This is a genomic window from Kitasatospora sp. NPDC127035 (assembly GCF_042726075.1).
Lineage (GTDB): Bacteria > Actinomycetota > Actinomycetes > Streptomycetales > Streptomycetaceae > Kitasatospora.
This window is the reverse complement of the sequence record NZ_JBHXDN010000056.1, coordinates 1-57,671: the sequence shown is the minus strand read 5'-3', so window position 1 is coordinate 57,671 and position 57,671 is coordinate 1. Positions and strand designations below refer to the sequence as shown.

At 71.9% G+C, this 57,671-nt stretch carries 48 protein-coding genes, 1 tRNA gene and 1 pseudogene; 29 read left to right on the top strand and 21 right to left on the bottom strand.

Going from position 1 to position 57,671, the window contains the following annotated elements:
• Positions 1–293 precede the first annotated feature (293 nt).
• From ACFWIC_RS30265 to ACFWIC_RS30255, 3 genes are all read left to right on the top strand, one after another.
• Positions 294–887, top strand: a complete 594-nt coding sequence (locus ACFWIC_RS30265; RefSeq protein ID WP_380358137.1) for an SMC-Scp complex subunit ScpB — start codon at positions 294–296, stop codon at positions 885–887.
• 64 nt (positions 888–951) lie between these two features.
• The gene (locus tag ACFWIC_RS30260; RefSeq protein ID WP_380520471.1) at positions 952–2,385 is read left to right on the top strand and encodes a pseudouridine synthase; all 1,434 of its coding nucleotides are present in this window, start codon (positions 952–954) and stop codon (positions 2,383–2,385) included.
• Positions 2,386–2,701: 316 nt separating this feature from the next.
• On the top strand, positions 2,702–3,685 hold the full coding sequence (locus tag ACFWIC_RS30255; protein ID WP_329882803.1) for a helix-turn-helix domain-containing protein: 984 nt from the start codon (positions 2,702–2,704) through the stop codon (positions 3,683–3,685).
• 129 nt (positions 3,686–3,814) lie between these two features.
• On the opposite strand, the gene ACFWIC_RS30250 is transcribed toward ACFWIC_RS30255, so the two are convergent.
• From ACFWIC_RS30250 to ACFWIC_RS30240, 3 genes are all read right to left on the bottom strand, one after another.
• On the bottom strand, positions 3,815–4,177 hold the full coding sequence (locus ACFWIC_RS30250; RefSeq protein ID WP_329948044.1) for a DUF952 domain-containing protein: 363 nt from the start codon (positions 4,175–4,177) through the stop codon (positions 3,815–3,817).
• Between the two features lie 156 nt (positions 4,178–4,333).
• Entirely contained in the window at positions 4,334–6,025 is a 1,692-nt protein-coding gene (locus ACFWIC_RS30245; RefSeq protein WP_380520470.1) for a DUF4139 domain-containing protein, read from the bottom strand.
• A 5-nt stretch (positions 6,026–6,030) separates the two neighbouring features.
• Complete coding sequence (locus tag ACFWIC_RS30240) at positions 6,031–8,379, bottom strand: DUF4139 domain-containing protein (protein WP_380520469.1); 2,349 nt, start codon at positions 8,377–8,379, stop codon at positions 6,031–6,033.
• A 467-nt stretch (positions 8,380–8,846) separates the two neighbouring features.
• On the opposite strand from ACFWIC_RS30240, the gene ACFWIC_RS30235 reads away from it, so the two are divergent.
• From ACFWIC_RS30235 to der, 4 genes are all read left to right on the top strand, one after another.
• On the top strand, positions 8,847–9,932 hold the full coding sequence (locus tag ACFWIC_RS30235) for a prephenate dehydrogenase (RefSeq protein ID WP_329882807.1): 1,086 nt from the start codon (positions 8,847–8,849) through the stop codon (positions 9,930–9,932).
• Positions 9,933–10,116: 184 nt separating this feature from the next.
• Positions 10,117–12,144 carry a hypothetical protein gene (locus ACFWIC_RS30230; RefSeq protein WP_380520468.1) on the top strand — a complete coding sequence of 676 codons (2,028 nt, stop codon included), beginning with the start codon at positions 10,117–10,119 and terminating at the stop codon, positions 12,142–12,144.
• Between the two features lie 252 nt (positions 12,145–12,396).
• Positions 12,397–13,110: a (d)CMP kinase gene (cmk, locus tag ACFWIC_RS30225; protein ID WP_329948040.1), complete on the top strand. Its 714-nt coding sequence runs from the start codon at positions 12,397–12,399 to the stop codon at positions 13,108–13,110.
• Between the two features lie 207 nt (positions 13,111–13,317).
• A complete protein-coding gene (der, locus tag ACFWIC_RS30220) occupies positions 13,318–14,772 on the top strand; it encodes a ribosome biogenesis GTPase Der (protein ID WP_329882810.1) in 1,455 nt (484 codons plus the stop codon).
• Between the two features lie 216 nt (positions 14,773–14,988).
• Here the strand turns inward: der and ACFWIC_RS30215 are convergent, their stop codons facing one another.
• Positions 14,989–15,762, bottom strand: a complete 774-nt coding sequence (locus ACFWIC_RS30215; protein WP_380520467.1) for a hypothetical protein — start codon at positions 15,760–15,762, stop codon at positions 14,989–14,991.
• A 562-nt stretch (positions 15,763–16,324) separates the two neighbouring features.
• Positions 16,325–17,176: a hypothetical protein gene (locus ACFWIC_RS30210; RefSeq protein WP_329882811.1), complete on the bottom strand. Its 852-nt coding sequence runs from the start codon at positions 17,174–17,176 to the stop codon at positions 16,325–16,327.
• A gap of 702 nt (positions 17,177–17,878) precedes the next feature.
• Between ACFWIC_RS30210 and ACFWIC_RS30205 the strand changes: the two genes are divergently transcribed.
• The 8 genes from ACFWIC_RS30205 (at position 17,879) to ACFWIC_RS30170 (ending at position 24,679) form a co-directional block, all read left to right on the top strand.
• A complete protein-coding gene (locus ACFWIC_RS30205) occupies positions 17,879–18,703 on the top strand; it encodes a transglycosylase family protein (protein ID WP_380520466.1) in 825 nt (274 codons plus the stop codon).
• Between the two features lie 345 nt (positions 18,704–19,048).
• Positions 19,049–19,507 carry a transglycosylase family protein gene (locus ACFWIC_RS30200; protein WP_380520465.1) on the top strand — a complete coding sequence of 153 codons (459 nt, stop codon included), beginning with the start codon at positions 19,049–19,051 and terminating at the stop codon, positions 19,505–19,507.
• Positions 19,508–19,561: 54 nt separating this feature from the next.
• Entirely contained in the window at positions 19,562–20,248 is a 687-nt protein-coding gene (locus ACFWIC_RS30195; protein WP_329948037.1) for an alpha-ketoglutarate-dependent dioxygenase AlkB, read from the top strand.
• Between the two features lie 281 nt (positions 20,249–20,529).
• A complete protein-coding gene (locus ACFWIC_RS30190; RefSeq protein WP_329882815.1) occupies positions 20,530–21,390 on the top strand; it encodes an acyl-CoA thioesterase II in 861 nt (286 codons plus the stop codon).
• A gap of 278 nt (positions 21,391–21,668) precedes the next feature.
• On the top strand, positions 21,669–22,460 hold the full coding sequence (locus ACFWIC_RS30185; RefSeq protein WP_355401926.1) for a DUF1684 domain-containing protein: 792 nt from the start codon (positions 21,669–21,671) through the stop codon (positions 22,458–22,460).
• A gap of 186 nt (positions 22,461–22,646) precedes the next feature.
• Complete coding sequence (locus ACFWIC_RS30180) at positions 22,647–23,051, top strand: MarR family transcriptional regulator (RefSeq protein ID WP_329948035.1); 405 nt, start codon at positions 22,647–22,649, stop codon at positions 23,049–23,051.
• Between the two features lie 138 nt (positions 23,052–23,189).
• On the top strand, positions 23,190–24,473 hold the full coding sequence (locus ACFWIC_RS30175) for an MFS transporter (protein WP_380520476.1): 1,284 nt from the start codon (positions 23,190–23,192) through the stop codon (positions 24,471–24,473).
• A gap of 132 nt (positions 24,474–24,605) precedes the next feature.
• Positions 24,606–24,679, top strand: a tRNA-Pro gene (locus tag ACFWIC_RS30170).
• A 209-nt stretch (positions 24,680–24,888) separates the two neighbouring features.
• On the opposite strand, the gene ACFWIC_RS30165 is transcribed toward ACFWIC_RS30170, so the two are convergent.
• Entirely contained in the window at positions 24,889–25,083 is a 195-nt protein-coding gene (locus ACFWIC_RS30165) for a hypothetical protein (RefSeq protein ID WP_380358715.1), read from the bottom strand.
• 237 nt (positions 25,084–25,320) lie between these two features.
• Between ACFWIC_RS30165 and ACFWIC_RS30160 the strand changes: the two genes are divergently transcribed.
• Positions 25,321–27,531: a HEAT repeat domain-containing protein gene (locus ACFWIC_RS30160; protein ID WP_380520464.1), complete on the top strand. Its 2,211-nt coding sequence runs from the start codon at positions 25,321–25,323 to the stop codon at positions 27,529–27,531.
• Positions 27,532–27,654: 123 nt separating this feature from the next.
• Here the strand turns inward: ACFWIC_RS30160 and ACFWIC_RS30155 are convergent, their stop codons facing one another.
• A complete protein-coding gene (locus ACFWIC_RS30155; RefSeq protein WP_380520463.1) occupies positions 27,655–28,068 on the bottom strand; it encodes a restriction endonuclease in 414 nt (137 codons plus the stop codon).
• 136 nt (positions 28,069–28,204) lie between these two features.
• Between ACFWIC_RS30155 and ACFWIC_RS30150 the strand changes: the two genes are divergently transcribed.
• Complete coding sequence (locus ACFWIC_RS30150) at positions 28,205–28,723, top strand: hypothetical protein (RefSeq protein ID WP_380520462.1); 519 nt, start codon at positions 28,205–28,207, stop codon at positions 28,721–28,723.
• 615 nt (positions 28,724–29,338) lie between these two features.
• Here ACFWIC_RS30150 and ACFWIC_RS30145 read toward each other — a convergent pair.
• The 8 genes from ACFWIC_RS30145 to ACFWIC_RS30110 form a co-directional block, all read right to left on the bottom strand.
• On the bottom strand, positions 29,339–29,524 hold the full coding sequence (locus tag ACFWIC_RS30145; RefSeq protein ID WP_380520461.1) for a hypothetical protein: 186 nt from the start codon (positions 29,522–29,524) through the stop codon (positions 29,339–29,341).
• Positions 29,525–29,621: 97 nt separating this feature from the next.
• A complete protein-coding gene (locus ACFWIC_RS30140; protein WP_380520460.1) occupies positions 29,622–30,152 on the bottom strand; it encodes a tyrosine-type recombinase/integrase in 531 nt (176 codons plus the stop codon).
• Between the two features lie 712 nt (positions 30,153–30,864).
• The gene (locus tag ACFWIC_RS30135) at positions 30,865–31,170 is read right to left on the bottom strand and encodes a helix-turn-helix domain-containing protein (protein ID WP_380520458.1); all 306 of its coding nucleotides are present in this window, start codon (positions 31,168–31,170) and stop codon (positions 30,865–30,867) included.
• Between the two features lie 619 nt (positions 31,171–31,789).
• Positions 31,790–33,157 (bottom strand): tyrosine-type recombinase/integrase, encoded by a 1,368-nt coding sequence (locus ACFWIC_RS30130; RefSeq protein WP_380520457.1) that lies wholly within the window; start codon positions 33,155–33,157, stop codon positions 31,790–31,792.
• A gap of 215 nt (positions 33,158–33,372) precedes the next feature.
• Positions 33,373–33,978 carry a hypothetical protein gene (locus ACFWIC_RS30125; protein WP_350784627.1) on the bottom strand — a complete coding sequence of 202 codons (606 nt, stop codon included), beginning with the start codon at positions 33,976–33,978 and terminating at the stop codon, positions 33,373–33,375.
• Between the two features lie 186 nt (positions 33,979–34,164).
• Positions 34,165–37,521 (bottom strand): HelD family protein, encoded by a 3,357-nt coding sequence (locus tag ACFWIC_RS30120; protein ID WP_380520456.1) that lies wholly within the window; start codon positions 37,519–37,521, stop codon positions 34,165–34,167.
• Positions 37,522–37,613: 92 nt separating this feature from the next.
• Positions 37,614–38,003, bottom strand: coding sequence for a hypothetical protein (locus tag ACFWIC_RS30115; protein WP_380520455.1), 390 nt, complete (start codon positions 38,001–38,003; stop codon positions 37,614–37,616).
• Entirely contained in the window at positions 38,000–40,423 is a 2,424-nt protein-coding gene (locus ACFWIC_RS30110) for an AAA family ATPase (protein ID WP_380520454.1), read from the bottom strand. Before ACFWIC_RS30110 ends, ACFWIC_RS30115 begins: the two co-directional genes overlap by 4 nt.
• A 441-nt stretch (positions 40,424–40,864) precedes the next feature.
• On the opposite strand from ACFWIC_RS30110, the gene ACFWIC_RS30105 reads away from it, so the two are divergent.
• From ACFWIC_RS30105 to ACFWIC_RS30090, 4 genes are read left to right on the top strand one after another with little or no spacing between them, the layout of a single operon-like run.
• Complete coding sequence (locus ACFWIC_RS30105) at positions 40,865–43,003, top strand: hypothetical protein (RefSeq protein WP_380520453.1); 2,139 nt, start codon at positions 40,865–40,867, stop codon at positions 43,001–43,003.
• Between the two features lie 17 nt (positions 43,004–43,020).
• Complete coding sequence (locus ACFWIC_RS30100) at positions 43,021–44,643, top strand: type I restriction-modification system subunit M (RefSeq protein WP_380520452.1); 1,623 nt, start codon at positions 43,021–43,023, stop codon at positions 44,641–44,643.
• Positions 44,636–45,898, top strand: a complete 1,263-nt coding sequence (locus tag ACFWIC_RS30095) for a restriction endonuclease subunit S (RefSeq protein WP_380520451.1) — start codon at positions 44,636–44,638, stop codon at positions 45,896–45,898. Before ACFWIC_RS30100 ends, ACFWIC_RS30095 begins: the two co-directional genes overlap by 8 nt.
• The gene (locus ACFWIC_RS30090) at positions 45,895–49,146 is read left to right on the top strand and encodes a type I restriction endonuclease subunit R (RefSeq protein WP_380520450.1); all 3,252 of its coding nucleotides are present in this window, start codon (positions 45,895–45,897) and stop codon (positions 49,144–49,146) included. Before ACFWIC_RS30095 ends, ACFWIC_RS30090 begins: the two co-directional genes overlap by 4 nt.
• A 298-nt stretch (positions 49,147–49,444) precedes the next feature.
• On the opposite strand, the gene ACFWIC_RS30085 is transcribed toward ACFWIC_RS30090, so the two are convergent.
• Positions 49,445–49,954 carry a hypothetical protein gene (locus tag ACFWIC_RS30085; protein ID WP_380520475.1) on the bottom strand — a complete coding sequence of 170 codons (510 nt, stop codon included), beginning with the start codon at positions 49,952–49,954 and terminating at the stop codon, positions 49,445–49,447.
• Between the two features lie 329 nt (positions 49,955–50,283).
• Positions 50,284–50,562 (bottom strand): hypothetical protein, encoded by a 279-nt coding sequence (locus tag ACFWIC_RS30080; RefSeq protein ID WP_380520449.1) that lies wholly within the window; start codon positions 50,560–50,562, stop codon positions 50,284–50,286.
• Positions 50,563–51,384: 822 nt separating this feature from the next.
• On the opposite strand from ACFWIC_RS30080, the gene ACFWIC_RS30075 reads away from it, so the two are divergent.
• A complete protein-coding gene (locus ACFWIC_RS30075; protein WP_355401968.1) occupies positions 51,385–51,714 on the top strand; it encodes a hypothetical protein in 330 nt (109 codons plus the stop codon).
• Positions 51,715–52,032: 318 nt separating this feature from the next.
• On the opposite strand, the gene ACFWIC_RS30070 is transcribed toward ACFWIC_RS30075, so the two are convergent.
• On the bottom strand, positions 52,033–52,437 hold the full coding sequence (locus ACFWIC_RS30070) for a hypothetical protein (protein WP_380520448.1): 405 nt from the start codon (positions 52,435–52,437) through the stop codon (positions 52,033–52,035).
• 717 nt (positions 52,438–53,154) lie between these two features.
• Here ACFWIC_RS30070 and ACFWIC_RS30065 point away from each other — a divergent pair.
• Positions 53,155–53,364, top strand: coding sequence for a DUF6243 family protein (locus ACFWIC_RS30065; protein ID WP_355401972.1), 210 nt, complete (start codon positions 53,155–53,157; stop codon positions 53,362–53,364).
• A 127-nt stretch (positions 53,365–53,491) separates the two neighbouring features.
• Here the strand turns inward: ACFWIC_RS30065 and ACFWIC_RS30060 are convergent, their stop codons facing one another.
• Complete coding sequence (locus tag ACFWIC_RS30060; RefSeq protein ID WP_380520474.1) at positions 53,492–53,827, bottom strand: hypothetical protein; 336 nt, start codon at positions 53,825–53,827, stop codon at positions 53,492–53,494.
• 272 nt (positions 53,828–54,099) lie between these two features.
• Between ACFWIC_RS30060 and ACFWIC_RS30055 the strand changes: the two genes are divergently transcribed.
• From ACFWIC_RS30055 to ACFWIC_RS30040, 4 genes are all read left to right on the top strand, one after another.
• Positions 54,100–54,309 carry a hypothetical protein gene (locus ACFWIC_RS30055; protein WP_380520447.1) on the top strand — a complete coding sequence of 70 codons (210 nt, stop codon included), beginning with the start codon at positions 54,100–54,102 and terminating at the stop codon, positions 54,307–54,309.
• A 178-nt stretch (positions 54,310–54,487) separates the two neighbouring features.
• A complete protein-coding gene (locus ACFWIC_RS30050; protein WP_380520446.1) occupies positions 54,488–54,631 on the top strand; it encodes a hypothetical protein in 144 nt (47 codons plus the stop codon).
• A 17-nt stretch (positions 54,632–54,648) separates the two neighbouring features.
• Positions 54,649–54,810: a hypothetical protein gene (locus ACFWIC_RS30045; RefSeq protein ID WP_380520445.1), complete on the top strand. Its 162-nt coding sequence runs from the start codon at positions 54,649–54,651 to the stop codon at positions 54,808–54,810.
• Between the two features lie 95 nt (positions 54,811–54,905).
• Positions 54,906–55,172 (top strand): hypothetical protein, encoded by a 267-nt coding sequence (locus ACFWIC_RS30040; protein ID WP_380520444.1) that lies wholly within the window; start codon positions 54,906–54,908, stop codon positions 55,170–55,172.
• Between the two features lie 143 nt (positions 55,173–55,315).
• Here the strand turns inward: ACFWIC_RS30040 and ACFWIC_RS30035 are convergent, their stop codons facing one another.
• Positions 55,316–55,642 carry a hypothetical protein gene (locus ACFWIC_RS30035; protein ID WP_380520443.1) on the bottom strand — a complete coding sequence of 109 codons (327 nt, stop codon included), beginning with the start codon at positions 55,640–55,642 and terminating at the stop codon, positions 55,316–55,318.
• A gap of 630 nt (positions 55,643–56,272) precedes the next feature.
• On the opposite strand from ACFWIC_RS30035, the gene ACFWIC_RS30030 reads away from it, so the two are divergent.
• Positions 56,273–56,686 (top strand): ASCH domain-containing protein, encoded by a 414-nt coding sequence (locus ACFWIC_RS30030; RefSeq protein WP_380520442.1) that lies wholly within the window; start codon positions 56,273–56,275, stop codon positions 56,684–56,686.
• Between the two features lie 265 nt (positions 56,687–56,951).
• Positions 56,952–57,383, top strand: a complete 432-nt coding sequence (locus ACFWIC_RS30025; RefSeq protein WP_380520441.1) for a ribonuclease domain-containing protein — start codon at positions 56,952–56,954, stop codon at positions 57,381–57,383.
• Between the two features lie 2 nt (positions 57,384–57,385).
• On the opposite strand, the pseudogene ACFWIC_RS30020 reads toward ACFWIC_RS30025, so the two are convergent.
• Positions 57,386–57,581 (bottom strand): annotated as a pseudogene (locus tag ACFWIC_RS30020) (IS5/IS1182 family transposase); the annotation flags it as partial.
• Positions 57,582–57,671 lie beyond the last annotated feature (90 nt).

Sequence of the window (57,671 nt, the reverse complement as noted above, 5' to 3'; positions counted from 1 at the left end):
CCCCGGCGGGTGCCGGCCCGGTGACCATCGGCGGCCTGGCGGGTGCTGGTGCTGGTGCTGGTGCGGGTGTGGCGGCGGGTACCGGCTGCGTCGGCGGTGCAGCTGTCGAGCCGGTCGTCGTGCACCAGAAGTCGGCTCCGTCGACTTCCGGTGCGGCGGAGCGGCCCGGCCCGGAGATGCCGGGGAGCCCGGACGGGCGGGACGGGGTCGTCGGCGCTGAACCGTGGCGGTCCGTGCCGACGGTTCCGTCGGCGGACGGGCCCGGACTGCGGGCGGAGCTGGAAGCGATCCTGATGATCGTCGACGAGCCCGTCGGAGAGGTGCACCTGGCGTCCGTGCTGGAGCGGTCGCGGGCGGAGGTGGCGGCGGCGCTGTCCGGGTTGTCCGCCGAGTACACCGCACAGGGCCGGGGCTTCGACCTTCGACTGGTGGCCGGTGGCTGGCGGTTCTACAGCCGGGCCGTGTGCGCACCGGCCGTCGACCGCTTCGTCCTGGACGGCCGGCAGGCCCGTCTGACACAGGCCGCGCTGGAGACGTTGGCGGTGGTCGCCTACCGGCAGCCGGTGTCCAGATCGCGGGTCTCAGCCGTCCGCGGTGTGAACTGTGACGGCGTGATGCGTACCCTGGTACAGCGAGGACTGGTGGAAGAGGCCGGATCCGAGCCCGAAACAGGTGCGATCCTGTATCGGACGACGAACTACTTCCTGGAACGGATGGGGCTCCGCGGCCTGGACGAGCTGCCGGAGCTTGCTCCCTTCCTGCCCGAGGTCGACGACGTGGAAGCGGAGTCCCTGGAGGGCACGATGATCGCGGAGGCGGTCGCCGCCGCTGCCGTGCAGGCCGTGGACGGCAGTGGCGAGGCCGGTCGGGCTGCGCCTGATCGGTAGGGGGCGGTGAGGTCGGCCGAAACGACCGCACATCCCAGACGGTAAACGACGTACGGACACTTTGATGCGTAGCAGTGGCAACGGCAGGAACAGCAGCGGCGGCGGCAGCGGTCGCGGCGGACAGGGCGGGGGCCGGGGCGGCTCCTACGGGGGCAGCGCCGGTCGTAGCGGGTCGGGCTCGCGCGGCGGTTCGTACGGCGGTGGGTCCGGTGGCGGGTCCGGTTCGTACGGCGGCTCCGGCGGCGGCTCCGGTGCGGGTTCGTCGCGTGGCGGCGGCTCGTACGGCGGGGGCTCCGGCTCCTCGCGCGGCGGCGGTTCGTACGGCGGCGGGTCCGGTGCGGGTTCGTCGCGTGGCGGCGGCTCGTACGGCGGGGGCTCCGGCTCCTCGCGCGGTGGCGGCCCCTCGCGCGGCTCCGGCCCCTCGCGCGGCGGTTCGGCCTCGCGCGGTGGTTCGTACGGCGGCGGGTCCGGGCGTGATGACCGTCGGGACGACCGTCGTGACGACGGTCGCTTCCCCGACCGGCCGCTGCGGCCGGAGGAGCGGAAGTACGACCGCCCCGAGTTCGGCGGCGGCCCCAACGCCACCCCGGCCCGCGGCGGCTTCTCCGGCCGTCGGCCCAACCCGGCCCCGCGCCCGCGCCGCGAGGGGCAGGGCGCCCCGGGCGACCCGCGCCGCCAGCCGCAGCGCTCGCGTGAGCTGCAGGCCCGGATCGAGGACGCGGTGCTCGCCCGGCACGACAAGCCGGCCGTGAAGCTGCCCAAGACCTTCGGCGAGCCCGAGGGCGAGCGACTGCAGAAGGTGCTGGCGCGTGCCGGCATCGGCAGCCGGCGCGCCTGCGAGGAGCTGATCGACCAGGGCCGGGTCGATGTCAACGGCAAGCGGGTCACCGAGCAGGGCAAGCGGGTCGACCCGGAGAAGGACGAGATCAAGGTGGACGGCCTGACCGTCGCCACCCAGTCGTACCTGTTCTTCGCGCTGAACAAGCCGGCCGGCGTGGTCTCCACGATGGAGGACCCGGACGGGCGGCAGTGCCTCGGCGACTACGTGACCAACCGGGAGACCCGGCTGTTCCACGTCGGCCGCCTGGACACCGAGACCGAGGGCATCATCCTGCTCACCAACCACGGCGAGCTCGCCCACCGCCTCACCCACCCCCGGTACGGCGTGACCAAGACCTACCTGGCCGCGATCCAGGGGCCGATCCCGCGCGACCTCGGCAAGAAGCTGGCGCAGGGCATCGAGCTGGAGGACGGGTTCGCCCGTGCGGACAGCTTCAAGGTGATCTCGAACGTCGGCAAGAACTACCTGGTCGAGGTGACCCTGCACGAGGGTCGCAAGCACATCGTCCGGCGGATGCTGTCGGAGGCCGGCTTCCCGGTCGAGAAGCTGGTGCGCACCCACTTCGGTCCGATCGCGCTGGGCGACCAGAAGTCCGGCTGGCTGCGCCGCCTCACCAACCCCGAGGTCGGTCAGCTGATGCACGAGGTCGGTCTGTAGACCGGTCGATTTCGGTGAGGTGCGTGCCGCTCCCGCGGGCGCCCCTCGCCGAGCCGGTCCGCAGGGTCCGCACCGGAGACGGTGGACCTGTGGACGGGTCCCCCTCGTGACGTGTTTCCGTGAGGGCCTCCCCGCCGTTCGGCGGGGAGGCCCTCACGCCGTTCGGCGGGTCCTGCTGTGAAGCGGGCCGCATCGTCCGGTGATCGTCTTGTCAGCGTCATGATCCGTGGCCGAAGATTGCCACCTGTCCGCGATCCGCCGAGTGGCGGGACTGCGCCACCGGCGCAGGGGCGAGAGGCGAACGGGGAGCGACGCCGTGTCCGATGCACCACTCAGCGCTCTGGGGCTGGCCACGCCGGACGGACGGGTCTACGCGGCGTTGGTGGCCAATCCACAGTCGACGGCCGAGGACCTGGCCGCCCTCTGTGACCTGAGCCTCCAGCAGAGCGTCCGCGCGCTGGACCGGCTGGCACAGCAGGGCATGGCCACCCGGGCCCCGGTGGACCGCCACCGCTTCCTGCCGGTCGCGCCCGACGTCGCGATCGGCACCCTGATAGGCCACCGCGAATCCGAACTGCGCCACGCCAGGGCCGAGATGCACCGGCTGATGGACGCCTTCCGGGAGGCCTCGCGGTACACCGACCCGGCCCACTCGGTCGAGGTGCTGACCGGTGGCGAGGCCATCGCGCAGCGGCTGGAGCACATCACCGAGACCAGCCAGTACCAGGTGCGGGGCTTCGACTGCCCGCCGTACATCCAGGACCCGGTGGCCAACATCCCCCTCCAGCGGCAGCGGATGAAGGAGGGGCTGCGGTTCCGGACCGTCTACGACCGGGAGGCGGTGGCCTGGCCGGGGCGGCTGGAGAAGAACATCCTGGCCGGGGTCGCGGACGGCGAGGAGGCGCGGGTCCGGCCGGTGCTCCCGATGAAGATGATCATGTCGGACGACCGGATGGCGATCATCCCGATCAGTGTGGGTGACAGCGTCCTCGACGCCGCCTACGTGATCCACCCCTCGGCGCTGCTCCAGGCGCTGGACACCCTGTTCGAGGCGGAATGGGAGCGGGCCGTCCAGTTGCAGGCGGCGATCGGCGCCACGGAGGAGACGCCGGAGCCGGAGGCCGACCACCGCAAGCTGCTCGGGCTGCTGGCGGCCGGCCTCACCGACGAGTCGATCGCCCGGTCGCTCGGCTGGAGCGCCCGGACCACCCAGCGGCGCCTCCAGAGCCTGATGCGCGAGCTGGGCGCCACCACCCGCTTCCAGGCCGGCATGGCGGCCCGGGAGCGGGGGTGGTTGTGACGCGGCCGGGTGGGGCGCGGTCGGCTGCGCGGCGGGTGGCCGGGCCGAGGCCGGGGGCCGGTCAGGGAACCGCCGGCCGGGGCGTCCCCGGCCGGTGAGCCGCAGGCCGGTGAGCCCCCGGCCGGGGCGTCAGCTCCAAGGGGTGAGGCCCGCCCAGCGGCCGTCCGGCCCGCGTTCGACCTTCGCCAGACCGACCACCGCCGTCCGGTTCAACCGGCCGTAGATGTGCGGGAACAGCACGCCGGGGGAGGCCCCGGGCGGCGGTGCGCCGTGCGGGGCCTCCCACTTGACCATCGGTTCCACCAGCGACTCCTCGATCAGCAGCGCCATCAGCGGTTCGGGGGCGTCGGCGTAGAAGGCGTTGGCCACGGCCAGCACGGTCTCCTCGTCCGCCGAGCAGTGGATGAACCCGTCGGTGAGCAGCGAGGCCGTGGCGTACGGCCGGCCCGGGTCGGCCAGCCAGTCGTCCAGGGGAGCGAGGTGCAGGATCATGTTCCTGTTGTACCTGAGCGGACGTCATGGCGACGGTTCGCGCGGGTCGGCCGGGTCGCGGGCGGTCGGGCCGAAGGAGGCCAAGCCACGGGCGGTCGGGCCACAGGCGGTCGAGCCACGGGGGGCGGGTCGACGGCGGGGCCGGGGACGCGGGGCTCACAGACCGGCCACCTTGGCGGAGGCCGAGATCTCGTACACCAGTGTGACGGCCCGGCGGGCGCCCGGGCCGAGCGGGACGTCCCAGCGGACGATGCCCTCGGAGTCGAAGGCGTCCGGGGCCGGCGAGCACTCCTCCTTGCGCAGCCGCACCTCCACCGCCGACACCTCGGAGACCGGCACCCGTTCGCGCACCGCGACCAGCTGCTCGTCCCGCTCCTCCGGCCCGGAGAACCGGGAGAGGTAGAGCCGGACCGTGCGGGTGGTGACCGAGCGCTGGCCGAGGCCGGCGGTGGACTGCCGCTCCTCCGTCTCCCGGACCACCCGGTAGCCGTCGGAGCTGCCGAACGACAGCTCGGTGTCGGCCCCCGTGGCCGTGAACGGCAGCTCACCGCGCCCGGTGAAGCCGCTGCCCCGGACCAGCTCGACCGGCCCCGCGAGCAGTGCGTGCCCGGCCGCGTTGCGGAACCTGACCACCTGGGTGACCAGCGGCGACAGCTCCGGCGCGCACGCGTACTCGCTGCGCGCCGGGCCCGTGAAGGTGCCCAGCGGCACCCGGTGCGCCCGCCCGTCGGACGGCACGGTGGCGGGTGCCGGGGCGGGCAGCACCCGCACCTCCCCCCCGTCGTCCACGCCCGGCACCGCCCCGGTCGGGCCGAGCGTGGAGACCTCCTCCTCACGCAGTTCGACGTCGACGGTGCGCCGCTCCTCGGTGGTGCGCTCGCGCAGCATCAGCAGGTCCTCGACGAGCGCGGGCGGTTCGGCCGCCAGCGCCGAGCGTGCGGTGGAGAAGGTCAGCCGGGCGCCGGTCCAGTCCTCCCCGGTGCGCTGCCAGACCACCGCCTCCGACTCCAACCGCAGCTCGCCGTCGGTCAGGGTCGCCCGGTAGGAGGGCCGCCAGAGCGCGCACGGCACCAGGTGGCTCACGGTCAGCCGGGCGGGCCCGGCCGCCGCGGCCTCGACGGTGAGGTCGAGGTGCGCGACCAGCTCGGCCGGCTGCTCCTCGGCCTGGTCGAGGGCGGTGAGCGCCTGGGACCGCTGCTCCTCCAGTTCGCGCAGCCGCGAGCGGGTGGCCCGCAGCTCCTCGCCGTACCGCTCCCGTTCGGCGTCCACCCGGGCCAGTTCGCGCGCCCAGCGGGTGCGCTCGACCTCGCCGGCGCCCGCGCCCTCGCCGACCTCGCGCAGCAGGTCGGCGGAGAGCTGAGCCAGCAGGCCCAACCGGGCCTCCAGCCGTTCGAGCAGCCTGCCCTCCGCGCGGGTGTGCTCGTCCAGCCGGTGCAGGCGGTGGCGCAGTTCGGAGTCGTCCGGGCCGGGCGGCAGCGGTGCGCGCGGGGTCCAGGCGCGCACGATGCGGGCGTCCAGGACACGGACGCCCGGGGTGTCGGCCTCGGCGCGCAGGGTGCGGTCGACGGCCAGGGCGGTGAGCGGGCCGAGGCGCAGCCGCTGGATGCCGGGGGCCAGCTCCAGGGTGACGGTGCGCTCGACCTGGCTGCGGTCCTCCAGGCAGGTGACGGCGGTGACGGGGAGAGGGTGGACGGTGACGGCTCCGGTGCCCCCGGGGGCGGTGACGGCGGGGACGGTTTCGGCAGGGGCGTTGACGGCGGTGGCGTTGACGGCGGTGGCGTCGGCCGCGGCGGGATCGAGGGCCGTGCGACCGGGGGCGGGTGTCCTCGGGAGGGGGGTGTCGGTCATCTCGTTCAGTTCCTCCGGTTTCCGCCGACGATGGCCTTTCCGGCCGGGATTCTGATCTGGTAGCCGCCGTCGAGCTCGGCCCGGCCGCCCGGCGGCAGCTCGACCCGCCACAGCCGGCTGCTGGGCGGGCACTCCGGCGAGGGCTCGGTCGGGGCGCGCCAGTCGGCCCGCTCCTCGATCCGGATCTCGGAGTCGGAGCTGACCGGCACCCGTTCGCGGACCTCGACCGTGACCGGGCGGCCGAGCCGGTTGGCCAGTTCGACGTGCACCCGGTGGTCGAGCACGGTGCTGTTGTTCAGCATGCCTGCGGTGGACTCGCGAAGCTCGGTGCGGCGCGTCACCTCGACGGACTCCGCGACGCCGATGCCGAGTCGGCTCACCCCGCCGGGGGCGAGGGTGGGCAGGGCCGCGGTGAGCAGGAACTCGTCGTCGACGGTCACCTCGACCGGGCCGGCGAGCACCGCCCGGTCGGTCGGGTTGGAGACCAGCAGGGTGGCGTAGACCTTCTCCTCGACGGCGGGGACGGTCACGTACTCGGGACGGACGGACACCGGGATCTCGTCGATCGTGACGGTGTGCCAGGTGGCGTCCGAGGGGATGTCGGCGGGCGCGGCGGCGTCGAAGCGGTGGTCGAAGGAGCCGGCCGACACCCGCGGGGGCACGGCGTGCCGGGGCAGCGCCAGATGGTCGATGCCCGCGACGAGGTGGCCGACGCCCGGCCGGGCGGAGGGCCGCGGCGCGGACCGCTGCAGGGTGCCCCGGACCCCGGAAGCGGAGTCCGGACCGAGCAGGACGAGCGCCGGGTAGTCCAGCAGCAGGGCGTCGGGGACCGGCGGACCGGCGGGCACCCCCGGGCCGCCCTCCTCGTACCCGCCGGCGGCGGCGGCCGAGTCGAACCGCGACAGGGCGTCGTCGCCGGCGTCGAGGCCCTCCGGTGCGGCGGCCCGTCTGCGGCTCGCGCTCCCGCCCCGCGCCCCGCGGGCACGGGAGGCGACCGGAGCCGGCGGGGGCGGGGGCGCGCCGTACCCGGCGAAGCCGAGAGCCGGCGGGGCGGCGTGCGGTTCGTCGTAGGCGGAGAGGAGGCCGCCGGCCGGGGCGGCTCCCGGGGCGGCGGGCGCCGGCGGAGGCAGCGCGACGGCCGGGGCGACCGGACCGGTGAGGCGGGGCTTCGGGGCGGCTCCGGCGATCAGTGGGCGCGGCAGCCCGGGGCGCGGGCCGACCGCGTCGTAGCCGGTGAACAGGTCGGCCAGGCCGCCCGGGGGCTCGCGCCAGCCGGAGGGCGGCGGGGCGGGCTGGCTGCGGCCGATCCGCAGCGAACGCAGCTTGGGCAGGTCGGTGCGGCGGTCCAGGTCGGCGGTGGAGAGGGCGAGCCGGACGCCGCTCCAGTCCTCGCCGGTCAGCTGGGCGACGGAGGCCCGCAGGACCAGTCGGCCGGTGTCGGCCCCCTGCGCGTACGACAGCCGGTAGGAGGGCACCCAGCGGGCGGTCCGGACGGTGTACTCCAGTTCGATGTCCAGGTCGGCGGTGCTGGTGGGGGTGGCGGTGCCGGGGGTGTCGTGGTCGCTGCCCGGGGGCGTCGCCGTGAGGGTGAGCAGAACGGTCGCCGAGACCTCCACCGGCCGGGCCGGGCCGGCCGTGGACGAGCGGTTCAGTTGATCGGTGAGCAACTCGGTCTCGTGATGGGCGAGTTCGATCTCGCGCGTCAGCTCCTCCGCGCGCTGCTGGAGCCCGGTGAGGCGTTCGTCGACGAACTCGGCCAGCTCCAGCCAGGCATCGGCGGGCGTCCGGCGGAGCGGTTCGTCGCGGCGGCGCTGCGGTGGGACGGCGCGCAGCGCGGCGGTCTCGGCGACGGCGGCGAGGATCAGCCGCTGGCGCTCCCGGACGGCGTGCTCGCGCTCCCGGGCCTCTTTCAACTTCATTCGGAGTTCGGGGAGTTCGGTGGGCTCGCGAAGTTCGGCGACCGGTTCGAGGCGGGCTTCCGTGACGGCGGTGCCGGCCGGGCCGGAGAGTACCCGGGCGCGCAGCGAGTGCCCTTCCAGGGCCGTGGGCAGCCCCGTCAGCCGGAGCCGTCCGCCCGGCGGTACGGCCACCCGGGCCCGGCGGCGGCAGACCGCGCCGACGGCGTGGACGACGACCGAGTCCAGCACGGACGGCACGGACGGCACGGACGGCACTGCGGGGGCGGTGCGGACGGGCGGTGCGGGGGGTGCGGGCGGCGCGGTGGGCGCGGTGGGGTCGACCGGACCGGAGTCGGCCGGGTAGGACGGGGGGCTGGTGGGAGTGGAGGATTCCGGCCGTTCGCCGTGGTCCCCGTCCTGCGGTCGATGCTGGTCGCTGCTGTGCTGATCGTTCACCCGGCCAACCCCTTCGTCTCGTACCGTCGGCGCCGATCGCGCCAGGGCCTCCCCTTGGGCGGCCCATCCTGCCGTGCGTCGGCGCTCCCGTCCCCGGATTTCGCCGTGCGCGGCGTACGGGCGCCGTGGCGTGCGCTCCGTGGCGTGCGTTCCGTGGCCCGAGTGCCGGGGAGCCGGGCGCTTTCGCGCGGGTCGTGTGTGGGGACGGGTGGGAGGGCCGTCCGGTTGCGGTCGCGGTTGCCCTCGCGGTTGCCCTCGCGGTTGCCCTCGCGGGCGCGGTCGCGGTCGCGGTGTCCGTGCGGACGACGGGGATACGAGAGGATGGGGCGGACGTGTCCGACCGATCCGGCGCCGTCCGGAGCCGTTTCGTCCGGTGCGGTCCGTCCGGGCCGTCCCGGGCCCGTACCGCTCCGCCCGGTTCCGTTGTCCCGCTTGCCCGTTCGTTCTGCGAGGAGAGCCAACCCGCCATGCGCACAGCCGTCGTCGTCGGTACCGGACTCATCGGCACCTCCGCCGCGCTCGCCCTCACCGGAAGAGGTCTGACCGTCCACCTGGAGGACGCGGACCCGGACGCCGCCCGCACCGCCGAATCGCTGGGCGCCGGCATCACCGAACCGGCCGACGGTCCGGTCGACCTGGCGATCATCGCCGTCCCGCCCGCGCTGGTCGGCAAGGTGCTCGCCGACTGCCAGCGCCGCGAACTGGCCCGCTTCTACACCGACGTCGCCAGCGTCAAGGCCGGCCCGCGTGCCGACGTCACCGCGCTCGGCTGCGACACCGTCCACTACATCGGCAGCCACCCGATGGCAGGGCGCGAACGGTCCGGCCCGCTGGCCGCCCGCGCCGACCTGTTCGAGGGCCGCCCGTGGGTGCTCACCCCCACCGCGGACACCGACACCGAGACGCTGAACGCCGTCCTCGAACTGGTCGCGCTCTGCGGGGCCATGCCGATCGTCATGGACGCCTCGGCGCACGACCGTGCGGTCGCCCTGGTCTCGCACGCCCCGCAACTGCTCTCCTCGCTGGTCGCCGCGCGGCTGGAGAACGCCGACGAGACCGCCATAAGGCTCTCCGGCCAGGGTGTCCGGGACGTCACCCGGATCGCGGCCTCCAACCCCGGGATGTGGGTGGACATCCTGTCCGCCAACGCCGGCGCCGTCGCCGACGTGCTGGACGAGGTGGCCAACGACCTCGGCGAGACCGTCGGCGCGCTGCGCGCGCTGCAGGCCGCCGAGGAGCGCGAGCGGCGGGGCGGTGCGGCCGGGATCGAGGCCGTCATGCGGCGCGGCAACACCGGCCAGGCCCGCATCCCCGGCAAGCACGGTGCGCCGCCCACCCGGTACGAGACGGTCGCCGTCGTCCTCGGCGACCAGCCGGGCGAGCTGGGCCGGCTCTTCGGCGAGGTCGGTGCGGCAGGCGTCAACATCGAGGACGTGGACATCGAGCACTCGACCGGCCAGCAGGTGGGATTCGTCCAGCTGTCGGTGGCGCCGGGTGCGGTGCGGCCGTTGACGGCGGCGCTGCGGGCCAGCGGGTGGAGCGTGCGGGACTGAGCCGGGCCCGGAGCGGCCCCTCCTCCGGGGCAGGGCGCCGACGGCGGCCCGATCGTTCGGCAGGCCGCGCCGGGGGCGCCGCCCGAACAGGCGTCGGCGGCCGCAGTGGGCCGCGGTGAGCCGCGGTGAGCCGCGGTGAGCCGCGGTGAGGGTCGACGGGCTGGGGAAGGAGAGAGGGCGGCGGGTGGGTACGACGACTGCGGCGGTCGAAGCGGAGGAAAGGATGTCCGCCTGGGCGCTGCGGCGGGCGGTTGCCCGGCTCCGCACCGACCTGCGCGCACCCGGACGGGGCGGGGAGGCCGTGCCGGGCGCCGTACCGCTGCTGGTCCGCATGCTGCGGTCGGCGCGTGGGCGGACCCGCGCGGAGGCGCTGAGGCTGCTGACGGAGCTCGCGGAGCAACCGGCGGCGTACTGGTGGCCGATCGCGGACCTGGGCGGGACGGCGGTCCTGGCTCCGGTGGTGCCCGAGGTCGTCCGGTCGGTCGCGGATACGGACCCTGACGTCCGGGCGGCGGCCCCGCCGGTGCTGAAGTGGCTCGGTGCCGACGAACCGGCGGCGCCCGCGGCGCTGCGGGCCCAGGCCGGGCGCGAGACGCACGCGGGCGTGCTGGCGGGCCAGCTGGCAGTGCTGGTGGCGCTGCTGCCGGAGGCGACCGGGACGGTAACGTCCGGGGCTGGGTCGGCCGGGGCTGGGTCGGGCGGGACGGAGGACGGAGCCGGGACCGGCGAGGAATCCGATGATCCGGACCGGTACCAGTGGTTCGCTCGGTGGCTCGGGCATCCGAGCCCCACGGTGCGGCTGGCGGCGCTGGCGGGCAGGCTCCGGCTGAGGCCCGGAACGGACGACACGGGGCTGGGCGCCCTCGCGGCAGCGGCGCTGACCGACACGGAGGACCCCGGACGGCCGGCGGTCGGCCTCCTCCACACCATGACCGCCGAGGCACTGGCCGACCGCCCGAACGAGAGCCGGGCCCTGGCCGACGCACTGTTGCGAACGGAGCCGAGCGGCCGGCAGTCGGCGGGACAGCGGGCCGGCTGGGCCCTGGACCGCGCCGCCCGGACGGTCACCGACCGTCGGGCCGACACCGCCGATCTGTACGCCCTGGCCGCACGGCACCTAGACCATCCAGGCTGGCAGGCTCGCGAGAGCGCCGCGCGGCTGCTCACCGAAGCCGGCTCGGCGGCGGCCCCGTACGCGGACCTGCTCGCGCAGAGGCTCTTCGCCCGCCTCCCCACCCACCACGGGAGGCCGGAGGCGTTCGCGCTGGCCCACCTCGGGGACCGGCGGGTGCTGACCTACCTGCGGCACCAGCTCTGCGGCTCCGGCTACGACCTCGCGATCGGCCGGCTGGTCGGCTCCCACCCCGGCGAGGCCGACACCCTGCTGCCCGCGGTCGAAGTCGCGCTCCAGGAGGAGGGCGGAGGCGCGCGGGCGGGCGCGCTGGAGGCGCTGGCCGCGTGGGGACCGGTCGCGGCCCCGGTCGTGCCGCGACTGGTCACGCTGCTTGAGACCGGGGAGGCCCGCCGGACCGCCGCAGCGCTCGGTGCGATCGGCCCGGCGGCGGAGCGGGCCGCACCGCGCCTGCGCGAGCTGGCGGACGGTGTCGGGGTGCCCGCCGTCGGGGCGCAGCGGCCGCGCGACCCGCGCGCACTGCCCTGGCACGGTACGCAGACGGCCGTCTGGGCACTCTGGCGGGTCACCGGCGACCACCTCACGGCGCTGGAGGTGCTGGGCGCCGCCGCCGAGGCCGGTCCCGGCCGGCCGCACCTGCCCTACCTGGCCGACCTCGGCCCGCGGGCGGTCCGGCACGCCGGTGCCGTCCGCGCGCTCCTGACCTCGCCGGGGGAGCGGACCCGGGTCGAGGCCGCGCACGCCTGGTGGCGGCTGACCGGTGAGCCCGGGCCGGCGGTCGACGTACTGGTCGGCGAACTGACCGGCGAGCGGGCGGCGGCGCGGCGGCTGAGGGGCACCAGGGCGACAGCGGGCCCGATGGGGCCCGCACGGGCCGCGGGCGAGTACGACGACGAGCTGTCGGCGGTGCTGCGCCACCTCACCGCGATCGGCCGACCGGCCGACGCTGCGGTGCCGGTGCTGGAGGCGTACGTGGAGGGTCACGAGCGGATGCTGGGCGGGGCGGTACTGACGCCCCTGCGTGACGAGCGGCTGACGGCGGCGGCAGGCGAGGCGTTGGCGGCGATCCGGGGCGACTGAGCGCGAGCTGAGGGGGTGGGGGGCTGCGGGCGGCCGGTCGGTGGCGGGTTCGGGGACGGTTCGGAGCGGGCCGAAGGCCGCCCGGGAGCGTCGGGCGGCGGTGCCGGGGCGGCTCTGGCCTGCCCGTGGACCGGCCCGGGCACCGACTGGGTCGGGGTCGGGCGGCGGTCCATTAACCTTGGGGGAGACACTCCCCCGGCTTCCCCCTGGTTCGGGTCGCCATGCGCAGAGATTCAGAGAGAGGTTCGTGCCGTGGATACTGCCGACCGAGCGCACGCCCCGGTCGTCGTCGCCATCGACGGACCCTCCGGCTCCGGCAAGTCGACCGTCTCCCGGGCGGTCGCCGCCCGGCTGGGGCTGAGCTTCCTGGACACCGGTGCGATGTACCGGGCGATGACCTGGTGGATGCTGGCCAACGACGTCGACGTCGACGACCCCGAGGCAGTGGCCGTCGCCTGCGGCAAGCCGGTGATCGTGTCCGGCACGGACGCGCACGGCCCGACCATCACCGTCGACGGTCAGGACGTCGCCGGTCCGATCCGGGGCCCCGAGGTGACCGCGCACGTCAGCGCCGTCGCCGCGGTTCCGGCCCTGCGGACCCGCCTGGTCGAGCTGCAGCGCGGCTGCGCCGAGGTCGCCGAGCGCGGCATCGTCGCGGAGGGCCGGGACATGGGAAGCGTGGTCTTCCCCGACGCGACCGTCAAGATCTTCCTGACCGCGTCGGAGACGGCCCGCGCCGAGCGCAGGGCGGCCGAGCTGCGTGCCAAGGGCGTGGACGAGGCGACCATCACCGCGATGGCCGCCGACCTGGCCCGCCGGGATGCGGCCGACTCCTCGCGGACGACCGCCCCGCTCACCCAGGCCGCGGACGCGGTCCGGGTGGACACCAGCGAGCTCACGCTGGAGCAGGTGATCGACACGATCGCCGCCCTGGTGGAGGAGCGGGCCGGGTTCTCCGCGGTCTGACCGGGGCCGTCGGCCTCCGGGCCGACCGTCCGATCCACCCGGTGACGTCGTCGCCGGGTGACCACCACCGATGAACGGGTGCCGCACCGGCACCTGGACGAACGGGTGCCGGCACGGCACCCGGACAACAATCGCGCTGCCCCGGTGGGGCAGGTACGCACGGCACGCCCCTGGGAAGGGCCGGGCCGGGAAACGGACAACACGAACATGACCGCAGAGCACTCCACCGCCGGACACGGCGAGCTGGACGCCGCCGAGTACGCCGAGTTCATGGCGCTCGCCGCCGAAGAGGGATTCGACCCCGAGGACGTCGACGGCCTCGGCGACGGCAGCCACCTGCCGCTGCCGGTGCTGGCCGTCGTCGGCCGCCCGAACGTCGGCAAGTCGACCCTGGTCAACCGCATCATCGGCCGCCGTGAGGCCGTCGTCGAGGACAAGCCCGGCGTCACCCGCGACCGCGTCAGCTACGAGGCCAGCTGGAACGGCCGCCGCTTCAAGGTCGTCGACACCGGCGGCTGGGAGATCGACGTCCTCGGCATCGACGCCATGGTCGCGGCCCAGGCCGAGCTGGGCATCGAGACCGCCGACGCGGTGCTGTTCGTCGTGGACGCCACCGTCGGCGCCACCGACACCGACGAAGCCCTGATCAAGCTCATCCGCCGGGCCGGCAAGCCGACAGTCCTGTGCGCCAACAAGGTCGACGGCCCGTCCACCGAGGCCGAGGCCGCCTACCTCTGGTCGCTCGGCCTCGGCGAGCCGCACCCCGTCTCGGCCCTGCACGGCCGCGGTTCCGGCGACCTGCTCGACGCCGTGATGGCCGCGCTGCCCGAGGCCCCGCCGCAGACCTTCGGCGACGCCGCCCTCGGCGGCCCGCGGCGCGTCGCGCTGATCGGCCGGCCGAACGTCGGCAAGTCCAGCCTGCTCAACAAGGTCGCCGGCGAGGAGCGGGTGGTCGTCAACGAGGTGGCCGGAACGACCCGCGACCCGGTCGACGAGCTGATCGAACTCGGCGGCAAGACCTGGAAGTTCGTCGACACCGCCGGTATCCGTCGCCGCGTCCACCTGACCGCCGGCGCCGACTTCTACGCCTCGCTGCGCACCTCCGCCGCGCTGGAGAAGGCCGAGGTCGCGGTCGTCCTGGTCGACGCCAGCGAGACCCTCGCCGAGCAGGACACCCGGATCATCACGATGGCCGTCGAGGCCGGGCGTGCCGTCGTCATCGCGTACAACAAGTGGGACCAGCTCGACGAGGAGCGCCGCTTCTACCTGGAGCGCGAGATCGAGCGCGACCTCGTCCAGGTGCAGTGGGCGCCCCGGGTCAACGTCTCGGCGAAGACCGGCCGCCACATGGAGAAGCTCGTTCCGGCGATCGAGACCGCGCTGGAGGGCTGGGAGACCCGCATCCCGACCGCCCGGCTGAACGCCTTCCTCGGCGAGCTGGTCGCGGCGCACCCGCACCCGATCCGCGGTGGCAAGCAGCCGCGCATCCTGTTCGGCACCCAGGCGGGCACCCGCCCGCCGCGTTTCGTGCTGTTCGCCTCCGGCTTCCTGGAGGCCGGGTACCGCCGGTTCGTCGAGCGCCGGTTGCGTGAGGAGTTCGGCTTCGTCGGCACGCCGATCTCGATCTCCGTGCGTGTGCGGGAGAAGCGCAAGAGGAAGTAGTAGTAGTCGTCAGGCAGGTGTGCGGAGGCCCCGCCACCCGGGTTCGAGAACCGGGTGGCGGGGCCTCCGTTCGTTCGGCGGCGCGTGGTTCTGCTGGTGCTGGTGCTGGTGCTGGTGCTGGTGCTGGTGCTCGTTGCGGGTGTGGTGCTCGTGGTGCTCGCGCTGTGAGTGCCGCGTGAGGCGTCCCGGGGCGTCGGGCGATCGGCGTGACCGGGGTCAGTGCTGGTCGCCGCTGCGGCCCGGAGGCAGGGAGAGCATGCTCCGGTGGCGGCCGCCCGCGCCCTGGCCCGGCGCGTGGCCGAAGCCCGTGCCCATGACCGGTACGGGAGCCGGCACCGGCATCGGGTGCGGGACAGGCCCGAGGTAGCCGGCCGCGACCCAGCCCTGACCGCTCCCGAACTGGGCTGCGGCAGAGGCAGGTTGGGCGGGTACGGGTAGCGGTGCGGCGCCTTGGCCGAACCCGTGGCTCTGGGTGTGGTTGTGGTTGTGGTTCTGGGGGTGGCCCTGGGGGTGGCCGGTGCCCGGTGCGTGGCTGGTTCCGTCGCTGGTGGGGTCGGTGGTGTGGCCGGTTCCCGTAACGCCGGTGTGGCCGTGGTGGCCGGTGTGACTGCTCGGGTTGTTCTGGTTGCCGTGGTCCGCGGAGCCGCCCGCGCCGGAGTGGGCCGTGAGGCCGTGATGTCCGGTCGGGTCGTGCGGGGCGTGGTGGCCGTGGTGGCCGGCGAGTCCCGGGCCGGTCTGCTGGCTCGGCATGAACTGGGGGATGCCGATCGACTGGCCCGCGTACGTCTGGAACGCCTGGTGCTGCGGCGGGTAGGAGCGGTCCGCGAGGACGGGGTAGCCGTCACGGACGGCGAAGCCTGCGAACTTCAGGTTCTCCTCGCCGGAGCGGTCGCCCGGCAGGGCGCGGAAGAGGCGCCGGTACTCGGAGTACAGCTCGTCGTAGATCGGCGTCGCCGAGTGCGGGTGCTCGGCGTCGTACGACGGGCGCATGCCCGGGATTGCGCGGGAGGCGGTGGCGGATCGACGGTGGGATGCGGGGACGTCGTAGCTGTACACGCAGGGCCCAACGAGCGAGCTCGCCGGTGGATGCGGGGTCCCCCGGCCCGGCCGGAAGGTGGCCTGTGCCGTGCGGGAGGGCACGTGAGGCGTGGTCCGCGCCGGGCGCGGAGGCAGGGTGCCCACGCCGGTTGCGCGCCGAGTGCGCACCGAGCATGTGCCGGGTGCGCACCTGATCGGGACGGCGCAGCGGTGCGGCGTACGCGCCCGGCGGGCGTGGCGAGGTACGGGCGTGGCGCGACGCGCGCGTGCCGGCACGTGCCGGCCCGCGCCGGCCCGCGCGGGTCGGTGTCGGCCGGTGTCGGCCCGTACGGGCCCGGGCAGGCGGGCCGGGGCCCGGGCGGTGCAGCGGGCGTCCCACGGGCTGGGGAACGGGCCGTGGTCCGGCGCGGTGCACGCCTCGGGCCCGTTCCCGGATCCGCTCCCGGCCAGGGTCCGGCCCGGGTTCGGCTCAGGTATCGGCCAGGTCCGGGCCAGGCGTGGGCCAGGTGCGGGCTCAGGTCCCGGCGAGGGGGAGGGAGGCGGCGACCACCTGGCCCAGGGCGACCGCGCGCTCCAGCGCCAGGCGCAGCAGGTCCTCGCGCGGCTGCCGTCCGACCGTTCCGGCCGGGACGGCGTACATGGTCACCTCGCCGAGTTGGTTGGCGGCGAACCGCCAGGCATCGGTCACCTGGAGCGGCTGGTGGGCCTGCCACCAGCCGGTGCTCCCGCCGGCGGCGGCGGGCTGGAGGATCGCGTGCAGCTTGCCCATCGCGACCAGCACCGACCAGCCGGGCAGCTGGTCCGGCGTCTTGTCGAGGTCGGTGACCTGCTGGAAGCCGGCGTCCTGGAGGAGGTCCAGGAACTCGTCCTCGCCGCTGGTGTTGCCCGGGCGGCCGACCGGTCCGGTCGGCTCGACGACCAGCGAGGCGTGGCCGGTACTGCCGTGCAGCACCAGCCCGCAGGTGATGCCCAGGATGGCGGCCTGGCCGGGGGCGCTCGACGGGCCGGACGGCTCGGGCCGACCGGACTCGGGAGCGGGCGCCGGGGCCGGCTGGGGGTGGCCGGGCGTACCGGCGGGGGCGTCGCCCCGGGCCTGGCTGATGCTGCGGACGGCGCCGACCAGCTGCTCCTCGGAGACCGGGACCACCTGGGAGGGGATGCAGCGGGCGTGGGCGAACGCGAGCACCGCGGTCTCCTCACCCACGAACAGCACGGTGCTGGTGGGCTCCTGGAGGGTGTCGCCGGGCGTGCGGCAGGAGGTGCACTCGTAGCTGTCGGGAGCGTGGGCGCCGCCGAGCAGGCGGTCGGCCTCGTCGTCGCCGATCTCGGACCGGACCTCGTCGCTGACGTCGAGCATGCGCGGCACTTGTTCTCCTTGTGAGGTGTCAGGGGCGTTGGCGGTAGGTGCTGGCAGTGGGCGTCGGCGGTGGTGCCGACGGGGGCGCCGGGGTGGTGCCGGCAGGGCGGGCGGGGTGAATCCGTAGGGGTCGGGCGGTCGGGTCTGTTCGAGCCGGGGCAGGGGGCGGCCCCGGCCGCCCTTACCAACGGGCCCCTGTGTCAGGGGTCACGGGTGGGGGGTGCGGGTGACGGTAATTGCCCCTGATTCGACCGCGGAGCGTGGTCTCGTGCTCGCAATCTGTCGATCTCGATGGCGGGCCTGCCGGAATGAAACTGTGAGGTGGGACACGGGACAGTGATGTTTGATCTAGGAAATGACGGTTAAATCGGACAAATTGGACACGATTACCTGGTAGTTACCGCCGGTAATGCCCGGCTGAGCTGGGCAGACCTCCGAGTGTTTGGATCCCTGGCGGCCGGCTCGTAGCTTCATTGGCGGTGCAACGAGCACCACCCGGGTTCACCCCCGACGCACAGCCCGCCGGTTCACCCGGCGCAGGCCGTGCCCACCGATCGACCGCTCGAACAGGTCGCCGGTGCGTGGGCGGTGGCCGGGGCGGCGCGGTACGTCCGACACGTACCCGGCCGCCCCACGGACGCGGCGAGCGAATCCCATCCCCTTCGAGGGCTTGGTTCCGCATGCCCGCCCGGGGCTGTCGAGAGGAACCTCATGACCTTCCGTAACGAGACCGCCGCTGCCACCACCTCCACCGCCACCAAGCGCAACCGCGTCCGGATGGCTGTCGTGGCGGGCGCCGCTGTCGCGGCCCTGCCGGTGGCCGGCCTCGTCACGGCCACCTCGGCCTCCGCCGCCTCCGTCTCCACCTGGGACGCTGTCGCCCAGTGCGAGAGCGGTGGCAACTGGGCCATCAACACCGGCAACGGTTTCTACGGCGGACTGCAGTTCACCTCCAGCACCTGGGCCGCCTTCGGTGGCACCGCCTACGCCTCGCAGGCCAACCTGGCCACCAAGGCGCAGCAGATCGCCGTCGCCGAGAAGGTCCTCGCCTCGCAGGGCCCGGGCGCCTGGCCCGTCTGCTCCGTCAAGGCCGGCCTGACCAAGGGCGGCGCCCCGGCCGCGGTCGACACCTCCGCCGGTGCGACCACCGCCCCCGCCGCGAAGCCGGCCGCGCCGAAGGCCACCGAGGCACCGAAGCCGGCCGCGCCGAAGGTCACCGAGGCCCCGAAGACCGCCGCCCCGAAGGCTGCTGTCGCCCCGAAGGCCGTCGAGGCCCCGAAGGCTACCGAGACCCCCAAGGCCGCTGCCGCGCCGAAGGCCGACAAGGCCGACAACGTCGCGAAGTCCGGCAAGTCCTGGACCTCGAACGACGCCAAGCAGGTCAACGGTGGCAACTACACCGTCCAGGCCGGCGACACCCTGAGCACCATCGCCGCGGCCAAGGGCATCGACTGGCACGCGCTGTACGACAACAACGCCAAGGTCATCGGCGCCAACCCGAACCTGATCTTCCCGGGCCAGACCCTGACCGTCTGATCCGACGATCCGCTGTCCGCGCCGTAGGCCCGCCCCCGGCCTGCGGCGCCGGACCACCGGCCGTTCCCCCGCCCACCGGGCTGGGGAACGGCCGTCGGCGTTGCGGGCCGGGGGCGGTGCCGTTGCCGTGTCGGGCCCGTGAGGCGGACGCCCGGAGGCGGCCCGGACGTGAGCCGGATGCGCCGCGGATGCGGCCCGGAAGGTCGGTGCGAGTACACGGAAGGCCGGACCGCCCGGACGCCCGGACGGTCGTACCGATCCGCCATGCACCGCCGGAGGCGGCCTAGGGTCGACTGGTGTGCCATCAGGACAGCTCGGCCCCGTGACGTCCGAGGGAGTGATCGGGTGACCGCCGGAGCACGCGGACCGATCGCGTCCGCCGCGCCTCCCCTCGTCCGCGTCGCCGCCCTGGTCGCCTGCGCCCTCTGCCTGACGGCGGGCACGGCGCTGCTGCCGACCGTCCGGGCCCGGGCCGCGGTCACGGTGGCGGACATGATCTGGGACGAGCTCGCCGCCTGCGAGAGCGGGGGCGACTGGCAGGCCGACACCGGAAACGGGTACTTCGGCGGGCTCCAGATCAGACCGTCGACCTGGGAGGAGGCGGGCGGACTGCGGTTCGCCGACCGCCCCGACCGTGCGACCAGACGCGCGCAGACCACGGTCGGGGAGGAGATCCTGCGCGGGCAGGGCTGGGAGGCGTGGCCGGGCTGCGCCCGCGAGATCGGGATGATCGTCGACCCGGTGGGGGAGCGGTCCCGCGTGGGGGAACGACCCCCGGCGGGGGTACGGCCCCGGCCGGGGTGAGCGGCCGATGACACGTGCGTGCCCGCTGTCGGAGGTGTGGGCGAGGATGGGGGAGTGACCCAGGGCGAGTTCTTCGGCGGCCTCTTCGACCCCGCCTCCGCGCGCGGACGGTCCGAGCCGGCACCGGGCGCGGTGCTCGTCCCCGGCTGGCTCGACGCGGAGACCCAACTGGGGCTGGTGGCGGCCTGCCGCGAGTGGTCCCGTCCGCCGGCGGGCCTGCATTCCGTCCGGATGCCCACCGGCGGGATGATGTCCGTCCGGATGGTCGGGCTCGGCCTGCACTGGTACCCGTACGGCTACTCGCGGACCGCCGAGGACGGCGCGCCCGTCAAGCCCTTCCCGTCCGACCTCGCCCGGTTGGCCCGGCGGGCGGTCGCCGACGCGTACGGCGAGGCCGCCGCCGACATCCCCGGAGCGGTCGGCTACGAACCGGACATCGCGATCGTCAACCACTACCCGCACGGCGCGAAGATGGGCCTCCACCAGGACCGTGACGAGCGGACGGACGCGCCGGTCGTCTCGCTCTCGCTGGGCGACACCTGCGTCTTCCGGCTGGGGAACACCGAAACCCGCACCCGGCCGTGGACCGACCTGGAGCTGCACGGCGGCGACCTGCTGGTCTTCGGCGGCCCGGCCCGGTTCGCGTACCACGGCGTGGTGCGGACGCTGCCGGGGACGGCCGACCCGGAGCTGGGCCTGACCGGGCGGCTCAACATCACCGTGCGGCAGTCGGGGCTGTAGCGGACGGGCCTGGGCCTGGGCCGGGCCCTGTCCTGACCTCCGGGTCTGGGTAAGCCCGGGCCCGGTCTTGCCCAGACCCGGGGTCCGCCCGGGGCCGCCACCTGTCAGCCGACCGATACTGTTCGACCTCGTTCGAGTGAATCGGCGAGGCGGGCCCCTGCCCGGGGGAATGTCCCGGCTCGCTGAAGAATTCGAATGGGCTGGAGAATTCGAGAGAACGGGTGACGACAGCCGGACGGAAGACCTCCGGCCGGGTCGGCAGCCCGGAGAGGACGTGTCCCATGGGTACCCCCGTCGACGAGCTCGTCGCACTGCTGGATCTCGAGCAGATCGAGCTGAACATCTTCCGCGGGCGCAGCCCCGAGGAGGCGCTCCAGCGGACGTTCGGCGGCCAGGTCGCCGGGCAGGCGCTGGTGGCGGCGGGGCGCACCGTGGACGGCGACCGGCCGGTCCACTCGCTGCACTCGTACTTCCTGCGCCCCGGGGTGCCCGGCGTGCCCATCGTCTACCAGGTCGACCGGCTCCGGGACGGTCGCTCGTTCACCACGCGTCGGGTGCTCGCGATCCAGGGCGGCCGGTCGATCTTCGCGCTGACCGCAGACTTCCACGTCCCGGAACCGGAGAGCATCGAGCACCAGTTCCCGATGCCCGTCGTCCCGGCGCCCGAGGAACTGCCGAGCGCGCTGGACGAGGTCGGCTCCCGCCTGGGTGAGCTGCCCCCGTTCATCAGCCGCCGCCAGCCCTTCGACATCCGGTACGTCGACCGGCTGCGGTGGACCAAGGAGGAGCTGGCCGGCGTCGAGGCCCGCAGCGGCGTCTGGCTGCGCACCAACGGCGCGCTGCCCGACGATCCGCTGATCCACGTCTGCGCGCTCACCTACGCCAGTGACATGACGCTGCTGGACGCGGTCCGCGCGCCCGTCGAGCCGCTCTGGGGCACCCGGCACTTCGACATGGCCTCGCTCGACCACGCGATGTGGTTCCACCGGCCGTTCCGGGCGGACGACTGGCTGCTCTACCAGCAGGAGTCCCCGATAGCCCACGGCGCCCGGGGCCTCGCGCGCGGGGAGATCTACGACCGCAACGGGCAGTTGGTGGTGTCGGTGGTCCAGGAGGGGCTGTTCCGGCGTATCAAGGGCTGATGAGGAAAGGCCGACCCACCTCGGGTGCCACGTGGTGTGCCCCACGTCCCGCGCTCCACGTCTCGCGCTCCACGTCCCGCGGGTTACGTGCGCATGGCCACGTGCTGTCGGACTGTGTGTTCAAGGGCTCATGTGACGGGCGTGCGACGGGCGTACTACAGGCGTGCCAAGCCGCCCGGCAACGGGAATGATCCACCCGGGTGTCGGATGTTTACGGGGGTAACGGAGAACGGACGGCCCGCCCGGCGGGCCCTGGACCGGAATGGGAGGGCGTGCCGATGACGGCGACCGCCGCAGAGGACTGGAAGCACTGGAGCGATCAGCGGACGGCGTCCGTGAGCGCACTGCACGGGCAGCTGTCGCTCACCGGCACGCACTGGCTCGAACCGGATCCCGCCGAGATCCCCGGCCTGCCGGGCCTCTGGTGGACGGACACCGAGGGCATCCGGTTCCGGGCGACGGCCGCCGACGGCATCACCGTCGCGGGCGCGGAGGCCCCCGTCGACGGTGAGGCGCTGCTCCGCCCGGACACCGACCCGTCGGCGGACACCGCCACCCTGGGTGAGCTGCTCCTGGTGCCGATCGAGCGCGAGGGGGAGCTGGCGCTCCGGGTCTTCGACCCGGCCGCACCCGGGCGGGCATCGTTCGCGGGCATCTCCGCCTACACCTACGCGCCGGAGTGGGCCGTCCCGGCGGTCTTCACCCCGTTCGAGGGCGAGGCCGCCCAGGCGCTGGTGGTCCCGAACGCCGACGGCAAGGAGCGCCGCCTGGCCGTGAGCGGCCGGATCGAGTTCACCGTCGCCGGCGAGCACCGGACGCTGACGGTGAGCCGTTCGGGCAACGGCCTGAGCGGCGTCATCGCCGACGCGACGAGCGGCCGGGACACCTACCGGTTCCGGTTCATCACCCTCCCCGAGCCCGACGCGGACGGGCACACGGTGTTGGACCTGAACCGCGCCTACCTGCCGCCGTGCGCCTTCGCGGACCACTTCATCTGCCCCTTCCCGCCGCCCGGCAACCGCCTGGACTTCGCGGTGGAGGCGGGCGAGAAGCAGGTCCTCACCCGCTAGTCCGTCCACTGGTCCGTCTGCTGGTCCGTCCGCGGAACGACTGCGGTACGTCTGCAGTCGTTCCGCGGACGGTCCTCGGCATGCCCCGCATCCCGTCCGGGCCGCCTGCCGGTCTGCCGGTCTGCTGGTCTGCGGGCCGAACGGGACGCGGGGCGTGGGCCGTGTGGCGTCGGGCTGCGCACCGGCGTGGCCCCGGAGCTGCACCTGACCGCCAAGTCCTGCCGGGCCTTCTTCGAGGCGCGTCTCGCCGAGTCGGGCGCGACCTTCGTCACCTGGACGGTGCTCGCGGCCCGCAAGCTGGAGGGTCCGATGATCCGGCGCGCCCTCGCGCGGTACCTGGGCATCGAGGGGTCGGCCCTGTCCCGGCAGCTTGAGCAGATGGAGCGGCGCGGGCTCGTGGTGCGCCGTCGCATCGACGAGGACCGGCGCGCGGCCACCGTCGAACCGGCCCCCGAGGGGGAGCTGTACGTCCGGATCTCGGCGGTCGCGGTGACCGGTCAGCAGGAGATGTCGAAGGGCCTCGGCGACGCCGGCGTCGCTCAACTGGCCGTTCTGCCGGACCGGATCCTCGGCAACGTCGGAGTCGACTGACCCCGGTCGGTGGTCCCGGAGGGGCGGGGCGGAACATGGGTTTCCGTGTCGACCAATCATCCTGCCAATCAGCCCCCCGCCGACGCGGTCCCGGCCCCCACCCCGGCGGCACCGTCCCCCTCGGCGCCCGCCGACGCCGTGCCGGTCACGGCTCCTGCCGTATCGGCCACGGCCCCTCCGTGGTACCGGCGGGCCGCACGCGGGGCCTTCGCCGACCTGAGCCCGCTGCGCGACAATGTCGACTACCGGCGGGTCTGGTTCGGCCAGGTCGTCTCCTCGGTCGGGCAGCAGATGACGGCCGTCGCCGTCTCGGTCCAGGTCTACGATCTGACCGGTTCGACCTTCGCGACAGGCCTGGTCGGCCTCTTCTCCCTCTTCCCGCTCATCGCCTTCGGCCTCTACGGCGGTGCGATCGCCGACAGCGTCGACCGCCGCCGCCTCGGCCTGATCGGTTCGGCCGGCCTCGCCGTCGTCTCCGCCGTCCTGGCCGCCCAGGCGCTCGCCGGCCTCGGCCTCGTGGCCGTCCTCTACGTCGCCGTCGCCGTCCAGGCCGGCTTCTTCGCGCTCGGCTCACCCGCCCGGTCCGCGATGATCCCGCGCCTCGTCCCCGCCGAACAGCTCCCCGCCGCCAACGCGCTGAACACCGTCAGCATGAACCTCGGCCTCACCGTCGGCCCCATGCTCGGCGGCGTCCTCATCGGCGCCTACGGCGTCCAGTCCGCCTACCTCGTCGACACCGTCGCGTTCGCCGCCACCATCTACGCCATGTGGCGCCTGCCGGCGATGCTCCCGCTCGGCGAGCGCAAGGGCCGGGCCTCCGTCCTCGACGGCCTCCGCTTCCTGCGCGACCAGCCCAACCTGCGCACCAGCTTCCTCGCCGACCTCGCCGCGATGATCTTCGGCATGCCACGCGCCCTCTTCCCCGCCATCGCGGTCACCTTCTACGGCGGCGACGCCCGCACCGTCGGCCTGCTGGTCGCGGCCCCCGCCGTGGGCGCCCTCGCCGGCGCCCTCTTCTCCGGCTGGGTCGGCCGAGTCCGCCGCCAGGGCGCCGCCGTCCTCGTCTCCGTCGTCGCCTGGGGCCTCGCCATCGCGGCCTTCGGCCTCGTCCGCAACCTCTGGCTCGGCCTCCTCCTGCTCGCCGTCGCCGGCTGCGCCGACACCGTCAGCATGATCTTCCGCAACACGATGATGCAGGTCGCCGCCCCCGACGAGATGCGCGGCCGCCTCCAGGGGATCTTCGTCGTGATCGTCGCCGGCGGCCCACGCCTCGGCGACTTCGAATCCGGCGCCGTCGCGTCCCTCACCAGCCCCGCCGTCTCCGTCGTCACCGGCGGCCTCGCCTGCGTGGCTGCCATCCTCCTCCTCGCCGCCCGCCGCCCCGCCTTCCTCCGCTACGACGCCCGCCACCCCACCCCCTGACCCCACCCCCATATCTGGCAGCGAGCACCCCCCGACGTGCTGTATTGTTTTCCACGTCGCCGGGACACCGGCCGACAAGGTCGAGAAACCCGAAGCAGAGTCCCTCAGACTCCGCCCAGGGCCACGAGACCACGGGACGTGGCGCAGCTTGGTAGCGCACTTGACTGGGGGTCAAGGGGTCGCAGGTTCAAATCCTGTCGTCCCGACAGTGATGTCGGAAGGCCGTTGGCCGGGAGAAATCCCAGGCCAACGGCCTTTTTGTTGATGGCCCGACAGGTGGCCCACGGCGCTGGAGCGGGCGGTCCGTGATCTTGCCAGGGACCAGCCGGGGACCAGCGAGCCGACGGAGTCAGGACCCGCCGCGGCTCACCACAGTCCTTGGATCGCGTGCGCATCGCCTCCGGGTCTTGCCCGATCAGCGCACGTCGTCGGGCGCCCGACGGGTGCGTCGCCGACGCAGGCCCCAGGTTGCCAGCGCGGTGACGAGTGCCACGGCGAGTCCGCCGAGGAACTCCGGCACCGCGGCCGCCAGCAGCTCGGGAACGCCGCCCGCATGGCCGCCGCATCCCTCGCCGATCGCCTGGACTGCCTCGTTGATCTCTGTCGACATTCGCCGCACGCCTCCACCGCTCGGAACACCTCACGGCCGCCGTCGACCGCGCAGCCAGCGTGCTCGGCGCAGGTGGTGTCCCCAACCCGCGCTGGGACAGCCTGGGGCAGCCCGGGACCGCTTGGGGCAATCGCATGCAGGCCGTAGGCCCGATCTGGGAGGATCGCGGATGTCCCGGGCCCGTCCCAGCGACGCGTCTGGGGCGCCCCCGGGGCAGGAGTTCGAGGGAAACCAGCGATGAGCGCGACAGTGGGAGACGGCGTCGGTGCTGCGTGCGCACTCGGGGACTTCCTCCGGGTCCGGGCGCAGGAGGCAGGCCTGAGCACGCGTGAGATCGCTCGCGCCTTCCAGCAACGGGCCGAGCGGGAGCAGGCGGGGAACGCGGCAAGGGAGGGCCTGTCGGCCGCCCCAGTGAGTGGGATGAACTTCTCGAAGTCGCACCTCGACCGCCTCTTCAAGGGCGGTACCGGGCTGCCGTCCGTCCCGTTCCTCCGGGTCTTCCTGGAGATCACCAGTGCCGCTGCCGGCCTGCCTCAGCCCCGTCACCAGGCGCTGTTCCGGGAAGCGGCAGAACTGCTGAGCGAAGCGCGTCGACTGAAGACCCGCCCGGCTGCGCTGCTGCAACTGCAGCCACAGCCGGAACCTCCCATTCCAGCGGCGGCCATCGCTGCGCTGCAGGCCCAGCTCGACCTCGAACGGGCGCATCGCACCGGGGACCGCCTCCGGCGGGAGTTGAGTGACACTCAGACGCTGATGGGAACGCTGCTACAGATCATCAACGCGCTGCGAGACATCATCACCGAGCTTGATCTCAACCATCTCGGCGCACCACACACCGCGGGACTGACGGCTCCGCGCTCGCAGGCCGAGCAGCAGCGCACCGAGGCGGTCGAGTACAAGGCGGCGGCGGAGGCGGAGTTCAACCGCGTTGACCACCGGCGGCGGGTACTGGAGGTGCTGTGGGACCAGGCGCAGGGCAACCTACGGCGGCTGGCTGCACATACCGACGTCGGGCACCTGCGGCCGCTCCCCGACCTCCCGTTGCTGCCAGCCCGGGGAGTCTTCTCCCCCGGCATCCGTGCCGAGTCTGCGCTCGTGGACATCGCGACCGCCCTTGGTCGGGTCCAGGAGTATAACGACGCGGAGGAACAGAAGATCGACGACCTGCAGCGCGCTCTAGCGGGCGACTCGCCGCTGGCCCCCGACGATGAACTGGCGATCCTGGTGGCCGCCACCCGTCTGAGCGACCCACTCGCCCGCAGCACCGCCGTGCGGACCATGCTGACTGGTTGGGCCCACCACCCACGCACCCGCGACACCCTTCTGCGTCTCGTCCATGATGATCAGTCGGCCATTCGCCACAACGTGGCCTGGGGCCTGGCAGCCGCCTGGGCGGGGAATCCCGAGGCCCAGGAGGCCGTCGTGGAGCTGGCCGGCGACCCCGAGAACCACGTCCGGCAGACGGCGGTGCTGGGGCTGGTGCACGGCTGGGCGGGTGACTGCGTTGCACGCAACGCGCTGATCCGGTTCGTCCAGCACAAGGATCCGGGCGTTCGGGAGACGATGATGTCTGCGCTGGTTCAGGGGTGGGCGAACGATCCGGCGGTCCGCGATTGCTTAATCACGCTGACCCGTGACAGCGACGCACTCGTCCGGGCGGCTGCCGCAGAGTTCCTCGCCAAGAGCTGGCTCCACGATGGCGCCGCACTCGCCGTGCTCCACTCCCTTTGCGACGACCCCTCGGAGTCCATCCGCTGGACGGTCGTGCAGGAACTCACGAGCCGGGGCTATGTCATGGCCATGGCTCCCGCGACGGATAATGCCATCATCCAGGCTGCCGAACTGCCGCCTTCCTATCAGGAACTCGAAACCCTACCGGTTGCTGAGGCGCTTCACCAGGGGATCGGCTTCCATGAGGGGATCACCGTGCTTGTGGGCGGCGAGGGCACAGGGAAGACCCTTCTGCTGGAGGCCCTGGCTCTGTCAATGAACTCGGTGCACTCTGCTCGCCCCATCGGTCAGCTGAGCTTGGTGAGCCAGGACCTGGCCAAACACCTTCGAATCACATGGAACGATCGACGGACGCCACACAGTTGCTACTACCTCAGCGACCGGAACGTCCGGGTGCTCGACAGCCGAGCTTCCGTGCTTAAGAACTGGAAGGCGAATCTCCGCTCCCTGGCCGAGCCGGACGGTGTGCCAAACCGGATTCTCCTGATCGACGAGCCCTTTGGCTCCTCGTACCCCGCCGCGGAACGCGCGGTCTCCGACATACTCTCGGGACTTGCCGACCAGGGCTTCCAGCTGATCGTCACCTCGACGCGAACCACCTTGGCCACCTGGACCACCGTCCCGGCGGCCCGCGTCATCCAGATCGGCCCAGGTGCCCACCGCACAGCCTCCTTCGATCCAACGAGGCTCCCTGACGGACCGACGCTGTTGAGCTAGGCCGCTTCCTGCTGATCTTGGGATCGTTGCCTGGCTGTGCCGTTGCCCGATGTGCAGTGGGTCATTCGCAGGCTTCGTGAGGCGGGCGGCTCGGGGCGGTCGCGGATAGGTCTGCGTTCGGCTTCACACGAGGTCGCCGGCTTGCCAGCCCGGGGGGACCTTGGGTAGCCCGATCAGGGCGTCGATGTTCAGGTGTTCGGCGAGCAGGGCATTGAGGTTGCGGCCGTCGATGAGGCGGAGGCGGCCGTTGCGGTGGGCGAAGTCGTAGCTGTCCTTGCCGAACCACGAGGTGGTGACGACGATGCCGTAGCCGGCGTCCTTGTCGTGCATGACGCCCGACATGGCGCGGACGGTGTTCACTGGGACCACGTTCTTGGAGCGTTTGGCCTGGATGGCGAAGATGGTGGATCCGGTCGGGTCGGTCAGTGTCGCGACGGCGTCCACGCCGTCGTCGCGGGAGCCCTGGGTGCGCCAGGTCTCGTAGCCCATGGCTTCGAAGAGTTCGCGGACCAGGCGTTCGAAGTCGTAGGGGTTCATTCGGAGCAGGTCGGGTCGCGAGGGTGGCGACCACTGCGGTGTCGGTGATGATGCGGTAGCGGGACAGGTCCGCCTCGACGATGGGTGTGACCGGTTCCAGGTCGTGAGGGTGCTTGGAGACGGTGGCTCCGAGCCGGTGGAGGCACTGCTGCGGGTCGAGACGCGGTTCGTCCAGGACCAGTTCGGCGAAGTCCTTGCGCTGGGCGACGACGCTGACGACGCACGCCCGGACGGCCTGTCCGGTCGTCGGATCGGTGGCGTTGACGCGGCCGTTGAGGATGACGGTCTCCACGAATGCTGCCGGTGTGGCGGTGAACGCCTCGTCCAGCGCCCGGAGGGCCAGGCGGGCCACCAGCCGGGCGTAGGCGTCGTGGACTTCGGCTTGTTTGGCGGGTTGGGGGACGACCTCGGCCCGCTGGGCGACGTAGCGGTAGGAGGCCACCGCGGGGACGATCTCGTGGTTCGGAAGCTCGACGTCGACCAGGAGTTGCTGGGCCTCGGGGGTGTAGACCGCGCGGGCTGCCGTTCGGCACCCAGGGGGCACGGGGGACCGCTGCAGCAGGTCTTCGACCATCTCTGCGACGCCCTGGGGACCCTCGTGGATGAACGCCTGCTCGACGTGGGGATGCCACAGTTCAAGGCCCTCGGGTCGTAGGAGCAGGACCGTCTCCAGTTCCTCGCGGCGCAGGTTGCACTCGGCGGTGCCCGCCTCGGCCAGGGCTTTGAGCCGGGCCGTCTCCGCTTGCCGGGCTTGCCGCTGGGCCTCCTTCTCGGCTTGGGCGTCCTCGCGCTTCCTTGCTTCCTCCGCCCGGCGGCGGGCCGCCTGGCGCTTGGCCAACTCGGCCTCCACACGGGCGGCTTCCTTGGCGCGGGCGGCCTCCTCGCGCTGGACGTGCTTCTCGCCGGCGGCCAGGAGCCGGGCGTGTTCGACTGCGGGGTCCACCTTCCGTTTCCTGGGGCGGGGCTGAGCCGTCGGCGCGGAGGCCTGGCCGTTCGTCGGCTGCTGCGTCCCGCGCTGCGCCTCTGCGGCTCGTGCCTGTTGCTTCAGGCGGTACGCCTCGGCGAGGATTTCCGCCACAGTCTTTCGGCGTGCCACCCGGTCCACCCCCTGGTCCATGACAGCGCGAACCCGCGTGGGGTCCGTGCTGCCTGCGCGATATGACAGCAGCCCTACCCGGATGGGGCCGCCGGAAATCCGCTGTGCGGTCGGAGCGGGGTCGGAGCAAGCGGTGGGTGGCATTGTGCTGGCACCGTCGAGGAGATGGAGCGCTCATTCGGGTGGGAGGGGAGCGGGGTTGCCGTCGCGCGTCACTACCTCGCGGTTGCACAGGTCGAGTACGGCGTCCAGCAGCACGGTGATGCCAGAGGCTCGAAGGCTGCCGTGGATGTTGCGTGCCGTCTGCTCGCGGTGCAGCAACCGGACCCAGGGTTCCGCACCGTGCTCGTTGTCTGTCACAAGTCCACTTCTACAACAGCGTGGTTGACGATGGCAGGCTCGCTGCCGTAGGTAGATGGTCAGCGGCGAGACCTCGGAGGCTGCCCGTTACGGCCGTCTACTGGACGAGACGTAGATGACGAACGGGCGCCTCGGTCGCTGCCGCCTGCGAGGTGGTCCGGTCTGCTGACAGGTGCCTGCTGAGGGAGCGGCCGGCGTTCTCGATGGAGCTCTTGTCCGGGTGGAGGTAGCGCTGGGTGGTGGTGATGTGGCCGTGGCCGGCGATCTTCTGGAGGACGTGGATGGGGACGCCGGCGTCGGCGAGCCAAGTGAGGCCGGTGTGCCGGAGGTCGTGCCGGCGCAGGTACTCGTAGCCGAGGCTGACGACGACTTCGTCCCAGTGGGTGGCGTCGCGGAGGATGGCGGTGGTGATGCGTCCGCCGCGTGGTCCGGTGAACAGGCGGGCCATGGGGTCGTTTCCGACCACGTTCATGCGCCAGTTCACGAGGTCGCGGATCTCTTCGATGATGGGGACGGTGCGCCGCCGCTTTCCCTTGGTGCCCTTGTCGATGAGGCCGCCGGGGCTGGTGGTGGTCTGGCGGCACAGGTCCCATGTCCAGTCGAAGCGGTTGATGTCCTTGACGCGCACGCCCGAGACCTCGCCGATGCGGGCGGCGGTGCAGGCGGCGAAGCGGACGATGTCGCCCCAGCCGCGGTAGTGGTTGTGGGAGCGTTCGACGAGGGCGTTGGCGAGTTCGTCGAGGGCGTCCCAGTCGGCGAGGGCGAGGGAGCGGGGGTCGTCGAGTTCGTCCTCGGCTTTCTTGTAGAGGCTGCCAGCCGCTCATCCGTGAGGGGTTGACGTCGATGAGACCGTCGCGGACGGCCTGCTCCATGATGCGTACGAGCGGGGCGAGGCTGTTCTTGACGGAGGAGATGCTGAGTCCGTCGGCGATCCACGAGTGGAGGGCCCGGTCGGTGATGCCGTTGGTGATGCTGGTGATGGGTATGTGGCCGAGGACCGGGGTGACGCGCAGCTTCCAGCCGGCGGTGTAGGGGTCGAGGGTGGTGGTCTCCAGGCCGCGCATCGCCAGGTCCCAGTTCTCGTCGCCGTACTCGGCGAGGGTCATGGTGAGGGTCTTGGGGGTGATGCCTCGTGCCGCGGCCCGTTCCATGCGGGCGATCCAGGCCTCGGCTTCGGTCTCCGTGGGGACGGAGGAGGAAGCCGACTTGCGACCGCCGCCGTTGGGGTCCGTCCAGCGCACGCGGGCGCGGTAGCGGAACTGTGGGCGGCGGTCGGGGCGGTGTTCGATGTCGGTGGTGAGGTCGACACCCAAGGGGATGAGCTGGGTGGGGTCGGACATTCAGGCTGCCTCGGATGGGTCGGTGCGCTTGTGGGCGAGCCACACCTGGGTGTCGGGGATGCTGTACAGGTAGAGCCGGGGCGCGATCTGCACAAACGGCGGTCCCTGCGGGGGAGTGGCGGAGCGCCAGCGCCGCAGGGTCGAGGGGTCGACCTTCAGCAGTGCGGCGAGTTCCTCGGTCGAGTACCAGCCGCTGTGCAGGAGGTCGAACTCCGCTGCCGGATCAGCCTGGTGCGCGGGGTCGGCGGCGGCCGGGGTCGGAACCGAGAGCCGGCTTACGGCGGGAACGCGGGGTCGGGCGTACATGGTCTCCCTCTGGCGGGTGGTGGAGCCGCTTGGGCTCGGCCGGGCACGCCCACAGTCACCTGTCCGCCTGGACGGGCGGAACAGGGGTCGGCGTGCTGAACGGGACAGACCGTACGTACGTGAGGTTCTTCGAGGCGCGTCGAGACCCGGCGGGCACACCGGGTGGAAGGCGACCGGATGTCTGTGACCGCCGCGGACGGCCTACTGCCACCGGGAGTCTGCGCAGGTCACCCCGGGTTGAGGGGGTGCTTCTCGGTGCTGGCTGCGATGCATGCCGCAACTGGCGTTCTTGCCTGGTGGGTCGAGGCCAGGGCGCCGGGCGAAGGCCGGGGAGTACCCTGAAAGCGACGGCAGGCGAAGAGTCGCGGCTACGGTCCGTGACGAACGTAAGGAGTGCTGGCCAGTCGGCACCCTACATCGAGTCGAGGCTATCTCAAGAGCTGCCTTTTAATCCGTAGGCCTGCGGATTCTTCTCCGGTCATCACTTTCTTGGTCGTAGGCCCCTTGACCTGGGAAGGCGTGCGTCACGGAGTGGGGGACTGGCTTGGGTGGGGGCCCGTGATGGGTGGCGAGTGGGGCGCGCGTGGGGCGGCAGGCGCGCCGACGAAACGTCAATAACTCACTCTGAGCTACGGATTCTTCTGCTTGCGATGGCGGCGGGGCGGACCTCTGAGCGTCGCTTGCGCGTCTTGGGCTGACTACGGATGCCTCTGGAGATCATCCGAGCTGCGTCGATCACCACGCGGGCCGTCGCTTCTGCGCTGAGATGGGCCGTCTCGGGCAGGACCGACGTGTAGGTGTCGGCAGTGGTGACGATCGTCGAGTGACCCAACTGGGCCTGGATTTCTTTGAGATCGTATCCGCCGGTCAAGGCAAGGCTTGCCGCGCCGTGGCGCAGGTCGTGGAGGCGGACCGGCGGTAGGCCACTTCTGCGAACCATGCCCTGGAAGACGTGACCGACGTGGTCCGGGCGCAGCGGACTCCCGTAGACGTCGGTGAATACGTATCCGGATTCATTCCATTCAATTCCCGCTGCGAGTTTCTCCCTTCTCTGCTGATTACGGTGAGTGTTCAAGATGCGGACGGTGCTCCCGTCGAGGGCGATTGTCCGTTCGCCGGCACGAGTCTTGACCGGGCAGGCCTCAAGGCGGCCGTTCTCTCGCTGCTGTAGCTGCCTGGCGACCGTGAGCGTTCGGCCGGAGGCGTCGAAGCCCGACCAGCGGAGCCCTACGCCTTCCCCGCGACGCAGGCCACGCAGCGCATACAGGTGATACAGCGCGTACAAGCGGTGCCCGCTCGCGTAGGCGAGGAAGGCAGCGGTCTGGGCCGGCGTCCACACAGCGACGGGAGGGCGCTCGCCTGTTCGCTCCCACTCCGCCACTCGACCGTCGGTCCACACCACCGGGTGGGGGCGCGGCGCCCTCGGAAGGTCGAGGTGTCGCGCCGGGTTGGTGGTCAGCATCCCGTTGCGTACGGCAACGTTGAGGGCGGCACGCAAGGTCGCCTGGATCCGGCGTAGCGTGCCCGCGCTTATCGGCCGGCCCGCGCTCTGGTGCCGACGGACGATGCTGCTGAAGGCCTGCTGGAGGCCCTCGTTGGTCAGCTCGCAGAGCAGTTCGTGACCGAGCAGCGGAACGAGGTACTGCTCCAGGTGCTTGCGGTAGCCGCGCGCGGTCGACGGCCGGAGGTGCGGCTCCACGGTGCTGTACCAGCGCAGCAGCCACTGGCCGGTGGTGAGGAGCTCGCCCTGGCGCACGCGGTCGCGGTCGCGTAGACGCCGGAGAGCCTCGGCGGCGTCCTTGCGGGTGCGATACCCGCCCCGACGCAGGCGGGAGCGGTGATCGTCGACGGTCGCGGGCCTTGGCATCGCGAGGTACCAGGAACCGTGGCCACGGCGATGGAGGTCCGGGCAAAGGCTTCCAAGCTGCCGACCGGTATCGGAGTCCCGGCAGCCGCACCGCTTGTAGATCGTTCCGGTACCACGCATGACGTCCTCCCTCTGGATTAGCAGATGAACGTATGGCCAGCGTGCGCCTGTGGCACCGAGAGATGGCCCTGGTCCGGAGGCCAAATGGCGAGGCTCTTGAAACGGTGTTCGGAAGCGATAGGCGTGGTGAGGTGTACGGCCAAGCCGCTGCTTCTAGCAGATCGACTTGGGACGAGATCGGACCCGCAAGCGGTCGCGTGCCAGAGCCTCTCGCGTCAGCGCTGCCGCGGGATAGGCAGGGGCTCATGGCGGTGCCAGATCAGTGATCGATCTTCGCGGCGGAGCTCCGCAGATCCCCATTCCAGGCGGACCACACCGTCAGCCAGCGAACAGGCGTAGGCGACGAGAACAAGCTTGGTGTCCGGTGAGAGGCGCGCGAGATCCGAGTGAGGCTCGTCCTCGTCCGGCAGTTCGATGCCGAGATCCAGCTCCACCTGACGCGGGTCGGGACCGTGCCTGCGAATGAGGTCAGCACGAAGCCCCGACGCGCTGCGGAGTCTGGCAGCAGTCACGGGCACGTCCCTCTTCGCATACCTGTACGGGTAGATGACATGGCCGGCGACCACGGCGACGGTCCGCGCCTGGAGGCGCACCAGCTCGACGCCGGGGAGCTGAGAGAGGCCGGCCGACAGTTCCTCGTACTGTGCGGCGTAGAGCCCGTGTCCGTATGCTTCGAGCGTCTGCGTGTGAACGCCTTCGTGGCCGCCTTGGGCGCGTTCGTGGGCGCGGACAAGACATGCGGGCACGATGGCTGCGACCTCGGCGGCGAGGGAGCCGAAGACCGTGCGTACCCACGGACTGGCGGAGTGCGCGTCCGACATGAGAATCCCCCGATCGATCGTCCTATGACCAACCTCAGGGTCTGACAGTCCGCTGATCGGCACGGTGGATCAAGGGCGCATTGGGGGATCTCAGGGTGCACGGAGCAGGGAGTGCTACTCGGTGGCCCAGCGCGATGCCCGGCTTGACGCTTAAGCGTCAAGCCGGACTGCCCCCATATATCCGGGTCACTTGGCGGAACCCAACGCGATGTCTGTGCCCTCACCGCCCCAACCGGCCGGACTGCGCCAGATGACATGGATGCGGAAGACATCGCGGATCATGTCCGCGGCCCAGTCCTCGGCGGGCGGTTCGGAGAGAACGAGGTAGAGACCGTCGGCCCGGTCGGGCAGCAGGTGGGCGATCTCGAGCAGCCGGGTCGCACCCGCGCGGAGGTCCGCATAGGCGGAGTGGCCTGCGCCGAGGGCCTCGTAGAGGAAGAGGCCGCGCCCGGTGACACAGCTGACGTCGACGACCGGCGAGTCGGTCGGCTTGAGGTCCGCCCAGAGGAGCGAGGCCTTCAACGCGTGGCGGACCGCCTCGTGCTTGTTGCACGTGCGGTCGGCCGCGGCGGCCTCCGTGAGGGTGCGGAGGAAGACCTCCCTCGTGGTCGGAGCCGGTGCGGTGTCCGCGGTCGTCATCTGTGCTTCTTCCTTCTGTCCAGGATGCTGGTTGGGGTGCTGCGGGACGTTGGGCACGGCCTCGTCGGAGTCCAGCTTCTTCGAAACGGCGGTGGTGCAGCGCTCCTGAAGCTCCCGCCGCGCTTCGGAGAGAGGTTCAGTCCATCCGGACGCCGCCATTTCCTCTGCGAGCCGCCCCCTGTCCAACGCGCCGTCCTTGAGTGCGCGGTTGGTCGTCGCGGCGAGGTCGCGCAGCACGCCCAGCCGCTCCCGGTCCGGTTCGCCGAGCAGGTGGAACACGTCGACCCAGTCGGCCTGGTCCCGCCGGAGGACGCGGTTGGCCATGCCCTGGAGCTCAGAGAGGCGGCCCCGCGCGTCGGGCACGTCGTCGACGCTCCCCGCGAGTGCTCCGAGCACCCCCATCGCCGCGAGGTAGCGACCGGCCATCCGCTCCGAGACGGGCGAGCGGCCGCGCTGGTCGGCGGTGAGCACGGTCTGGCTGGTTTCGTTGGCGAACACCCAGCAGTCCAGCAGCTCACCCCGCCGCGGCGGAACCGATCCGTGGCGGACGGTGAGGACGAGCGGTCGATCGATCACGGGGGAGAGCGGTCTGACCTTGTAGCGACCGCCCGGCGCCCGCTCCACGACCTCGACCCTGACGTCGGCGCCGATCCGGGGCAGCCGCTCCGGCGTGCTCTCCGGCTCGGAAAACGCACCCTCCGGCTCGGCCGGCGCCTCGTCGGCCCTGGCGCCGGTGAGCGCCTCCGGCAGCGGGGCGGTGTGCAGGACGGTCAGACTCTGGGTACTGCGGGTGAGCGCCACGTAGAGCTGCCGCAGCCCGGCGGGACCGCGATCGGCGATCGTGGCGGGCTCGACGACCAGGACGTGGTCGTACTCCATGCCCTTGCTCTGGGCGGCGGCCAGCACGGAGACGGCCGCGCGGTCCTGCTCGCCGATGTCGCCGCCCTCGTCGATCCGGCGGCTGATCGCCTCCAGCCAGTCCGAGTCGTCGGGGACGATGACGGCCACGGACCGGGGGGTGCTGCCGTCGTTGGTGCGGACCAGGCGGGCCACCTGGGCGACGGTGTCGTCGAGCAGCTTCCACGGCTCGGTCGCCACCGTCCGTACGGCGTCCGCCCCCGCCTCGCGGACGGCCCGCGGGTACGGCAGGGCGGGGGCGATCGAGCGCGCGAGCGGCGCGACGAAGGCCATGATCTCGGCGGGGACGCGGTAGCTGGTGTTCAGCCCGGCCACGCTCCAGTCGCCGTGGTCGGAGAGGAGCACGCCGAGCAGGTCCCAGCTGGTCGGGATGTGGGCCCCGGTCGCCTGCGCGAGGTCGCCGAGGACGGTCATCGAGCCGCCCGTGGCGCAGCGCCGGCGCAGGGCGCGGGCCTGCATGGGAGTGAGGTCCTGCGCCTCGTCGACGACGATGTGCCCGTACCGCCGCAGCGGTTCGCCGCCGATCAGCACCTGGAGCTCTTCGAGGCAGACACGGTCGTCGAGGGTCCACGGGTCGGCGTCGGCGCTGGAGGCGCGGGCGCGGGAGAGGGCCGCCCGTTCGTCCTCGTCGAGGATGCCGTCGGCGCAGGCGTTCAGCAGCTCGGCCGAGTCGTAGAGGGTGCGCAGTGCCTCCCGGGGGCCGGGCGAGGGCCAGACGCGTTCGAGGAGGCGCTCGACCCGGCGGTTGCGCTCCAGGTCGCGGCGGATCGTGTCGGCCTGCCCGCGCCGCGGGGCGACGGCGGCGAGCTCCTGGAGGAGCCGGTCCACCAACAGGCCGCGGAAGCGGTCGCGCCGTTCCCGGAAGGAGCCGCCGCCGGAGTGGGCCCGGTCGAGGAGGGCCAAGACCTCGGACTTCGGCACGCGCAGGGTGGTGCTGCCGGCGGTGACGACGACGGCGGGTTCGTCGCCCTCGAACGAGGGCTCCACGGTGAGCCCGTCGAGGGCTTCGGGGCGGTAGTCGCTCTCGACCCGGCGGTGCAGCACGGCTGCCATCCGCTCGTCCGACTTCACCAGGCGCGCCTGCGGGGAGTCGGTGCCGAGCACCTCTCCGTCCCAGAGGCGGTCCAGTTGGACGGTGTTGACGTCCCGGGTGCCGAGGGTGGGCAGGACCTGGCCGACGTACTCGAGGAACCGCTGGTGGGGGCCGACGACGAGGATGTCCTGGGCCCTGAAGTGCTCGTTGTCGACCAGCCAGGTCACCCGGTGCAGGCCGACCGCCGACTTGCCGGTGCCCGGGCCGCCCTGGATGACGAGGATGTCCGAGGGGGAGCCGGTGACCAGCTCCATCTGGTCGCGGCGGATGGTCTCGACGATGTCCCGCATCCGGCCGCCGCGCGAGCGCTGGAGTTCGCGCAGCAGGAAGTCGTCCGGCCCCTCCGGCCGGAGGTTGTCGGCGGCCTGGCGGGGCTGCGGGACGGTGGGTGCGGCGGCGGGCTCGCGTTCGGCCACGGGGTCGGGTTTGCCCACAGGCTCGGGGGCGGAAGTCGCCGAGGCGATCTCGTCGAAGTAGCCCTCGACGATCCGCTGAACGCAGCGCAGTTGGCGCCGCAGGACCACCTCTCCCGGGCTCTCGGGCCTGGCCTCCATCCACCGCTTCGCCAGCGGGCTGGTCCACAGCACCACCACCGGGTCGTTCTCGCTGTCCGGTACGCCCCGACGCCCGATGTACCACGGCTGGGGCTTGCCACCCGGGTCCTCCGGCGCGTCGACGCGGGCGAAGACCAGGGCCTCGTCGCCGAGCCCCCCGTACGCCTCGGCACGGGCCTGCGCCTCGGCCCGGTTGGCGATCGAGTCCTTGCCGCTCGCGGACGCGGTGGCCGCCGAACTGCCGGTCAGTTCGGCCAGCTTCGCGGTGTAGCAGTCGTACGCGTGGTCCACCGCCGACTGCTCTTCGGCGAGGATCCCGTCCCGAGTGGTGGTGCTCATGTGCGTCCTCCCTGCGGTGCCGGGTGACACCGCTACGGGCATGTGCCCGTACCCGCTGAAACAATTATCAGAAACCAGATCGTTGCGAACAGTCAGCTGCCTGAACGGCCGCTCAGTTCCTGGATGAGGGCGTTGACTTCGGCCCGCCAGACCCGTACCTGGTCGTATGTGGGCCCGAGTTCGTACAGGTGGTAGTGGCATCCCAGGCTGAGCTGGGCCCAGAGGGCCTTCGCGCGCCGGGCAGCCTCCGCCGCCGTGAAGGTGTGCAGGAGGAGCAGCTTGGCGCGGCCCGAGGTGGTGTGGGGCAGGCCGGGCAGCGCGACTTTCAGCGTCTGGTCGACGCAGAGCTCCAGGGCCGTCCGCAGCACGAGGCACGCTCCGCGGTGCCTGCTCGTGGTCGTGACGCCGGCGAGTTCGCTGTCGAGCAGGCGGTCGGCGGTCAGCAGCAGACCTTCGACAGAAGCGGGGCAGTGGGTGGTCATGCGGTCACCTCCGGCTTGCGGATCTTCTGCGCCAGGGCCTCGACATCCGAGACGAAGCGGTGGGGGTCGGGGATCGAGATGCCGTCGGGGTGGGCTCCCCGCTGGCACTTCCGGATGAGGAACCACGCCTGGTCCTTGTAACGACGGCGCACCTCGGACTCGACATCGCCGAAACGTCCCACGTCACCGAAGAGCGCGAGCGCCGCGACCTTCTGGAACCTCTCCGCACTGTCGAGCGCATCCTGGAGGTCCCGCTCCGATCCGCCGGCGCGGTGATGGCGGATCCACGCGGCCTCCAGGAAGGCGTTCTCCAGGGCAATACGGCACAGGCCCGGAAGCACGTGGCTGTACGCCTCGGCGGGAAGGCCCCGAGTGGAGGCGATCGCCCGGGCGTCGCCGATAGCCTGGGCGACCGGGTCGTCGACGCATTCGACCTTCACCCGGGACCCCTCGCCACGCGTGACCTGGAAGACCGTGACCGGCAGTTCCAGGTCGGTGAACGCCTTCTGCAGACGGGTGTCGTGGGTGAAGACGACGATCTGCTGGTGCCTGCCCATCTCATGCAGCACCTGGGCGAGTCCGTGCACCTTGGTCGGGTCCATGGACTGCACAGGGTCGTCGATGACGAGGAAGCCGAACGGGCTGTCCGCCGTCGTGGCCCGCGGCAGGAAGAGGGAGAGCGCGAGGGAGTGCAGTTCACCCTGGCTCATGACGTCGAGCGCGGGGGCGTCCTGGCCGTCGACGGAGGCCGCCATGACGAGCTTGCGGACGCTCGCCTTCTCGCCGCCCTTCAGGCTCACGGCCGTGAGGTCGACGTTGCTCTCCTGCCGCAGGCGCTCCCAGATGTCCTGCGTGGCGCCGGTGAAGCGCTCCATGCGCTGCTCCCGCAGCTCGGTGGTGAGGTCCTTGATCCACTTCACCGCCTTGCGGAGGTTGCTCAGCAGAGGCTTGTCCCGCTCGGTCTCACGTGCCTTGCCCGCCCAGGCGGCGAGCCGGACGACGAGCGCGCTCCACCGCTCGTCGCGTTCCTCCAGCTCGCGGACCGCGGACCTCCTGGCGGTGTCACAGGCGTCGGCCAGGACCATGGCGGCCTCCTCGGCGCTCCGAGCGAGCTCGACGGGGTCGGTGATCTGCCGGCAGTTGATCCACACCTTCCACGGGTCGGTCAGGCAGGCGGGGATGCGTACGGGGGATTCGATGAGGTTCTGGAGATTCCACGCGCCCGCCCGTACGGCGGAGCGCGCGTCCTCGGCAGCCTTCGCCTCGCGGCGCAGCTCCGCGACCTGCCGGGAGGCGTGGTCGTACCACTCCCGTCCGAGGACCCGATCCGTTCCGCACATCGGGCAGACGTCGTCGTAGGGGTGCCGGTCGACATGGGCGAGGGCCTTCTCCAGCAGGTCCGCGCGCAGCCGGGCGCTCTCTGCGTCGGTACCACGAAGGTCCTCCACGTCGGCGAGAGCGATAAGCAGCCGCTGGACGGCCGCCGCGACCTCCGCCAGGTCGGGACCGTGTGCCCCGGCCTCGATGCGGAGCTCGGCGAGCCGGCTGTCGTCGGCCGGGGGGAGGCCGGCGAGGAGTTCATCGATGGTGTCGAGATCCAGAGCGCCCGGGGTGTCCACGGCGACCAGGGCCCGTACGGCGCGCTCGTCGTCCTCCAGCGCGTAGAGGGCGTCCTTCAGACCGGGAAGGGCGTCCCGCATCTCCTTCGCGGCAGCGGCGAGGGCCTTCTCCCGCGTGCTCAGCCTGTTGGTCGCGGTGGAGAGCAGCTCCATACCGAGGATGGCGGCGATCGCGTCATACCGCTCGGACGGCTTGCCGGTGAGCATGAGGTCGAGGTCGGTGTACGAGAGGAACGGCCGGTGGTCGGTGAGGGCCGTGTCCCAGCCGGCCTCGGCCAGGGGCACGGTTGCGTGGCCCGGGCGCTTGAAGGTGGCCTCGGAGCTTCCGAACTCCTTGCTCGTCCAGGTACGGGTGAGGGTGCTGCGGCTGGTGTCGCCCTCGATCGCGAGCTTGACCTCGATCGCGGGGTCGTCGCCGGCGTGGAGGTTGGACCAGTGGCCGCCGCGCGTGGCGTCCTGGCCCGACCGGTGGACCCTGGCACCGGTGAAGCCGACCTCGATGGCGTCGGCGAGGCTGGACTTGCCGGAGCCGTTGCGGCCCACGACGAGGTTCACGCCGGGACGGGGGCTGAGGCTCAGCCGGGCGCGGGGGCCGATGCCGCGGAAGCCGTTGACGGTGAGGGAGTCGAGAAAGACGCGCCCGGAGACGGCCGACGAAGCGACGGTGCCGTCGGCGCCGCCGTCGAGCGCTTCACGGAGAAGGGCCTTGACGGGTCCGGGGAGGGCCGACTCAGCCAGGCGCTTCGCCACGGTCTCGGCGAGGGGGAGCGCGGTCCGCTGGTGCTGTTCCTTCTCAGGCACGGGGGCCTCCTGCGCGGTGTGGCGGGTTCGGCGGTATCGATCACCGCCTTCTGACAGGAGGAGACGATAGGAGGAGATGGGGTATTGAAGTCTTTGGAGGACTGATAACCAGGGTTATCAACTTTGCTTCCAGTAGGTCTAGTTGATGGCTCTTCGCCTGTCGCCCGGATGGCAGGTCGTGTTGGCTGTGACGGGCTCCGCGCTTCTGGGGCCGCGCGGTCGTCGCGGGAACCGTCTGTCGACGGGGAAGCCTGCCGCCCCGGGCAGGTTCATGAGCATGATCCCCTTGATAAGGGGGGTTATCAGGCAATTAGTGAATCCACTACTGATTGGCGGTAGGCTTCTGCCGTTCGTTCGGCGAGGCCCACCGGGTCGCCGTGGCGGACGCGATTCCGCGGAAGGGTCCGTGGACGCCTACGAACGCCCACGGGAGGGGGATCGATGAGCAGTCCGACGCAGGTTGACGGCTCCCCCATCCTGCCCGGCCCGCCGTCCTGGCGTATCGGATACGCCGAGATCGCCGCCCTCGCCCAGGTGAAGCGGCCCGTTCCCACCACCTGGAGCCGGCGCCACTCCGACTTCCCCGCACCGGTGACCCGCCAGGGCGGTAGTCCGCTCTTCGACGCGCAGGAGGTGGTGGAGTGGCTGGCGAGGACGGGCCGGGGCAACACCGAGCCCCGGCGCCTGCGCGCCGAGGTGGCCCTGCACACCCTCTCCGCCTGGCGGTCCTCCGGCCTCTCCGCCCCCGTTCTGGTGGGCGCGCTGACGGCCCTGATCTGCCTGCGCCAGCAGCACGACGCTCCCGTCGGGGAGGGCGCCTGGGCCGATCTCCTCGACCGGGCAGCGGATCTCGACGCGGAGGACGCCTTCCTCCTCTCCGAACTGCGGGCCGTTCCCGACGCGGAGCGCCTGGGTCCGGCCCTGGGCGCGCTCGCCGACGAGCTGACCGAGGCCGCCTACACCCCTGCCGAAGCTCTCGACTGGGTCCTGGAGGCCCGCCGCCGCCTTGGCTCCCACGACCTGGCCACCGAGGAGCCCACCCCGGCGGTGGCCCGCGCCCTCGCGGCCCTGGCCGGCGTCGACACCCTGGCCGACGAGTCCGTCCTCGCCACTCCGTACGCCCGCAGCGGCGACCTGCTCGCCGCCCTGCACGCGGCGGCGCCCGAGGACTCCGGGCACACCTACCTCGCGGCCGAGCCAGATCCGACGCTCGCCCGTCTCGTCCGGCGCCGGATGCTCGTCCGGGGCGTGTTCGAGTTCTCGCTCGACGTCACCGAGGGCGAGGAGCTGTCCACGGACGAGGGCGACCCCGACGTACTGGTCTGCGCCCTCCCGTACGAGGCGGGCGAGACCCGCAGCGCACGCCAGGTCCTGGAACGGATCCAGGCCCTCACCGACTACCTCGGCGAGGGCTCGGCGGCGGTCGTCCTCGGGCCGGCCGACGCGCTGGTCCAGGCGCTGCCCCGGTACGGCGGCGCGGACCGGCTGCGCCGCTCCTTCCTCGATGAGGGCCTCCTCAAGGCGGCAATCAGCCTGTCCGACGGAGCCTTCGCCTACCGCCCCGGCTACCGCACCGCCGTCTGGATCCTGGCTCGCACGCCCGAGGACGAGCGCGCGGGACTTGTCCTCCTCGCTGACTACTCCGCCCAGCCGCTCACCGGGCCGGTCCTCGACGTGCTTGCCGAGGACATCGCCATCTGGAAGGCCTCCGACTGGCGGGGGGACCGTCGGCACCAGCCCCGCCACGCGGTAGTCGTGCCGGCAAAGGAGCTCGACGACCGGCCGGGCGCCGCCTTCACCCCCCAGCACCGCTCGCCCGAGGCCCGGCACACCCGGGCCGTCGTGGAACGCCCGGCCCGCATCTCCGACGTGGAACGGCACATCGCCGAACTCGACGAGCGCACCGTGCGTCAGGTCGGCGCCGGCGGGCTCCTGACGATCGGGGCGGTCCTCCGCCCCGAGGACCAGCCGGTGCGCCGCACGACCGTCCGCCGTCTTCTGAAGGAGCGCCGTCTGCGTCGGCGTCCCGGCCACCGCATCGCCCTCGAACACCTCTCCTCCGACGGCCACTACGCGGTGATCGGGCCGGAGGAGATCCTCGGTACCGCGCGGTTCGGGAGCCGTCGCATCGACCGAGGCCTGGTCCTCACGGCGTACGAGCACGTCCAGTTCACCGAGCCGGGCGACGTCGTCGTCACCACCAGCCCACGCTTCGGCGTCCACGTCGACACCGAGGGCCTGTCGGTCGTCGCCGCTCCCGCCCGCGTCCTGCGCATCCACCCCGACGCCGATCCTCCGGTGCGCCCCCGGGCCCTGGCGGCCCTGCTGCAGGCCGCCGCCTCCGAGCACGGCCGCACCAGCGGAGCCGTACGCGCCTCGCACGGCATCGAAGACCTGAGCGTTCCCGACCTCGGGCGCGAGGAGCTGGAGCGGTACGAGGCTGTGCTCGCCGAGATCGAGCGCCGGGCAGAGCTGCTGCGGCAGCAGACCGAGGCGCTCGACGACCTGGCCCGCATCACGGCCGCCGGCATGGCCGACGGCACCCTGACCATCAAGAACTTCCCCGAAACCGCCAGCTGAAGGAGACGGCCCACCTTATGCCCCCGCGCAAAAAGAAGCCCACCGAGCAGGAGGAGCTGTTCAGCGCCTCCACGCCCAAGGAGATTCAGGCGATCCTCTGGAAGGCCGCCGACAAGTTGCGCGGCTCCATCGACGCCGCGCAGTACAAAGAGTTCGTCCTCGGCCTGATCTTCCTGAAGTACGTCTCCGATGCCTTCGAGGAGCGTCGCAACGAGCTGGCCAAGGAGCTTGCCGAGGACGGCATCTCCGAGGATCAGATCGGGGACTTCCTGGAGGACCGCGACGAGTACACCGGTGCCCACGTCTTCTGGGTTCCGGAGACGGCCCGCTGGTCGTGGATCGCGGCCAACGCCAAGAGCCAGGGCGTGGGCAAGCTCCTCGACGAGGCAATGGACGCGGTCATGCGCGAGAACGCCGCCCTGACCGGTGTCCTTCCGAAGATCTTCAACCGCGACAACGTCGACCAGAAGCGCCTGGCCGAGCTCGTCGACCTCATCAGCGACGCGCGCTTCGGCGGCACCGAGGACAAGCCGGCACAGGACATCCTGGGCGAGGTGTACGAGTACTTCCTCGGCAACTTCGCCCGCGCGGAGGGCAAGCGGGCCGGGGAGTTCTACACCCCGCAGTCCGTGGTCCGGCTGATCGTGGAGATCTTGGAACCGTACGAAGGGCGTGTTTACGACCCGGCATGTGGCTCCGGTGGCATGTTCGTCCAGGCCGCTAAGTTCATCGAGGCCCACCGGGGCAAGGGACACAAGGCCGACATCTCCGTCTTCGGCCAGGAACTGAACGAACGCACCTGGCGCCTGGCTAAGATGAACCTCGCCATCCACGGCATCGACGGCAACCTGGCGGCGCGCTGGGGCGACACCTTCGCCGACGACAAGCACCCGGACCTCAGGGCCGACTTCGTGATGGCCAACCCGCCCTTCAACATCAAGGACTGGGCACAGGATCAGGGCGACGCCCGCTGGAAGTACGGCGTCCCGCCGAAGAACAACGCCAACTACGCTTGGCTCCAGCACATGGTCTCCAAGCTGGGAGAACGCGGTACGGCGGGCATCGTTCTGGCCAACGGCTCGATGAGTTCGACGCAGAACGGCGAGGGCGAGATCCGTCAGTCGATGGTGGAGGCCGACCTCGTGGCCTGCATGGTCGCGCTGCCGCCGCAGTTGTTTCGCACGGCGCAGATTCCCACGTGTCTGTGGTTCCTGGCCAAGGACAAGAGTCCGCAAGGTGCGAAGCGCCTTCAGGACCGGCGCGGCGAGATCCTCTTCATCGACGCGCGGGCGCTCGGCGAGATGGTGGACCGTACGGAGCGCATCTTGACGGAGGTCGACCTCGCGAAGATCGCGGGCACCTATCACGCCTGGCGCGGTACCAAGTCTGCCCAGGATGAGGGACTGACGTACGAGGACCAGCCTGGTTTCTGTTTCTCGGCAGACCTGGCGACGGTCAGGGAGCACGGGTACGCGCTGATCCCGGGGCGGTACGTGGGGGCCGTCGAGACGGAGGAAGAGGACGCGTCGGCCGTGGCCGCACGGATCGCCACGCTGACGGAGGAACTGTTCGGGCTGTTCGAGCAGTCGGCGGAGCTGGAGAACACGGTGCGGGAGCAGCTGGGGGGCATCCGTGGCTAGGACCACCACGACGACGGGCGGACGCGCCGCCACGACGGGGGTCATCCCCGGCAAGTGGGCCTTGAGCGTCGGCAGGCCGGACATCCCGGCACCCGCTGGTTTCGAGTGGACTCCGCTGTCGGACATGGCCCGCCTGGAAAGCGGTCACACTCCGAGTCGTCGGCATGCCGAGTACTGGGACGGCAATGTTCCGTGGATTGGCATCAAGGATGCAACGGGAAACCATGGACGGGTCATCACCTCCACCCTGCAGACCGTCACCCAGGCAGGCCTGGATAACTCGTCCGCCCGCCTGCTCCCCGCCGGTACCGTCTGCCTGTCCCGAACGGCATCAGTGGGCTATGTAGTCACAATGGGCGTCCCCATGGCAACGAGCCAGGACTTCGTCAACTGGGTCTGCGGTCCCCGGATCTCATCCCGCTATCTCCACTATCTGCTGGTGATGGAGCAGGAGTCCGTCCGAAGGTTCGCGCACGGAACGACTCATCAGACGGTGTACTACCCTGAGGCCAAAGCCCTTCACGTCTGCGTTCCCAGCCGTGACGAGCAGGACCGGATCGTCTCCGCGCTCTCTTCTCTTGACAACAAAATCGCCGTCAACGACCGCATCCAGGAAACGGCCGACGAGCTGATCCGCCGCCTGTACGCCGCGGCCCAGGCCGAACGAGATGCGAGGGAACACCCCCTCCTGGACGCCCTGCGCGTGACGTTCGGAGCCCCCTTCGCCTCCTCCGAGTTCTCCAATGAAGGCACCGGCCGCCCACTGCTTCGGATTCGCGATCTCAAGACGTTTAATCCGCAGGTGTGGACGACTCAACATCTGGAGAAGGAGCTGGTGGTCAACCCGGGAGACGTGGTCGCTGGCATGGACGCTGAGTTCAGGCCCACGTTCTGGCTGGGCGATGCGGCGGTAATGAACCAGCGAGTCCTACACGCGGTGTCTCGCGTGGGTGGGGGGATCGCCCTCGCCCGCGAGGCACTCCGGGCCCCCTTGGCGAAGGTGGAAGGCTACAAGACCGGGACGACCGTCGCCCACCTCAACAAGAGCGACCTGTCCACGCTGGTCGTCCACGTCCCGAGTGAGGGAGCCACCAGCAGGTTCCAGTCGGCGGCCGAGCCGCTGAGGCAGCGACTCGTGGCCGCGGCGATGGAGTCCCGCACACTCGCCGCCCTCCGCGACACCCTCCTCCCGCAGCTCATGTCTGGCCGTCTCCGCGTCCGTGACGCCGAGAAGATTGTCGAGGACCACGTATGACCGACGCCTCCGACGACAGAACGAACCACCGCCCCCACGAGTCCGACTGGGAGCTGCTCGCCCTAGATGAACTGGCCGAGCTCGCCTGGGAGCCAGCCCCCGGCAATGAGTTCGCCCCCGGCTCCGGGCACCGGAAGTCCTGGGACGACCTGATCCTCTACCCGGACCTCCGGGACGCGGTCGAGCGGCTCAATCCGGACCTGCCGCCGGACGCCGTCAGGGACGCCGTCGGCATCGCGGCGACCCCGTCCTCCCAGGACACGTATGAGGAGAACCGCACCGCCCACGGTTACCTGACCGCCGGCATCCGGTCCGTCACGTACACCGACGCCTTCGGGGCCGAACACAACCCGACCATCCGCCTCGTCGACCTCGACGACCCGGAGGGGAACGTGTACCGGGTCCTCAACCAGGTCACCGTCATCGACGGCGAGAAGCGTCGCCGCTTCGATGTCGTGCTCTACGTCAACGGACTGCCGCTAGCCGTCCTGGAGCTCAAGCGCGCCGGCGACGAGGACGCGACGCTCCAGGACGCGCACACCCAGGTCACCCGCTACGTGGAGGAGTTCCCGACCGCGTTCCGGTACAATGCGGTAGTCCTCGTCTCGGACGGGATCACGGCCAAGTACGGCACGCCGTTCACGCCGTATGAGCACTTCGCGCCGTGGAACACGGACGAGTTCGGCGAGCGCGTCGACCCGTTCTCCGCCGAGGGCATATGGGACTCGGGCCAGAACCTGGCCCTGCACGGCCTGTTCACCCAGGACCGCTTCCTCGCCCTCATCAAGTCCTTCATCAACTTCGTGCCGTCGAAGCGAATGAAGCGCATCGCGAAGCCTCACCAGTACCACGCCGTCACCCGCGCCGCCGAAGCTGTACGCGTCGCAGCCGCGAGCGACGGGAAGGCCGGCGTCGTCTGGCACACCCAGGGCTCCGGCAAGTCCGAGGAGATGGTCCTCACCACCACCATGGTGATGAAGGATCCGGCGCTGCTGAACCCGACCGTCGTCGTCATCACGGACCGCACCGACCTCGACGATCAGCTGTACTCGACGTTCCTGGAGAGCGAGATCCTCCCGGAGGCGCCGAAGCAGGTCCTCACCCGGGCCGGACTGCGCGAGGAGCTCGCTGCCAAGCGGGTCGGTGGCATCCTCTTCACGACGCTGCAGAAGTTCGGGCGGACGAAGGAGGAGAAGGAGTCCGGGGCTGACCACCCGCTCCTCTCCGACCGCCGGAACATCATCGTCGTCGTCGATGAGGCGCACCGCAGCCACTACGACAACCTCGACGGCTACGCCCGCCACCTGCGCGACGCGCTCCCGCACGCCACGCTCCTCGCCTTCACCGGTACGCCGATCTCCGAGGCTGACCGCAACACCCGCGAGGTGTTCGGAGACTACATCGACGTCTACGACCTCAAGCGGGCCGCCGACGACGGTGCGACGGTGAAGGTTTTCCACGAGAGCCGGGTCATCCAGCTCGTCATGGACCGGGACGTCGACCCGACGACCATCGACGAGGAGGCCGACCGGATCACCGAGGGGCTCGACGATGTCGAGCGCCGCCGGGTCGAGCAGGCCGTCGCCACGATGAATGCGATGTACGGCGCACCCGCCCGCATTCGGGACCTCGCCGCCGACCTCGTACAGCACTGGGAGACGCGGCGGACGGCGATGCAGCCGTTCGTCGGCGTCTCCGAGACGGGCGGCGCGCCCGGCAAGGCGATGATCGTTTGCGCCACCCGCGAGATCTGCGTCAGCGTGTACGACGCCCTGTGTGAGCTGCGGCCCGAATGGCACAGCGACGAGATCGACAAGGGTGCGATGAAGATCGTGTTCTCGTCGAACACGCGCAAGGACTCCGACCGGCTCCTCGCGCACGCGCTGAGCGACAGCCGTCGCAAGTCCGTTATCAACCGGGCCAAGGACCCGGAGGACGAGCTGCAGCTGCTCATCGTCAACAACATGCTGCTGACCGGCTTCGACGCGCCTCCCGTCCACACCATGTACCTGGACCGGCCCCTCAAGGGCGCTGGCCTGATGCAGGCCCTGGCCCGCGTCAACCGCCGCTTCCGGGGCAAGGAGGACGGCCTCCTCGTCGGGTACGCGCCGCTCACCGAGAACCTCCAGCGGGCGATCGCCGAGTACACGGACGCCGACCAGCAGGACCGCACGCTCGGGCAGGACCTCGACCGGGCGCTGGACGAGCTGCGCAACGAGTACGACATCCTCAACGACATCCTGCGGGGCTTCGACTGGCGGACCCGGCTGGACATCCCCTCCAAGACGGCGTTCATCGACGCCGCGCTCCGGGCCGCGAACTACCTCCTCGACCCGTCCACGCCGGGCAACAACCCCGAGACGCTCGACGATCCCCGGCAGACGCTCGGCCGGCGCTACCGCGAGCACGCCCACCGCCTGGAGCGCTTCCACGCGCTCTGCGGCAGCTCCACCGGCATCGGCGAACGCTTCCCGGACCACCCGGCCTGGCGCAGGGACATCCAGTTCTTCGTCGAGGTCCGCGCCTACATGGCGAAGATCGACGCGATGAATCGCGAGGCCCGCGGCCTCCCCGTCGCCCGCGACGTCGAGCTGTACCTCGCGCAGCTCACCTCCTCGGTCGTCGAGACCGGCGGGGTGACCGACCTCCTCGCCGAGGCCGGCCTGGAGACCGCCGACCTGACGCACCTCAACGACGCGCTCGTCGCGAAGCTCCAGAGCAGCGAGACCCCCCACCTGGCGGCGGAGGCCCTGCGGCGGCTCGTCGAACAGAAGATGCGCGAGGTGACCCGGCACAATATCGTCCGGCGCACGACCTTCTCCGAGCGACTGCAGGACCTCATGGTCCGGTACATGCGGCAGCAGTGCACGAGTGCGGAGCTCATCGCCAAGCTTGTGGAGATGGCCAAGGAGGTCATTGAGGACGCCCGGCGCGGTGAGAAGTTCGAGCCGCCGCTGGACTGGCGCGAGCTCGCCTTCTACGACGCGGTCGCCGACCACGGCACGGCTCGCTCGGTCATGGGCGACGAGGTGCTGGCCGGCATCGCCCGCGAGCTGGTCGCGGAGGTCCGCAGCAAGCTCAAGCCGGACTGGATCGCCCGCGAGCCGGTCCGCGCCCGCCTTCGGAGTGCCATCAAGCGACTTCTGGCCCGCCGCAACTACCCGCCGGACGAGGCCCCGGAGGCCATCGACCTGGTCCTTAAGCAGATGGAGCACTTCGCCAACGAGTGGTCCACGAACCGGGAATAATAGGGTCGGGGACTGAAAACGGAGCATCAGCCACCGTGCCAGTCCCCGACGCTACTCATAGGTGGGTACATGGCGTGCGGGGACGGTCTGGGGACCACACGCCGTAGACCAGCTCGCGCAAGGCTTGGCCTTCTGCACGGACAACGCGTTCCGTTCAGCGCACGGCAGGCTGAGGTCAACATCGCCGGGCGACTGGGGGTCAAGGGGGCGCAGGTTCAAATCCTGTCGTCCCGACAGTGATGTCGGTTGTGAGAGCCGGTACTTGGGAAACCGAGTGCCGGCTCTTTTTGTTGTGGCGTCAGCTGGTGGTCGCATTGTGGTCGCCGGGCCACATCGGCCAGGGCGCTGACGGCTCGGCTGTTCGTGCCTGCTGGTGGGCGGGCAGTTGCTGGTGGGGGCGTGGGTTCTGGTGCCAGGGGTGCCGGGCCCGACAGCTGGGTCGGCCGAGGACGGCGAGGTCGGCGTAGAGGGGGCCGGCGAGTGGGTGAAGCGCAGGAAGCGGGCGGTCTGCTCCTTGGTCCGCAAGCGCCTGGGGGCTGAGGCGTTTGGTGGGGTTGCGGGCGAGCCGGCCGTCGTGGACGGCGGTGGACAGGGCGCTGGAGAGGGTGGCCAGGATCCGGTAGACGGTGACCTTGCCGCGGCCCCGGCGCAGCTGCGTGGTGACGAAGGCCTGCAGGTGCTGGCGGGTGAGGTCGACCAGCGGGATCGTGCCGAGGCCGGGGATCAGGCCCTGTTCGGCGTAGGCGCGGTAGCGGCCCATGGTGGTGGGCTTGAGGCGCGGCTCCTTCTCGTCGAACCAGTCCCTCAGGTATTCGGCGGTGCGCTGCCGCGGGTCGGTGATGACGCACAGAGCGAGGCCCGCGTTGAAATGCCGCAGCGGGGTGCGGGCGTCGATCTCGTCGGGGAAGCCGGCGCGGCGGACGGTGCGGCGGTGGCCGTCGACGGGCGGAGTGGTGATCGCCTCGAAGGGGCTCGCGCACGGGTCTTTCCCTTCCCGTGTGCGCCCGCGAGGCGATCACCGTGCGACCACCCGGCCACGAGAATACTGGCTGACCTGCGGTTCTCTCTTGGCCAGCAGCGAAGGGAGAACCACAGGTCAGCCGGGCTTCACCGGGTGTGCTGTCGCCCGGGGCTCGGTCAGAGGAAACGGACGCCGTTCGCGGCGGCGGCGTCGCGAAGGAGCTGCGCGAAGCGGTCCCGGCTGCGCCTCTGGTGTTCCTCGGCCTGTTCGTCGTCCCAGTCCTCGGCGTCGCCGAGGACTTCGTCCGTGTCGAGGTCGTCGTACTCGCTGTGGAGGAGCCAGCAGTCGTGGATGCCGGTGAGGAGGTCTTTGAGGAGGTCGCGGGCGGGAGCTTGGGGTCGAGGAGGGTGAGGCGAAGGCCGGTGTCCTCCGGGTCGGCCTCCTCGTCGGCGCATTCGGTGAGGGCGTCCTCAAGGTTCTCGAGTTGTTCGCGCAGGCCGGCGGGGTCGGGGAGGAGACCGTCGGCGACGTGCATGGCGTGACGGAGGAGGCCGGTGACGACGTCGTCCGGGGTGGCACCGTCCTCGATGAGGCCGAGGACGAGGGTGGGGGTCTCGTGGGGGAGGGCCTCGATGTTGTCGGCTTCCAGAACCACCTGGGCGGGGTCGTCGCCGGAGGCCTCTGCGGTGACCTCGGGCGCGGTGGCCAGCCAGTGCGCCGCCGCGACGGCCGCCGCGGTCGGGTCGACGGCCGAGAAGAGCTCCACCGACCCGGACGGGTTCTGCTCCAGCAGTCGGTCGGCGGCGACGATCCGGACGGGGGAGGCGTCCTCGCGACTGAGCAGGACGGCCTGCTGCGCGCGTCCGGCCAGGTCGCCGAGGTCGGCGCCCTCCACGGCGGCGAGTTCGGCGGAGGTCTGGGCGAGGGCGCGCTCGGTGAGTTCGGGGCTGTCGAGGTGGTGGAGGACGCGTCCGACCTGGTGGGGGGATTCGAGCAGGCGGCTGCAGGAGACGACCATCGAGCCGCCGCTGGGGAGGTTCGGTTTGGCGATCGCGTCCGGGACCTTGGCGACGGCCTTGCGCTCCTCCTCGCGGTGCCAGCCTTCGGTGTTGGGCTCCAGGGAGTGGCCGGTTGCCCCGGCGGGGGCGGGGCAGCACGGCAGCCGCGGGACCGGGCGGGGCATCCCGCCGCGACTCGACGCCGCAGTGAGCGAATACCCAGCGTCATCGTTTGCACACTCCAAGCGACCTGGCGTGATCTTCGACGGGAGACCCCTCATGCGCATCCGTCGGGCGGCCATCATCGCCGCCACCGGCCTGCTCCCCTTCGCCCTGGCCTTCCCCACCCCCGCGAGCGCCGCCACCGGCGACTTCCTCTACAAGGTCGGCCGCGGTGCTCCGGCCGGGCTCGTCGACCCGGAGAGCGAAAAGTGCATCGACCTGCCCGGGGCGACCGATGAGGACCCGGCCTTCGCACCCGAGAACTTCACCACCTCGACGGCCGTGGTGTTCCTCGAGTCCGGCTGCAGGGGCGACGTGTACCGCGTGATGAAGCCGGGCGCGAAGCTTGGCAACCGGCTGCACCTCCGCTCCGTCCTCTTCTCCTGAGCGCACCACAGGATCGACCGTCACCGTCCCGGCGGGCCGGGCCGGGCCGGGCCGGGCCGTGTCGGTGCGGGTGGATACCGTCGAGGGCAGCAGGGCCTGTTGCCGGGGCCCGGGATCAGGGAGAGGGTGGTGGGGACGAGCGCCAGGCCTGCCGAACGCGGGCGCGGGGATTGACCGTCTCGGGTGGCCTCCGATGGACACGGCGCGGGAACTGCGGGCCGCGCTGCGCGCCGACCACGGCTTCTCCGGGGACGCCGAGCGCCTGGACGCCGAACTCGCCGCCCAACTGCTGCACCGTCTGCCGGTCGACCTTCTCGATCAGGTCGAGGAGGTCCCCGCCGTCCCGCGACGCACCAGAGGACATCCTGGAGCGTGGCGACAACAGGGCCGGGTTGTGCCCGGGGCCATGATGCCGGCAGCCGTGTGCCGTAGGTCGTGCAGCTCGATCCGGGGCAGGCCCAGCTCGGCGGTGCGTTTGCGGAGCTGGTCGAGGACCCACTGGGGCCGCAGGCGTGACCCGTCCGCGTGGGCGAGGGCCAGGCCTTCCAACCGGCCCGTCGGGTGGGCGTTCATCTGGATTGCGGCCTGGCGGTGGAGAGCGGCCGTGACCCAGGGGGAGAGGCTGATCCAGGCGCGGCCGGCCTCGGTCTTCGGCTGGTCGAAGTGGAGGTCGCCGTTGTCCACGGCGGACAGGGTCCGGCGGACGAACAGCTTGCGGTCCATGAGGTGGATGTCCGACCAGTGCGGGTGTCAGGAACTCACCGCGGCGCATGCCGGTACCGGGCAGGACCTCGAACAGGTCTCCCGCCCTCGTCCCGGCACCCGCACTGCCGGTACACCCTGCACACCGCCCGGAAGATCACCATCCGCATCCGGTGGGTAGCCGAACTTGATCCGCCCGGGCCGGCGAGTGGCAGCGAAGGGTGTCCCGGCCGACCGGCAGGCGGTGTGGGATCTCGGATTCCGTGTCCTCTCCCCACGGGCGCTGCCCACCGCGTGGCCGAGAGGACACGGGACCGGAAACCGGCAGGTGAATCGCCGCTGCCCGAGCCAAGGGCCGTCTCGCAGCGGCGGGACGCAAGTGAGATGACCTCTCATGCCATCGGTGTGCTCGCGACCACCGGCAACGCCCCGCGGCCCGGCAACGCCCATGTGGACACGGTGGGCGGCGACGACCGGCGTGTGCTGGCGGTGTTGGGAATCCAGGAAGGAACCGGCCGGCCCCGGGCGCTCGCCGAAGGCCTGGCAGGTGAGGGGGCGGCGAAAAGGTTGGTCTGCAGGGCCGACGGAGCCGGGTAACGTCTTTGTTATGTTCTTCCAGACGCCGACTTGCGAGTGAGTGCGTGATGGGCCCCTGCCGGCGTCCTTCGATGCCGCCGCCCGTCCTCCACCGATGAATCCGTAGATCACTTCACTTCACCACCGGGAGAACCCGCGACCGTGAGCAAGAACATTAACAACCCCGTGGGCATGGGCGGCGGCCAGCGCAAGAGGCAGTCCCGCGCCGAACGGCAGAACAACGGTCCGCACCGCAACCTCGACCGCCAGGGTGCAGCCGACCAGAAGGCGGAACTGGTGCGCAAGATGCGCGAGAAGGCAGGAACGGTTGAGGGCGCCGGGCAGGCCGGCGGCGACACCGTACAGGGCTGACGCACCGCCGCCGCAGCGCGGTACCGCACGGGGCAGGGCTCGGACCGCGACGCGCGGTCCGAGCCCTGCTGCCGTACTGGGCGCGGCGGGTCCCGCTCGGCTTTTGGCCGACCACCCGCGTCTCAGCTCAGCTGACCACCCCTGGGGCAGCCGCAGAATCGGCAGCCCCGTCATCGCCACCACCCCGAGCTGAACCAGCAGCTCGGCACGTCCCCGTGCCCAGCCCGGGCAGCACCGCAGCCGGCGGCGGCAGAGGATGGGGACACGAGAGCGCGGCGAGGATCCGGTGGACGGTGACCTTGCCGCGGCCCCGGCGCAGCTGGGTGGTGACGAACACGGCCAGGTGCTGGCGGGTGAGGTCGATCAGGGGGATCGCGTCGAGGGCGGGGATCAGGTCCTGTTCGGTGTAGGTGCGGTAGCGGGCCATGGTGGTGGGCTTGAGGCGGAGTTCCTTCTCGTCCAGCCGGTCCCGCAGGTAGTCGGCGGTGCGCTGTCCGGGGTCGGTGATGACGCACAGGGCCAGGCCCTGGTTGAAGCGCCGCAGTGCGGTGCGGGCGTCGAGTTCGTCGGGGAAGCCGGCCCGGCGGATGGCGCGGCGGTGGCTGTCGGGGCCCCGTCGAGGACCAGGGCGAGCGGTATCCGCTGATCGGCTGCAACGGGCGTCCCAAGGGCCGGCGCCTGGACCTGGAACAGGTCCAGGCCGGGCTCGCGGTGTCCGCCGACGGCGGCATCCCCGTGCGTTCCCGCGTCTTCAGCGGCGCCGCGGCCGAGGTCGGCCAGGTCGTCGCAGCGATGAATGACCTCAAAGCGATGGTCGGCACCCACGAGTTCCTGATGGTCGCGGACTCCAAACCGGTGTCCCACTCCAACATCGTGGCTCTGCTGGAGTCCGGGGTGGAGTTCATCGCGCCCGTCCCGGCCGCGCAGATCAAGGACGAGGTCTAGGCGGTCCTGGACCCGCGGCCGGCCGAGCCCGTCGACTGGGTGCCCCAGCGCGACGAGCGGAAACCGGAGACAGAACGGGAGGCCGGCAGGTTTTCGACCGGATGTGTGCCGGCCAGACGGGCCCCGCGTCCGCCGGGCCGAGCACCAGCGCGTTACGGCAGGCCCGTCGGCGTCTCCGTTGAAGGCGCTGTTCGACCTGGTCCGTGGCCCGGTGGCCACGACGGGGCCGCAGGGACGGTGGCGCACGATCCCGGTGGTGGCGGTCGACGGCACGCTGCTTCCGGTGCCGGACGCCTCGGCAAACAACCATTACGCAGAGTGATCATTATGTCGATCCCCATGCAGCGTCAGCATGGTCTGACCTTGTGGGACGGCTCCTTCATCAACTTCCGTGATTTCGCCTTCCCGGACGGCGAAGGACACGGCTACCGCTGGGTGGACATCAAGCGCTTCCGCCTCCTCGGGGACCCGCCCGACGACCGGGCCGGCTGGCGGCCCTGATCGCCCACCCGGAGTTCAGCGGCACTTACGACGGCGCCGGCACCTGGACCGAGCCGCGCCACGGCCAGTGGTGGTCCGACCGCATCACCCCGGCCGTGTACGAGTCGCTCGACGCCCTGGCGGCCGCCGCGGTCATCCGCTCCTGGGCCGCCGACGGAGCCGCCACCCCCGTCGGCCTCGACACCCGGCTGACCACGGACGTCTGCACCCCGATCCGCAACGCCACCAGCCGCTACCTCCTCGGCGAGCTGCCCGAGGACGCGCGCCTTGACTACGGCCCGGTCCACGTCGAGTTCCACGAACCGGTGCTCATCGAGCGCCGGATGGGCGTGCTCACTCTCCTGGTCGCCGCCGACGACTGACCCGGTGGCCTGGGCGAGCCCAGGCGCGAGGCGTGGCGGCAGCGGCGCGAACCGGTACCGCCGCGCCTCGGCCGACGGCACGACCGGGGCGACGACCAGGGTGCTCCGGAGGGAACGGCCGACCGCCGGGGCCGTAGCCGGTGTCAGCTGAAGAGGACGGACCGGAGATGCAGACGGTTCCCGAGCCTCGTGCCCGGCACCATGGTGCGGAAGACGTCACCCGCGCAGTCGGCTTCGAGGAAGGCCACGGTGGTCGACGTGGTGAGGTTCCAAGGCGCGAAGGCCGGATCATCCTCGGTCGCCCCGGGGATGTTGATGCATTCCGCGCTCTGGGGATTGACGAGCAGGCCCGGGAGGCCGCGGCCGTGCTGGTACTCGAATGCGCCGCTGGCGGCGCTGGCGGGGGTGGGAATGGACAGGAGGAGAGTGAGCACGCCGACCGTGGTGACGGCGGCCTGACGAAGGCGCATGGACGGGCACTTCGGGACGGATACCTCGCGGTACCGGGTGATTGGTATGACATCACCCTAGAAGAGTAGAAAGAGAAGAAACGTTTCTTCTGAGTGGGCGTCCGTGTCGCCGTTCGGCGGTGGCAGCCCCGAGGATTCCGCATCCGATCCGTGGGACGAGCCCTGGGCCCGCAGGTGCTCTCGCAGGGCGATCGGCGCGAATCAACTCGGTGGCAGGCCGCTGACGGTGAAAGGCTGGCCCGAGAGCCTCCACCGGGTGGCCGTGATCGGCAACGTGGCCACCCTTCCGCCGGCGCGCGGGCGCGGCGCGGCGGGGGCGTGCGCCGCGCAGCTGTGCCGCCTGCTGCGCGAGGACGTCGTCGACCGGTCGGGCTCAACGTGCACGCCGACCACGCCACCGCGCGGGGGCTGTACGAGCGGCTGGGCTTCACCGTGTCCGCCGCCTTCGAGGAGGCCGTGCTCAGCGCGCGGTGACGACGCGTCAGGTGGGGACGCGCCCCACGGGAGTCCGCTCGGGGCGGCGGGAGCCGGGGTCGGGGGCGGGCCGCTACGCTCGGGCGCAGGCAACCCCTTTCGAGCCGGTGGACGCCGGGTGAGGGCGGTGCGGCGATGTGGCCGCGGATCGACGGCATGCGCTCCCTTGAGCTGGGCACTCCGGACGGGATGCGGACCTGGCTGAACTCCCTGGTGCTGAGCGGGGCGAAGACCACCACCACCGGCCTGTTCGGGGAGTACGCCGAGCAGTGCGAGGAGTTGGAGCACGTCGGCGAGCGGCTGGCCCTGCTGGACGACCGCGGCCGGCCGGTCGGGGTCGTCGAGATCACCGCGGTGGAGGTGCGGCCCTTCGGCGAGGTGGGCTGGGAGCACGCGGCGGCCGAGGGCGAGGGCGACGCGTCCCTGGAGGAGTGGCGCGCGGGCCACCGCGGCTACTGGCAGCGGCTGGGCAGCACGGTCGGGGACGACACCGCCGTGGCCTGCCTGGCCTTCCGTCTGGTCGGCACGGCGGGGCAGGCGCAGGGCCCGTCCGGCCGGACGGCCTCCTGAGGCGTTTCTCCTTGCCGGGTCGGGCAGTCGCCGTCGCCCAGCGGGCCGCACTCGGCCTTGCGGCCGTCCTCGTCCGGTCCTGCGGACGGCCGAGGAGACCGGCCTCTTCCGGCGGGAGGCGTCCTTCCGGTCGCCCCTGTCGGGCTTCGGGACTCACTCGGACGGGTTGGGGGAGGGGGTGGCTGCGGCGTGGCCGCCGGGGTGTCGGGCGTGCGCGCGGTACGCCTTCCCTGCACACGTTCCCGCACGGAATCGGGTACCCCCCATGACTCTCCGCCGTCTGGCGCAGGCCGCTCTGGTCCTCGCCCTGGCCTGCCCGCTCGTTCCCGCCGCCCCCGCGCTGGCCGCCGCTCCGGTCGTCCGGGCGGTCATCCAGCCCCCGCTGCCCGTCCAGGACTTCCCGGAGCAGGTCGAACGGGCCTGCCGCATCTGGGAAAGCCTTGAGTGGCCCACCAGCCTCCGCCCGGTCGACTTCCGGATTCCCGGCCCGGAGTTCATCCGCGGCAGCAACCCGTACGGCAACCGCAGCGGGGACCTCCCGGCTGGCGGCGAGTACCACGAGTACGACGTCAACCCCCGCCCGAAGCCCACCACCCACCGGGACGCCGAGCGCCTGGTCCGCGACGAGCGCACCTCGCAGACCTGGTACAGCGCCGACCACTACGCCAACTTCCGCGAGATCTCCGAAGGCTGCTGACGCGCCCGCAGCGCCCGAGGCCCTGCTCGGTCCGGCCCGGTGGGACCTCCCGCCGGGCCGTCGGTCCTTGGCCGGGTGACGTCGTGGCGATTGCCCTCAGCGCGTCACGGCGAGCGGAGTGCCGCAACGATCCACGATCACATGGTGTTCGGAGCCGGGACGGGCGCGGTCGACGGGCGAGGGGCCGACAAGGTCCCCGTTACCGTTTTCGTGGCCCCGCAACGGGGTTCCCGGCCTCCCGGCCCGGCATGACTTGGTCCCCTTGTCGATCATGATCGAAAAGGTGGT

Coding starts and splice junctions, on each gene's coding strand:
- ACFWIC_RS30100 (WP_380520452.1), top strand. CDS start 43,021: ATGCCCCCGCGCAAAAAGAAGCCCACCGAGCAGGAGGAGCTGTTCAGC.
- ACFWIC_RS30235 (WP_329882807.1), top strand. CDS start 8,847: ATGCGCACAGCCGTCGTCGTCGGTACCGGACTCATCGGCACCTCCGCC.
- ACFWIC_RS30135 (WP_380520458.1), bottom strand. CDS start 31,170: ATGTACGCCCGACCCCGCGTTCCCGCCGTAAGCCGGCTCTCGGTTCCG.
- ACFWIC_RS30075 (WP_355401968.1), top strand. CDS start 51,385: ATGCGCATCCGTCGGGCGGCCATCATCGCCGCCACCGGCCTGCTCCCC.
- ACFWIC_RS30125 (WP_350784627.1), bottom strand. CDS start 33,978: ATGTCGGACGCGCACTCCGCCAGTCCGTGGGTACGCACGGTCTTCGGC.
- ACFWIC_RS30090 (WP_380520450.1), top strand. CDS start 45,895: ATGACCGACGCCTCCGACGACAGAACGAACCACCGCCCCCACGAGTCC.
- ACFWIC_RS30260 (WP_380520471.1), top strand. CDS start 952: ATGCGTAGCAGTGGCAACGGCAGGAACAGCAGCGGCGGCGGCAGCGGT.
- ACFWIC_RS30030 (WP_380520442.1), top strand. CDS start 56,273: ATGCGCTCCCTTGAGCTGGGCACTCCGGACGGGATGCGGACCTGGCTG.
- ACFWIC_RS30215 (WP_380520467.1), bottom strand. CDS start 15,762: ATGCGCCCGTCGTACGACGCCGAGCACCCGCACTCGGCGACGCCGATC.
- ACFWIC_RS30165 (WP_380358715.1), bottom strand. CDS start 25,083: ATGTCGACAGAGATCAACGAGGCAGTCCAGGCGATCGGCGAGGGATGC.
- ACFWIC_RS30120 (WP_380520456.1), bottom strand. CDS start 37,521: ATGAGCACCACCACTCGGGACGGGATCCTCGCCGAAGAGCAGTCGGCG.
- ACFWIC_RS30205 (WP_380520466.1), top strand. CDS start 17,879: ATGACCTTCCGTAACGAGACCGCCGCTGCCACCACCTCCACCGCCACC.
- ACFWIC_RS30250 (WP_329948044.1), bottom strand. CDS start 4,177: ATGATCCTGCACCTCGCTCCCCTGGACGACTGGCTGGCCGACCCGGGC.
- ACFWIC_RS30070 (WP_380520448.1), bottom strand. CDS start 52,437: ATGGACCGCAAGCTGTTCGTCCGCCGGACCCTGTCCGCCGTGGACAAC.
- der (WP_329882810.1), top strand. CDS start 13,318: ATGACCGCAGAGCACTCCACCGCCGGACACGGCGAGCTGGACGCCGCC.
- ACFWIC_RS30045 (WP_380520445.1), top strand. CDS start 54,649: ATGCAGCGTCAGCATGGTCTGACCTTGTGGGACGGCTCCTTCATCAAC.
- ACFWIC_RS30245 (WP_380520470.1), bottom strand. CDS start 6,025: ATGACCGACACCCCCCTCCCGAGGACACCCGCCCCCGGTCGCACGGCC.
- ACFWIC_RS30105 (WP_380520453.1), top strand. CDS start 40,865: ATGAGCAGTCCGACGCAGGTTGACGGCTCCCCCATCCTGCCCGGCCCG.
- ACFWIC_RS30155 (WP_380520463.1), bottom strand. CDS start 28,068: ATGAACCCCTACGACTTCGAACGCCTGGTCCGCGAACTCTTCGAAGCC.
- ACFWIC_RS30265 (WP_380358137.1), top strand. CDS start 294: ATGATCGTCGACGAGCCCGTCGGAGAGGTGCACCTGGCGTCCGTGCTG.
- ACFWIC_RS30080 (WP_380520449.1), bottom strand. CDS start 50,562: ATGCGCCGACGAGGAGGCCGACCCGGAGGACACCGGCCTTCGCCTCAC.
- ACFWIC_RS30035 (WP_380520443.1), bottom strand. CDS start 55,642: ATGCGCCTTCGTCAGGCCGCCGTCACCACGGTCGGCGTGCTCACTCTC.
- ACFWIC_RS30025 (WP_380520441.1), top strand. CDS start 56,952: ATGACTCTCCGCCGTCTGGCGCAGGCCGCTCTGGTCCTCGCCCTGGCC.
- ACFWIC_RS30190 (WP_329882815.1), top strand. CDS start 20,530: ATGGGTACCCCCGTCGACGAGCTCGTCGCACTGCTGGATCTCGAGCAG.
- ACFWIC_RS30115 (WP_380520455.1), bottom strand. CDS start 38,003: ATGACCACCCACTGCCCCGCTTCTGTCGAAGGTCTGCTGCTGACCGCC.
- ACFWIC_RS30185 (WP_355401926.1), top strand. CDS start 21,669: ATGACGGCGACCGCCGCAGAGGACTGGAAGCACTGGAGCGATCAGCGG.
- ACFWIC_RS30160 (WP_380520464.1), top strand. CDS start 25,321: ATGAGCGCGACAGTGGGAGACGGCGTCGGTGCTGCGTGCGCACTCGGG.
- ACFWIC_RS30130 (WP_380520457.1), bottom strand. CDS start 33,157: ATGCGTGGTACCGGAACGATCTACAAGCGGTGCGGCTGCCGGGACTCC.